The organism is Nocardioides sp. CCNWLW216 (assembly GCF_037120545.1).
GTDB lineage: Bacteria > Actinomycetota > Actinomycetes > Propionibacteriales > Nocardioidaceae > Nocardioides > Nocardioides lianchengensis.
The window spans coordinates 1-43,389 of sequence record NZ_JBBBBJ010000016.1 but is presented as its reverse complement, the minus strand read 5'-3'; the positions used below and the strand labels follow the sequence as shown (position 1 = coordinate 43,389).

The window sequence follows — 43,389 nt, the reverse complement described above, 5'->3', positions numbered from 1 at the left end:
GCCCACCCCCCCCCCCCCCCCCCCCCCCCCCCCGGCCCCCCCCCGCCCCCCCCCCCCCCCCCCCCCCCCCCCCCCCCCGCTTCTCTGTCACCTGGTGGAGCTGAGGGGATTCGAACCCCTGACCTTCTCATTGCGAACGAGACGCGCTACCAACTGCGCCACAGCCCCTTCGCGCCCGAAGACGCGAGGCGAAACGTTAGCACCCGACTCCGGGTGCTTCCCAATCAGGACCCGACGGCCCGGTCGTCTCCGTCGGAGCGCTGGGCCTTCTCGGCCCGGTCGGCCTGCTCGGCCTCGCGGGCGAGCTGGCTGTCGCCGGCAGCGTGGCCGGAGGACCACACGCCGGTGTCGTCGAGGTCGATCGTCCGGACGGTACGACGAGCCGCCGCCGGCTTGGAGACGTACGTCGGCAGCGTGACCGGGACCGGGTCCCACAGGGTCGGGTCGAGGCGGACCTCGGAGACGATCCGCACGGCGGTGTCGCCGTCCTCGGTGACGACCGAGATCTCCTCGGTGACCTCGCCGACGACCTGCTCCTCGCCCTCCTCGGAGGCCTCGGAGGCCTCGGAGGCCTCGGAGGCTTCGGGAGCCTCCGGAGCAGCCGGGACACTCGATCGCGGAGCGAGCGCGGCCTGCTCGCCCTTGACCATCACCCGGCAGAGCACCAGCCAGGCGACCAGCAGGCCACCAGGCGCGGCGGTCCACCACCAGGAGAAGACGTTCAGGCCCGCCAGCAGCGCGACGACGGCGTTGGCCACCAGCAGCACGGCCAGCACGTTGCGGCGCCGCTTGGTCGCGCGCCGAGCCGCCTCGCGGCGCGCACGGCGCTGGGCGGGGGTCAGCTCGACGGGAGCGGGCGCCGGCGCCTCAGCCACCGGAGCGGGCTCCGAGGCCGGCTCGTCGGCGGCCGACGGCTTGGTGACGACGACCGCGGTCGACGCGGGACGCCCCGGCGTGACGACCAGGCGGGCGGTCTTGCTGCCCACGGGCTCACGGCGGGCGAGCACCCGCATCCGGTTCGAGAACCGCTCAACGGAGCGGCTGCGCACCGCGTCGTCGTGCGACCTGATGGCGACGGGGATGAGGTAGGCCGCCCACGCCACGGCCAGTGCCACGAAGATGAGCGCGCTCCAGTCCACGGACAGGAGCGTAGGTTCACCCACACACGGTGGGGCGGATGTCTACCCGTGTGTCGCGAGAAGACTTGTGTTACTCGTGTGACTCGAGGCGGGCCAGCAGTCCGTGCGGGACCTCCTCGCGGGTCACCGCATAGATCCGGTGGTCGCGCCACTCGCCGTCGATGTGCAGGTAGCGGGGCGCGTAGCCGACCTCGTGGATGCCCAGCTTCTCGACCACCCGCAGCGAGTTCGAGTTCTCCGGGCGGATCGCGATCTCGACCCGGTGCAGCCCGGCCGCGGTGAAGCAGTGGTCCACGACCAGCGCGACCGCGCGCGGGATCGCACCGCGGCCGGCGTACTGCCGGTCGATCCAGTAGCCGACCGAGCCGAACTGCGCGGAACCGCGGGCGATGTTGGTGACCGTCACCTGGCCGGCGAACCGGCCGTCGACCTCGACGGCGAAGGGGTACGTCGTCCCCTTCCGGGCCTGGCGCCGCATCCGGCGCACCAACCCGCGGAAGGTGCTCGGCCGCACGCCCGCGTTCGGCGGGACGGTCGCGTCCCACGGCACCAGCCAGGCCGCGTTGCGCTGCCGGGCCTCGCGCCAGGCCCGCTGGTCGCGGGCCCGCAGCGGTCGCACGGTGACGTCCCCGGACCGGAGCGTCACCGGCCAGCCGCCGGTCAGTGGTCGCTCCCGACGACCTGCTCGACCGCGTGCACCACGATCGGCGCCAGCACGGCGAGCCCGTCCTTGACCCCGCCCCGGGAGCCGGGCAGGTTCACGACGAGGCAGGAGCCGGCGACGCCGGCCAGCCCGCGCGAGAGCGCGGCCGACGGGACGCCCTGCGCGACGCCGTACGCCCGGATCGCCTCGGCGATGCCGGGGACCTCGCGGTCGAGCAGCGGGCGGGTGACCTCGGGGGTGCGGTCGGTCGGTGTCAGGCCGGTGCCTCCGGTGGTGAGCACGAGGCGCGCGCCGGCGGCAAGCGCGGCCGAGATCGCGGCCCCCACCGGCTCCCCGTCCGGGACGACGGCCGCGGCGTCGACCGTGAAGCCGAGGTCCCGCAGCGCGTCGACGATCAGCGGGCCGGTCTCGTCGGCGTACACGCCGGCCGCGGCGCGGTTGGAGGCGACGACGACGGCCGCGGGCAGGCTCATCCGCGCGCCCAGTCGCCGGACTTGCCGCCGGTCTTGGTCTCGACCCGCACGTCGGTGATGACCGCGCCCTTGTCGACGGCCTTGACCATGTCGACGACCGTGAGCGCGGCGACCGACACCGCGGTCAGCGCCTCCATCTCGACGCCGGTGCGGTCGGTCGTGCGGACGGTGGCGGTGATGTCGACCGAGGCGTCGGCGACGACCAGGTCGACCGTGACGCCGGAGAGGGCGAGCGGGTGGCACAGCGGCACCAGGTCGGGGGTCCGCTTGGCGGCCATGATCCCGGCGACCCGGGCCACGCCGAGCGCGTCGCCCTTCGGCACGCCGTCGCCGCGGAGCAGCTCGACCACGCGGGGCGCGACCAGCACCCGGCCCGAGGCGGTCGCCGTACGTGTGGTGACGTCCTTGGCGGACACGTCGACCATCCGCGCGGCGCCCGACTCGTCGACGTGGGTCAGGTGGTCGCTCATCAGTAGTCCAGGTCCAGGGGCAGCACGTCGACCAGGGTGCCCGCCGGGATCGCCGTCGTCTCCTCCGGGATCACCACCAGCGCGTTCGACGAGGCCAGGTCGCCGACCAGGTGCGAACCCGGGCCGCCGACCGGCGAGACGGTGACCGTGCCGCCGTCGACGACGTACTCGCCGCGGAGGTACTGCCGCCGACCGGGCGGCGAGGTGACCGCGTGCGTCAGCCGGGCGGGGACGACGGGCCGCGACCACGGGGTCATCCCCATCATCTTGCGCAGCGCGGGCAGCACGAACAGCTGGAAGGAGATGTACGACGACACCGGGTTGCCGGGCAGCGTGAAGATCGGGGTGTTGTCCTCCCCCACGAACCCGAAGCCCTGCGGCTTGCCGGGCTGCATGGCGACCGGCCCGAACCACACGCCCTTCGGCGCCAGCGCCTCCTTGACCACGTCGAAGTCGCCCTGCGAGACGCCGCCGGAGGTGACCACGACGTCGGCGCGGACCAGCTGGTCGTCGAGCGCGGTCAGGAACGCCTCGGGCTGGTCCGGGACGATGCCGACCCGGTAGGCGATCGCGCCCGCCCGCCGGGCCGCGGCCGCGAGCAGGAACGAGTTGCCGTCGTAGATCGAGTCGTGCCCGAGGGGTACGCCGGGCTCGCGCAGCTCCGAGCCGGTCGACAGGATCACCACGCGGGGTCGCGGCCGCGAGCGCACGGTCGCCCGGCCGATCGAGGCGAGCAGGCCGAGGTGGCGCGGGCCGAGGACGGTGCCGCGCTCGACCACCAGGTCGCCGATCGCGACGTCCTCGCCGGCCGGCCGGACGTGCTGGCCGGGCTGCGGGGCCTGACGGATGCTGACCTGGGCGACGCCGCGGTCGGTCCACTCGTAGGGGACGACCGCGTCGGCGCCGGTCGGGACCGGAGCCCCGGTCATGATCTTGGCCGCCGTGCCCGGGGCCAGCGCGAGCAGCTGGGCGTTGCCGGCGCCGATCTCGCCGACCACGGGCAGGTGCACGGGGAACTCGTCGGAGGCGGAGGCGACATCGGCTGCGACGACGGCGTACCCGTCCATCGCGGAGTTGTCGAAGGACGGCAGCGCCACCGCGGCCGTGATGTCCTCCGCGCAGGCCAGGCCGAGGGTGTCCATCAGCGGCTGCGGGAAGACCGGCAGCGGCTCCAGGTCACGCAGGACCCGGTCGAGGTGCTGCTCGACCGTGTCCGGGGCGCCCTCAGGCATCGGAGAGCACGGTGTCGGCACCGACCCGCTGGGCCGACGACGACTCGAGCGACACCTCGCCGACGACCCGGACGCCGCGGCAGAAGGTCCAGTCGCCCTCGACGGTCAGCGACGTCGCCTTCCGCAGCGACGGCGCGCCCTCCGGGAAGCGCTTGTCGAACTCGCCGACCAGCTTGTAGTGGTCGGTGTCGAGGTCGACGTAGGGGATCTCGTCGGCGGCCTGGTCGAGCACGAAGTCCTGGCCGATGTCGTAGACGTCGGAGCGGAGCACGAGCAGGTCGTTGGTGGTCTTGACCGGCACGAACCGCTCGCGGCTGACCTCGATCAGCGTGGAGCCCTCGAAGACCTCGATCGCCGCGCCCATGGCGGTCTCGACCTGGATCACCTCGGGCGAGGTCTTGTCACCCGGGTCGACGTTCTTGACGTTGCGGATCAGGGGCAGACCGAGGATGCCGTCGCGCTGGTCGAGGACGGTCTTCAGCGCGGCGAGGTCGATCCACAGGTTGTTGGTGGAGCAGAAGCGGTGCCGCTCGAGGTCGGCGAGCGCGTCCTTGTCCTCGTCGAGGGTCTGCGCGGTCTCGCGGAGCACCAGCCGGCCGTCGCTCTTGCGGCGGGCGAAGTGGCCGCCCTTCTTGTCCGACGGGGTACGGCGGACCGCCTCGATCGCGAACGGCGCCCCGGTCGAGGCGAACCAGCCGGCGACGCGCGCGTCCGGCACGGCCCCCAGGTTGTCGGAGTTCGAGACCAGCACCCGCTCGTAGCCGGCCGCGATCAGCTGGTCGAGCAGGCCGGTGCCGCGCAGGGTGGTGTAGAGGTCGCCGTGCCCGGGCGGACACCACTCCAGGTCGGGGTCCTTGGGCCAGCTGACCGGCGAGAGGTCCTTCTTCAGGAGCTTGGGCTCCTTGTTCTGCAGGAACTCCAGCGGCAGGCCGGCGACCGGCAGCGCGTCGTACCGGGCGAGCGCGGCCATGGTGTCGTCGGAGGTCCGGAACGAGTTCATGAAGATGAGCGGCAGGGTCGCGTCGTACTGCTGGCGCAGGTGGAGGACCTGACGGGCGATGATGTCGAGGAAGTTCAGGCCGCGGCGGACGCACAGCAGCGACTTCGCGCGGTCCATGCCCATCGACGTGCCGAGGCCGCCGTTGAGCTTGATGACCGCGGTGGTGCGGATCGCCGCCGCGGCCGCCTCGTCGGAGACCTCGACGTCGGCCAGCGCCTCGATGTCGACCGGCTCGATCGTCGACTCCGGGATCATCCCCGTCTCGCCGTGCTCGAGGAGGCGGAAGTAGTGCGCGAACGTGTCGACGGCGACGGGGTCGACGCCCTCGGCCTCCATCTTGGCGCGAGCGGCGTGCAAGCCAGGGCTACCCATGCCACCGATCGTAGGCTCGCGGGGTGGTCCATCGGCAAACCTCCGCGAAATGATCGAGGCGTGAGCCCCGTCACTGCCCAGAAGCTGGCCCTGCGCGACCGGCTGCTGACCGCGCGCGGCCGGCGCCCGCTGCTCGACGTCGGCGAGGGCGCCCGTCGTACGGCGGAGCACCTGCTCGCCGCGCCGGAGGTACGACGGGCCGCCACCGTGGCGGCGTACGTCTCGATCGGCACCGAGCCCGGCACCGGCCTGCTGCTGCGCGCGCTGGCCGACGCCGGCCGCCGGGTGGTGCTGCCCGTGCTGCTGCCCGACGGCGACCTCGACTGGGGGACCTACCGCGGCGACACCTCGCTCGCCCCGGCCCGCCGCGGCCTGCTGGAGCCGGTCGACCGGCTCGGCGTCGACGCGGTCGCCACCGCCGACGTCGTCCTGGTCCCCGGCCTGGCGGTCTCCCCCACCGGGATGCGCCTCGGTCGCGGCGGCGGCTCCTACGACCGGGCCCTCGCCCGCGTGCCCGTCGGCACGTTCACCTGCGTGCTGCTGAACGACGACGAGGTCGGCGTCGAGGTTCCCGTCGAGCCGCACGACCGCGCCGTCTCCGCCGCCGCTTCGCCGTCCGGGATCGTCCGCTTCTGAGTGCTCGCCCTGCCTCGCTGGTCGAGTGGCTGCGAGGAACGAGCGGACGTATCGAGACCACCGGCGGGTCTCGATACGCTCGCTGCGCTCGCTACTCGACCGACGAACGAGCTCGCTACTCGACCGACGAACGAGCTCGCTACTCGACCGACGAGCCCGGCACCAGGGTGAGGACGTGGGCCGAGGACTCCTCGACGGCGGCGGACGAGAACGCCCAGGGCAGGGACTCGCCGCGGGCCCAGAGGTCGGTCTGGTCGGTGTAGTGGTCGCTGGCCGGGTGACCCGAGACGCCGGTGAGGTTGATCCAGCGGGAGGCGTCGAGGTCGTCGAGCGAGACGACCATCCGCATCGACGGGGCCGAGGTCACCTCGTAGCCCTCCGCCGCGTCCCAGGCGGAGGCGTCGACGGTGCTGCTGCCGCCGCCGACCTCCCAGCCCCCGCGGTTGACCAGCCGCTCGACCGGGCCGATGCCGGACTCGCCCAGGGTCGGCGAGCGCAGCTCCAGGCGGTGCAGGTGGCCCCAGGTCCAGCCGGCGGGGTCGCGGGACTGCCGTCGGGTCAGCTCGTCGCGGGCCTCGCGCTGCACCTGCTCCAGGATCGTGTCGCGGTCCTCGACGACGTCGGCGGTGGTCGTGTCGTCCCACCACGGGTCGTCCGGCTCCTCCAGCAGCGCGGCGACCACGGCGTACCAGCGCTGACCACCGTCGGGCCACTGGTCCTCCGGCAGCTCGTCGTGGAAGGTCCGGGACAGCAGGGTGCGCCAGACGACGTTGTAGTACGCCGCCGCGCCGCTGTCCGCGGACTGGTCGAAGTCCCAGTCGCGGAGCAGGTCCTGCCCGCCGGACCAGTAGCCGTGCGGCAGCGCCACGTCGAGGAGGTACGGCGTCAGCAGCGGCGCGAACGGGTGCCGGTCGTCGAGCTGCAGGTCGAGCATCGCGTCGACGTCCACTCGGTCGGCGTCGGACAGCACGTCGCGGATCCGCTGGGAGCGCCAGCCGTGGTCCCAGTCGTCGGTGAGCCGGTAGGGGTAGTCGTCCCCGATCACCGCCTGGTTGGCGGCGACCACGAAGCCCTCGTCCGGGTCGAGCACGTTGGGCAGCCCGTCGTACGGGACCACCTCGCCGGTCCAGTCGTTCTCGGGTCGCCAGCCCGCCGACGGCATGGTCCCGTCGTTGCCGGACTTGCGGATCGGCACCCGCCCGGGCGCCTGGTAGCCGATGTGGCCCTCGCGGTCGGCGTACACGACGTTCTGGGAGGGCGCCGCGAACGACGAGAGCGCTGCCCGGAACGAGTCCCAGTCGGTGGCCAGGTTGAGGTCGAGGATGGCGTCCGCGGTCGGCGCGGGCTCCAGCGCCGTCCAGGAGAGCGCGACCGCGAACTCGCGGTCCTCGCGCGCCCGCTCCCCCACGTCGGCGAGCTCGTCGGCGACGTCGGAGAGGATCGGACCGTGGCGGGTCGAGCGGACCGTCAGCTCGACGTCCTCGCCGTCGGCGACCTCGATGGTCTCGATGCGGGTGCGCAGCGGGCGCCAGGCGCCGTCGTACCTCCACTCGTCGCCGCGGATCTGCTCCAGGTAGAGGTCGGTGACGTCGGGAGCCAGGTTGGTGAAGCCCCAGGCGATGTCGGCGTTGTGGCCGATGATCACGCCCGGGACGCCGGAGAAGGTGAAGCCGGCGACGTCGAGCGGGCAGTCCTCGGAGACCCGACGGCAGTGCAGGCCCATCTGGGTCCACACCCCCGGCAGGCCGACACCCAGGTGCGGGTCATTGGCGAGCAGGGGCGCGCCGGTCGCGGTGCGGTCCCCGGACACGACCCAGCTGTTGCTGCCGATCCCGTCGCCCTCGCCGAGCAGGTCCGGCATCCGGCCCAGGCCCGCGCCGACCTCGCGCAGCACCGCGCGCTGGTCCGCCGTCCAGGCCGGACGGAGGGGGTTGCGGGTGCCGCCGGTGCTGGCGTCCTGCTCGAAGACGCCGTCGACCACGGCGCCCTGCCCGACGATCGGCTCGTGCTCGTCGAAGGGGTACGACGGATAGAGCGCCCGCATCCGCTCCGGCCCCACGGCCGAGCGGACCAGCACCCGGTCGATCTCGTCCTGCATGTTGCCGCGCAGGTCCCAGGCCATCGCCTTCAGCCAGGCCAGCGAGTCGACCGGCGTCCAGTCCTCGGGCGTGTAGTCGAGACCGCCGACGTTGAGCACCGTGTACTCGACCGCGATCTCGCTCGGCGAGTGCTCGTCGAGGTAGGCGTTGACCCCCTCGGCGTACGCCTGCAGCGCGGCCCGGGTGTCGGGGCGCACCAGCGCCAGCTCCTGCTCGGCGACCCGCCGCCAGCCCATCGTGCGGACGTAGGAGTCGCTCTCGACGGCGTCCTCGCCGAACATCTCCGCCAGCCGGCCGGCCGTCGCGTGCCGGCGCACGTCCATCTCGAAGAACCGCTCCTGCGCGTGCACGTAGCCCTGGGCGCGGACCAGGTCGGTCAGCGAGTCGCCGTACAGCTGCGGGATGCCGTGCTCGTCGCGCACCACCTCGACCTCGCCCTCGAGGCCCGCGACCGTCGCCCGGCCCTCGTCCTGGGGCAGCGGCCGGCGCGCGAGGGTCACCACGGTCACCAGACCGGCGACCAGCACGAGCACCAGCCCGACCACGCCGTACGACGTCAGCCGCGCGGCGCGGGGCCACCCTCGATAGGCGGCCCACCCCCGACGCAGGACGGTGCCGGGTGAGACGGAGGCTGGTGTGGGGTCGGTCATCGCCCGGTCATTCTGCCGGTGCCGTATCCTTGGCACTCGCACCAGTCGAGTGCCAAAGCCGCTTCAGCACCACTCTCAGCACGGAGCCACGATGCCCACCTACCAGTACGCCTGCACCGAGTGCGGTCACGCCTTCGAGCAGGTCCAGAAGTTCACCGACGACTCGCTGACCGAGTGCCCGCAGTGCTCGGGCCGGCTGCGCAAGGTCTTCAACGCGGTCGGCGTCGTCTTCAAGGGCTCGGGCTTCTACCGCACCGACAGCCGCGGCTCGTCGACGTCGTCCGACGCGGGCTCGGGCACCAAGACCGAGACGAAGACCGAGACCAAGAGCGAGTCGAAGTCCGAGAGCAAGCCCGCCGCCCCGGCCGCCAAGCCCGCGGCGAAGTCCTCGGACTGACGAGGACGCGCCAGCGGACTCGTCGATTGGTGGTCGAGCGAGCGGCACGGCTGAGCTTGCGAAGCCGCGACCCGCGTGTCGAGACTGACCCGGCGCCCAGGCGCCTGTGGAGGACGCGGGCAGGGCCTGCCGATCCCTCCTAGCGTCGGGGGATGCTCCCTGACTCCCCCGCCGCCACCCGCCCGACCCGGGCACTGAGCGCCGTACGCCGCGCCGTGCTTGCGCGCCGACGGCTGCTCGCCGCCCTGCTCGCCGGAGTGGCGGTGGCGGCCGGTCTCCGCGCCGCGGCCGAGCCGCCGCCCGCGACCGTCGCGGTCACCGTTGCTGCGCGCGACGTGCCCGCCGGGGTCGCGCTCTCGCCCGGGGACCTGACGACCGCGGCCTTCGCCCCGGGCACAGTCCCCGACGAGCTGGCCGACGACGCCGTCGGCCGCGTCCTCGCCTCCCCGCTGCGGCGCGGCGAGCCGGTCACCGACGTACGGCTGGTCGGCCCGGGCCTGGCCGCCGGGCACCCCGGCCGGGTCGCCCTGCCGGTGCGCCTGCCCGACGCCGGCATGGCCGGGCTGCTCCGGGTCGGCGACGTGGTCGACCTGGTCGCGGCCGACCCCCAGGGGGGCGAGCCCCAGCTGGTGGCGGCCGCCGTACCCGTCCTGGCCCTGCCGGCCGGCACCGCCGAGACCGGCGGCACCGGCCTCGGGGGCCGCCTGGTCGTCGTCGGCGCGCGGCCGGACGACGTACCGCTCATCGCCGACGCCGCGGTGCGGCTGTTCCTGACCTACGCGTTCGGGGACTAGCCTCCTAGGGACCGATCCCCCGGAACCCAGGGAGTCCTCCATGCTCGGCGGCTTCAAGAACTTCATCCTGCGCGGCAACCTCGTCGACCTTGCCGTCGCGGTCATCATCGGTACGGCGTTCGGCGCCGTCGTCACTGCGTTCACGGCCTGGCTCATGGGACAGATCCCGGCGACCGAGGACACCTTCAAGAACGTCAAGGAGGGCGACCTCGGGTTCTTCCTGAACGCCCTGATCTCGTTCCTCGTGCTGGCCGCCGTCGTGTACTTCTTCGTCGTCCTGCCCTACACGAAGGCCAAGGAGAAGTTCTTCCCGAGCGCCCCTCCCGGCACCCCCGAGGACATCAAGCTCCTCCAGGAGATCCGCGACCTGCTCGCCACCCAGCAGGGCCGGACGACCAGCACCTCGGACCAGCCGCTCAGCTGATCCTGGCCGCCGCGTGAGTTTCATCGGCTAGCCGATGAAACTCACGCCTGGACGATGAACCTTTGTCGTCCCGGGGTGAGGTTCATCGGCTAGCCGATGAAACTCTCCCGCGCCCTCAGCTCGAGCCGTGGTGGGGCGGCACCTGCGAGCGCAGCCACGCGTCGCCGGCGTCGGCCCGCTCGCGGGGGCTCTCGTCGTCCCGCTCGTCCGTGGTCGTGGCGGGCAGCGCGTCACCGAAGACCTCGGCCAGCCGCCGCTTGCGCTCCCAGTCCGCCTCGGGGGTGGTCACGTGCACAGCCCCGCGGCCTCGAGCGTCTCGCGCTGCGCCTCGTCGCGCTCGGAGCCGCCCGTCCCGGCGCTGGCGCTGGGGTCGTCGCTGGGGCTCGCGTCGCCTGACGGGCTCTCGGAGTCCGAGGGGCTCTCCGAGTCCGAGGGGCTCTGGGAGGCGCTCGGCGAGCCGGGCAGGTTCGCGGCGTCGAGGGTGCCCGAGTCGAGGTTGCGCGACATCGGCTTGTCGTTGAGGACCCGGTTCCAGACCCGCTCGGCGTCCTCGGTCCACACGACGCGACCGCGGTACTCCTCGCGGGTGTCGTAGGCCCACGGGATCGTGATGAAGCGGACCCGCGAGAGCCCGATGTCCTTGAACCCCAGGCCGACCTTGCTGATCTTGACGAAGTTGTCGAGGCCCGGGTCGACGGTGAGCGACTTGGTCGCCGCACGCAGGAACCCGATCAGCCGGTCCGGGCGAGCCAGGACGCCGCCGGAGACGACCTTGTTGGCCATCGCCGCGATGAACGCCTGCTGGCGCTTGACCCGGCCGATGTCGGAGCCGTCGCCGAGGGTGTAGCGGGCGCGCACGTAGTTGAGCGCCTCCTTGCCCCGCAGCTCGCGCGTGCCGGCCTTGATGTCGATGTCATGCGCCGGGTCCGAGATGTCCTCGGGGATGCAGACCGGGACGCCGTCGATGGCGTCGACCATGTCCTTGAACCCGGCGAAGTCGACGACGACGAAGTGGTCGACCTTGATGTCGGTGAGGGTCTGGAACTGCTGGATCGTGCACGCGGGACCACCCACCGCGAACGCCTCGTTCCACATCGCGTTCTCGGCGCCCTCGATGGTCTCGCCGTCGTCACCGATGCAGTCGGGCCGGGTCACCAGCGAGTCGCGCGGGATGCTGACGCCGTACGCCGACTTCCGGTCCCCCGACAGGTGGAACAGCAGGGTCGTGTCGGAGCGCTGGCCGGACCCGGTCAGGCCGTCGATGTTGTTCCCGCTGCCGTCGCGGTCGTCGGAGCCCATCACGAGGATGTTGAGCGGCTCCTGCGGCTCGGTCGACTCCGGCTTGTCCGGCACGTCGTACAGCTGGTCGGCCACGTCGACGACGTCGAGGTTGTGGTTGAGGTCGCGGTAGAGCCACACGGTCCCCAGCCCGGTCACCATGCCGAGCACGACCATCGTGGAGAGCAGCACCTTGCCCACCGTGTGCCGCTTGCGGGCCTTGCCCCGCCTGGCCCCGCCGCGTCGCGTGCCCTCGGCTCGGGTCTCGGGGTCGCCGATCACCGGCGGGACGGCCGACTGGTCGTGCGGGCCGGTGGGGCCTTCGGGCATGCGGGAACTCCAGGGATGGGGCGGTGGCGCGCCCCCGAACCTACGGGTGCACCTCAAATGGTGTGCGCGACCGGCGAGTAGGTCAAAACCGCGGCATGACAGGATGTCCGGCGCCGATCACGCCCCAGTAGCTCAGCGGATAGAGCAGCCGCCTCCTAAGCGAAAGGTCGCAGGTTCGACTCCTGCCTGGGGCACCACCCGGCCGTACGTGGCTCCGACTGCGGCACGCGGCCCTCCACCGACGCTCGGCTCCGGCTCCGGCTGCTCCGCGACCCGGGGTGCGGCCCGAGTCGCCGGCCTCTGGCGGTCGATCTCCGGCACTCACGTGGGCGACACTCATCGGCAGAGACGCTGCTTGACGAGCGATCACCCACCCCGCCATAGTTAGGCATATGCCTAACTATGGCGACGAGCTGGACGCCGTCCTCCGCGCCCTGGCGGACCCGACGCGTCGGGCCGTCGTGGAGCGGCTGTCCAGGTCGCCGGCCGTCGTCTCCGAGCTGGCCGCCCCCTTCGCCATGGCACTGCCGTCCCTGATGCAGCACCTCCGGGTCCTCGAGGCCGCCGGCGTCGTCACGTCGGAGAAGCAGGGCCGGGTCCGGACGGTCAGCCTGCGACCCGGCGCCCTCGACGTCCTGCACCTGTGGCTCGGCGAGCAGCGCACGCCGGCCGAACGGCAGGCCGACCGACTCGGCCTCCGCCTCACCCGCTCCGCACCGAAGGACACCTGACATGACCCGCGTCCGCATCGACCTGTTCAGCTCGCTCGACGGCTGCGCCTCGGCCGGCGGCGGAGCCGAGAACCCGATGGGAGAGGACTGGGGTCCGCTCACCGCGGCGTACGTCGCGACCCGCACCATGCGCGAGCGCGTCTTCGGCGACACCAGCGGCGCCGGCACCACGGGCATCGACGACGCGTACGCCGCGGCGTTCTTCGAGGGCGTCGGCGCCGAGATCATGGGCGCCGCCATGTTCGGCCTGCACTCCCACCCCGACGACCCCGACTGGAAGGGGTGGTGGGGCGACGAGCCCCCGTTCGGCTGCCCGGTCTACGTCCTGACCGGCACCGCGCCGCGGCCCGACATCGAGATGCGGGGCGGTACGACGTTCCGCTTCCGCAGCGCTCCGGTCGAGGACGTGCTCGCCGAGGCGGCCGCAGCGGCCGCGGGACTCGACGTCCGGGTCGGGGGCGGCATCGGCACCGCCCGCGCGTTCGTGCGGGCCGGCCTCGTCGACGACCTCCACGTCGCGATCGCGCCGGTCGTGCTCGATCGCGGCCACCGCGTGTGGGAGGACCTGCGCGGGCTCGAGCAGACCCACCGCATGACGACCCAGGTCGCCGAGAGCGGCACGATCCACGTCACCTTCACCCGCTAGGAGCCGGCCCATGACCGACGAGCGCCGCCTCGCCCACTCCGGCTTCACCCTCACCCGCGACTACGCCGTACCCGTCGAGCGGGTCTGGAGCGCCTTCGCCGAGGAGGACCAGAAGCGAGCCTGGTTCGGCGACCCCGACGCGTTCGTGCGCGGAGAGTGGGCGTTCGACTTCCGCGTCGGCGGACGCGACGTCGCCGAGGGCGCGTTCCACGACGGTCCGGTCTCGCGGTACGAGGCCACCTACACCGACATCGTCACGCACGTCCGCATCGTCACGACCTACGACATGTGGCTCGACGGGACCCACATGTCGACCTCCGTCGCGTCGTTCGAGTTCGTCCCGACCGACCAGGGCACCCGGTTCACCCACGCCGAGCACGGCGTCTTCCTCGACCGGTACTGGGCCGACGGCCCGAACCGCGAGGTCGGCAGCCGCGGGCTCCTCGACCTCCTCGGCACCCACCTCGCCTGACGATCAGGTCCCTCGCTCCTCGGCCTGCGGCTCCGCGGGCTCGTCCGACGCCTCGACGAGCTGCGAGATCGCCCCCGACGCCAGGGCCCGCACGCGCTCGCCGATCACGAAGCCGCGGAGGTCGGGGGTGCGGACGAGGTACTCCTGGGCGACGAGGTGCTTGACGATCCGGTAGACGCTCGCCTGCGACATCGGCAGGGCCTCCGTCAGCTCGCGGGCGGTCACCCCCGGGCCGAGCCGTACGACGGCCTCGAGGACCGCGAACGCGCTGTCGACCGCGGCCGGCTGCCGGGCCAGGAAGCCGTCGCGGTCAGCGGTCGGCATGGGAGTCGGCCCGTTCCTCGGGAGGCAGGATCACCGACGACGCGAGGGCCTCGTCGTGCATCCCGACGTACCGGTCGCCGGTGACGCGTCGGCGCGCGGTGCCGAGCCGCATCAGCAGCCCCAGGACCGCGGACGCGACCAGGAGACCGACCGCGAGGTAGGTCCCGTCGCGGAGCTCGGTGACCAGCTCGTTGACGGCCACCGCGGCCGCCCCCACCCCGGAGACCACGGCCGCGACGACCGGGACCGGCGTGACCTCATCGAGGCGGCGGAGGAAGAGGAGGAGGGAGAGGGCGGTCAACGCGTAGGCGGTGCAGATGACGACGGAGGTCGCCACCTTCAGCTCCCAGCCGAAGGAGCCACCCTCGTCCTGGGCGAGCACTCCGACCATCGTGGGCAGCACCGCGAGGGGCGTGACCGCGAGCGCCGCCGTCATCGGGATGCCCCGGGCGTTGACCCGGCCCAGGGCGTCCGGCAGCACGCCCTCCCGGGCGAGGGAGAAGACCAGACGGGCGAGGGCGCACCACACGCACAGGGCCAGCGCCACCAGGGACCAGGCGAGGACGACGAGCACGAGCGCGTCGGCCACCGACCGGTCCGCCCCCGGCGAGAACCAGCGCCAGCTGAAGACGGACGGTGCGTCCGCCGGACGCTGGGTCGCGACCAGGTTGGCGAAGGCGAAGAGCACGGCCGCGAGGACCAGGCTCCAGCGAAGCGCGAACGGCACCTCGGCGAACGGCCGCTTGGTCTCCAGGCCGAGCGAGGCCGAGCTCTCGTAGGCCAGGGTCAGGGTGACGATGAGCCCGGCACCGAGCAGGATCCGGCTCAGCGACGCGCCCTCGAGGGAGAGGACCTCCGGGCCCGGCCAGCCGTACCGCTCGATCCAGGTGCCGAGGACGACGACCAGCACCACCAGGCTCACCACCTCGACCGCCAGGGCGGCGCGGGTCGACCAGTGGATGCCGCGACTGATGGCGTAGAGGCACATCGAGGCGCCGACGACGAGCAGGACCAGCTCCCGGCCGGTGCCCGCGAACAGGTCGACGCCGCCGGCGGCGAGCGCCGCCTCCGCGCGTCGCGAGCCGCTGCCCAGGCCGAAGCCGATCATCGCGGAGTAGCCGATGATCAGCCCGCCCCCGACCACCAGCGCGAGCATCGGCCCGAGTCCCTTCGCGACGAAGGTGTAGAGCGTGCCGGCCGACCGGAACCGCGTCGAGAACTGGTTGAAGGTCAGAGTGAGCAGGCCGACGAGGCCGAACCCCAGAAGGGTGCTGACCCAGAATCCGGGGCCGACCACGGCGGGGAACGCGAGCCCCGAGCCGAGCGCGGTGAGTGACGGGACGAGGACGGCGACCGAGTGGGCGACGAGGTCGAGCGCGCCCACCTCGCGACGGGCCACGCCCTCGAACACCGATCGGTCGCGGAACCGGAGGGAGGGGCGGGCGCGGTCGCGGGCGGGCACCGGCCCACCGTAGGTCCGCCGACCCGCCGCGCCGGCGGCGCCGTACCCCGAGGTACGACGCCGCCGGCGTTCGTGCGGTGGGCGCATCGTCAGCGACGCACCTTCACCCTGGTCGCCTTCGTCAGCGACTTCGTCGCGCCGGTGCCCGTGAAGGTCACCGCGAGCACGACCCGCTTGCCCCGCAGCAGCTTGCGCTTGGCCGACCGGGGCAGCTTGACCGTGACCTGGCGCTGCGCGCCCGCCCCGATCCGGACCGTCTTCACCGCCAGGCGCTTGCCGCCGAGGGCGACCCGCACCTGCCCGGTGCAGGCGACCGCGGCGCTCGCACAGCCGAGGCTGAGCGTGGCCCGGGCCGGACGCGCGCCGGCGACCTTGGCCGTGACCGTCCGCGAGAGGACCGTCGGGCGGACCGACGGCACCGCCGGGGTCGGCTCGACCGGGTCGACCGGCTCGAGCGGCTCCACCGGGCTGGGGATCGCGTCGGCGTCGTACTCCAGGGCCGGGAGGACGGCCGGGAGCACCCGACCCTCGCGGATCGTCTTGAAGGCGTAGACGAAGCCGAGGAGCTCGGCGTCCTGGTAGGCCTTGCCCTGCAGCTGGAACCCGATCGGCGTGCCGTTCGCGTTCGTGCCCGCCGGGAAGATCGCCGTCGGGACGCCCGAGGCGGACGACTGCGGGTCGAGCCGGCCGAAGCTGTTGCCGGTCGAGTCGTTGAGGTGGATGTCGCTGAGACCCTCGGGGTAGAGGACCGCGTCGACGCCGTTGTCGTCCATCCACGACCCGAGGACCCCGCGGTACTGCGCGCGCCAGGCCTCGAAGTCCCGCTGCTGCTGGTCGGTCGAGAGGGCCGAGCCGCTGGAGACCTGGTCGATCGTGGTCGGGGCGTCGGGGTGCGCCTCGAACCACTGCAGCCAGCCCTCGCGGCCGAGACTGCCGTAGTCCCCCCGGGTCGGGGCGGCCGGCGCGGCCGGGATCTCCTTGATCGTGGCGCCGGCGGCCTCGAAGGTCGCGAACTGGGCCCGCAGCGCGTCGCTCGTCCCGGTGGTGCCGAACGGGTCGGTGAACGCACCGGCCGGGACGCCGATGGTCTTGCCGCGCAGCGCGTTCGGGGTGAAGTACTGGCTCCAGTTCTCCGGCCGATGGCCGTTGGACACGTCGTCGAGGACGTCGTCGGGGTTGTCGACCGCCGCGACCTCCAGCAGCGCCGCCAGGTCCTCGACCGACTGGGTCATGAAGCCGACGTAGTCCTGGATGAGGGTCAGCGGCATGGTGCCCGCGCTGGACTGCATGCCGTCGGTGCCGCGCAGCGAGTAGAGGCTGCCGGCCCACGACGGACCCCACAGCGAGTCACCGGTCTGGGTGCCCATGGCGGCCGCGCCGAAGCTCGCGGCGATCGAGGCGCCCGAGCCCCCGCTGGAGCCGATGGTGCTCTTCGACGGGTCGAAGGCGTTCCACACCTGGCCGAAGTGGCTCTGGCTGAAGTGACCGCTCTGCGCGAACCGCGAGAGGTTCGCCTTGCCCAGGATGATCGCGCCGGCCTCGCGCAGCTTCTTCACCTGGAAGGAGTCGTCCGAGGGCGTCCAGCCGTCGAAGAGCACCGACCCACCGGTCGTGGGCATGTCCTTGGTGTCGATGATGTCCTTGACCAGGATCGGTACGCCGAGCAGCGGGCGGGTGTCGCCGGCCTTGCGCGCGGCGTCGGCGGCCTTGGCCTGCTTCATCGCGTCCGGCGCGACGGACAGGACCGACTTCAGCCCGAACGGACCACGGTCGTACGCCGCGATCCGGTCCAGGTAGGCCCGCACGATCTGCTGCGAGTTGGTGACCCGGGCCTTCAGGTCGGCCGACTGCTGGGTGAACGACTTGCCGATCGGGTCGTACGGCGAGGTCGTCTTCACGGTCTCGGCCTGGACGGCGCCGAGCACGTCGTTCTGGATCGGCTCGGTCGCGCCGGTCGCGCAGTCGGCCGCGTCGACGCCGAGGGCGGTGAGGTCGTAGTTGACGACCGAGCACAGCTCGCTCACGTTGAGGCCCGTGACGTCCGGGGTCGACACCAGCTGCTGGGCGGTGTTCTCGACGAAGCTGACCTCGGAGCCTGCGGTGGGGATCGGAGCACCGCCCAGGGCCCGGACCTCGGAGCGGCCGGCGACGACGTACCGGACCAGCGAGGCGGTGTCGCCGGGCTGGATCGTCAGGGACGTCATGAACGCCGGGTGGTTGGCCTCGTCGCCGGTGGTCGCGAGGTCGTTCGTGAACGGGTCGCGCAGGAAGTTGCCCATCCGGGTCAGGTCGCCCGCGGTGCCCGGCTGGCCGATCACGGTCGCCGACGGACCGTTGGTGCTCGCCGAGCCGGGACCGGCCGACGGCGAGTACCACGCCGCCCAGCCGTCCGCCGGTGTGATGGCCGCGTCGCCGGTCGACGTGCCGGCGATGGCGGTCTGGTTCGCGCCGGTGTTGTAGCCGAGCTGCCCGCCGAAGGCCACCTCGACGGTCACCGGCACGTGCAGCGTGTTGGTGAAGGAGTCGAAGAACCGCCCGTAGTTGTCGGCCTTGTCCACGGCCAGCTCGCGCTGGACGACCACGCCGTCGAGCTTGACCCCGCTGGTGGTGGAGAAGGTGTCGCGACCGTCGTACGTCAGACCGAAGCCGCGGAGCAGGATGCCGTTGAGCCGGCTCGTGCCGCCGGCGACCTCGACCCGGAGGCCGCCGTACCCCTGGAGGGCGAGGCCGGCGGTCCGCGTCACGCTGCCGGTGTCGACCCCCGGGATCGCGGCGTCCTGGACCTGCCAGGTGTCGCTGCGGGCGACGTTCACCGTGTTGAGAGCCTGGGCGGGGACGGCCGCGAGGGCCGACATGGCGAGCCCGGCCACCAGCGCCGGGGGGATGAAGCGATGACCGCGGCTGCGCCGCTGGTGCACCTTGCGAGACATACGACTCCTCTGGTCATGCCGGGCACCCGACGGGGCCCGGCCCGATAACACCGACGACGACAGCGCCGTGGTCGTCACCGGTCGCGTCCGCCCGAGCGGCGCGACCTGGCACGGCGCAACGTAGGCAAGCCGGATGTCACCGGCGTGACGCCCGGTCACGGGCCGTCGACCTCAAATGAGAAAGCGCGGACGACCCGTTCAGCCGGGGCGGGCAGAGGTCGAGGTGCGCATGATGACGACGCCCACGGCGGTCGACACGAGCGCGCACCCGGTGAGGATCGCGAAGAGCACGGACGGGCTCCACGACATCAGCGCCGGCGTCACCACGGCGAACGCCGCGGCGGCCGCCCGCGCCAGGGCGATGGTCGTGCCCTGGACCGTGCCGCGCCACTCGGTGTCGACCAGCTCCTGGGTCCAGACCTTGTAGAGCCCCTCCCCGACGAACGGGTAGGCGAGGCTGTAGAGGATCAGCGCGACCAGGACGACGGCGATCGACGTACCGCCCGACACGGCGATGAGGAGCTGCGAGCCGACCAGGAGCACTGCGCCGGCCGGGAAGACACGGCGCCGCCAGGGGGTGTCGGCGAGCAGGCTGAACCCGATCGTCCCGGCCAGCCCCAGGAGGGTCACCCCGAACGAGATGGCGGTGGCCGCGCTCTGGCCGGCGCCACCGACCACCACCAGGAAGTAGGTCCGGAAGCTGCCGAAGGTGTTGGCGAGCAGGGTGTAGACCACGTAGAACGCCGCGAGCAGGCCGGCCGTGCGCAGCGTCCCCTCGCTGGACCGTCGCGGGACGACGGCCCTCGGCTGCGGGGACCGGTCCTCCGCGAGCGACGCCGTCAGGCGGACCCGCGCCACGACCGTCAGGAGGGCGGCGACGGCGAGGACCCCGAAGACCGCGCGCATGCCGTCCACCCCGAACGGCGAGACCACGAGCGCCAGGGCGGTCGCCAGGAGGATGCCTACCGTCCACATGACGTGGGTGAGGGCGATCAGCCGCCCGCGCACCGCCACCGGCGCCCGCTCGGACACCATCCCCAACGAGGCGGGCAGGTCCGCTCCCGAGGCGATCCCGAGCAGCACGACCCCGCCGTACAGGGCCCACGCCTGGTGCGCGCCCGCCACCACGGCGGCGCCCAGGGCGTAGAGCACGACGGTCGCCGAGAACACGCGGTGCCGACCCACCCGGTCGGACACCGGTCCCCCGACCAGGGCTCCAGCGGCGATCGAGAGGGTCAGCGCGAAGCTGACGAAGCCGACCGACCAGTCGTCGAGGCCGAGGTCGGAACGCCAGAGCGGGAGAGCGGATCCCACGGAGACGATGGCGGCGCTGTCGAGCAGCGAGGCCATGCCGGCGACCAGGACGAGTCGACGCAGACCGGTGCTCGCCGAGCGCGTGGGCAGCACCCGCTCAGCCGGTGACGGTGGAGGCACGCACGACGAGCTCGGGGGTGAGCTCGAGGTGGGGGCGGGGCCCGGCTGCCTCCGCGCCGGACGTCGCGGCGATCTCGTCGACCAGCAGCTCCGCGACGGTGGTGCCCAGCTGCTCCTGCGGAGTCCGGATCGAGGTCAGCGGCACCGCTCCCAACCGCGCGAACTCGATGTCGTCGTACCCGATCACGGCGACGTCGTCGGGCACGCTGAGGACGCCGCGGAGCCCGGCCAGCAGGCCCATCGCCACCAGGTCGTTCACCCCGAGGAGGGCGTCGGGAAGGGTCGACGGACTGCGCCGCAGGAGCTGGCGGGCACCGGCCTCGCCGCCGTCGATGGAGCGGGCCGGGCACCAGACGACCTCCACCGACGCCCCGGGCTGCTGGCCTACGGCGGCCGAGACGCCGTCGAACCGCTCGGCGATCTGGCTCCGCTCCAGGGTGTCGGTGACGAACGCGAGCCGGCGGCGCCCGGTCGAGAGCAGGTGCTCGGCCGCGATGCGACCGCCGGTGACGTGGTCGATGGACACCGACGCCTGCTCCGGGCTGCGCGCCCGGTGGGCGCAGAGCACGCTGGCCATGCCCCGGGCCCGCAGTCGGGACAGCTCCGGCTCGATGTCGGTGACGGGGGTGATGATGACGCCGGCCAGTCGCTGGCGCTCGAACAGCTCGAGGAACCCCCGCTCCCGCTGCGGGTCCCCGCCGTCGACGGCCGACAGCAGCTGGATCTCGGCGGCCGCGAGCCGGTCGCTGATCGCGTTGGTGATCGCGGGCGTCCGGGCGCTGGCCAACTCGTAGGAGATGTAGCCGGCCACCGGGTTGCGCCCACGACGCAGGCTGCGCGCGGCGTCGTTGGGGGCGAAGTTCAGGGTCTCCATGGCCGACCTGATGCGTTCCCGGGTCGGCGGCGACATGCGCTCCGGGTGGTGGAAGTAGTTCGAGACCGTGGCGGCCGAGACCCCGGCGAGCGCGGCGACGTCGCGGATCGTCGGTGAGTCAGCGGGTCCGGCCATGGCGCGCCCATGCTACGGGCGCCCTACGGCGGTGGGGTCCGCGACGGGTCGCGGGCCCCACCGCCGTGCGGTGCTCAGGGACGGACGGTCAGCGCCGTACGACCCGGAAGCCGTCGACCCCGCGCGCTTGGCCGGTGGTCGCGGTGCCCGGGTAGACCACGACGACCCGGTGCCGGCCGGCCTTCAGCCTCCTCAGCGTCACGGTCGCCTTCCCGTTGGCCGCGAGCCGGACCCGGCGTACGACGCGGCCGTCGAGACGGACCTCGACCCGGCCGGCGACCTTGCCGCGGGTGGAGCGGACGGCGATCGTGACCTTGGGCCGGGTCGTGGTGGTGACCTTGGCGGGCCGGACCTTGACCTTCACGGTCGTCTTGCCGACCGGAGCCGGCGTCACCGGAGGCGCCGGAGTGTCGGCGACCCGGGCATCGAGCGCGCCGCCTGTGACCTGGAAGGTCACGTAGCCGTCAGCGAAGGTGGCGCCGAGCGCCAGGCTGCGCCCGTTCGACCAGACCCGCCGGCCGTTGACGGTGACCGTCTGGTCGGCCGTCGCGGGCACCGAGACGGTGCCCCGGGTGTCCGCGGGAGAGGCGGCCTTCAGGGAGAAGGCGCCCGCGGCCACGTCCTGGGTCCACGAGACGTCGATCTCACCGGTCTCGGTGGGGACGACGCCCTTGCTGAACTTGAGGTCGCCCGGGTGCGGCTGAAGCTTCCAGGTGGAGTAGCCGGGGCCGGTCGGCGAGATGCCGAGGACCTGCTCGGTGAGCTGGACCGTGGGCGAGGCGGCCCATCCGTGCGCCAGGCTGGCCGTGGCCCGGTTGACGCCGCCGTCGGTGTTCTTGAACTCCCAGAACGCGCCGGTGTAGAGCGGGTTCTCGGGGTCGATCATCGTGCCCCAGGTACGACGCATCAGGTCGAAGGCGCCCTCGGTGTCGTCCACCGCGAGGCGGCCACCGGTCTCCATGCCGATGCCGAACGGCTCGATGGTGTGCCCGGTGGGGTCGACGAGACCCTCGCCCATGATCGCGCCGTGGTCGTTCCAGTTGACCTTGAGCGCCTCGAGGACCCGCTTCTCCTGCCCCTTCGGCACGAAGCCGTACTGCAGGGCGAGGCCGTTGACGTCGCCCGCGATCAGGTCCATCTTCTGGTCGCTCTGGCCGAAGAACCCGCCCTCCTGGTTCCACAGCGTCGTGGTCACGGCCGTCTTGATCCGGTCGGCCGTCGCGTCGTACTCCGCGGCCCGCTCGGCGGTGCCGATCTGGCGCTCGTACCACGCCATCTCGCGCAGCAGGATGTAGTAGTCGATGCTGAACTTCGTCACGTACCCGGGCATGTAGGACTGGAAGTAGTCGCGGTCGCCGCGGGTGTAGGTGGGGTCGCTCGGGTTGGCCGGGTTGCGCGGCGCGATCAGGTTCTTGTCGAGATCGAGGAAGGCCTGGTTGTAGGCCACCGACCGACGCACCTGGTCCAGCGTGGCCCGGGCGAACTCCTCGTCGCCGGAGTAGCGGAAGTAGTCGATGATCGAGCGCGTGCCGTAGCCCGAGTAGTTCACCGAGTAGTAGATCGGCGCACCCTGGCCGATCGGGTACGAGCCCCCGGGGCCGGTGCCGACGCGGCCCTTGTTGAAGTCCGGGGAGCCGGGCAGGTGACCGTCGGCGCGCTGCTCGCGCAGCAGCTCCTCCAGGGACCACTTGACGTACTGCTCGCCCTCGTCGCCCAGGGTCGCGATCGCGGTCGGGCCCTGGATGATCAGGTCGCCGGTCCAGATGCTGCCGTCGCGCTTGGCGCCGTCGTAGATCCGACCGTCGGGCAGGCCGCGCAGGCCGGGGAGCTTCAGGTTGGTCTGCAGCGTGTAGGCGCCGGCGTACCAGAGCCGGTTGAGCTCGTCGTCGCTGGACTCGAAGTGGCCCCGGTAGTCCTCGGGAGTCGCTCGGTAGGCCTGGAAGTCGACGCCGAGGTCGCGGATGGTGAGTGAGCCGGGGGTCGTCAGCGTGAGCAGGACGAACCGGAAGCCCGGGTGGGCGCCGGCCTCCAGCCGTCCGGGGGTCGTGGGGGTCAGCAGGTCGTTGCCGCCGACCAGGGACTGGCCGGGGTTCTCGTCGGACGCCGGGCCGAGGGCGGCGCTGGTGACGGCGGTGCCCGGGACGGCCGGGTTGCCACCCGATGCGGGCACCGGGCCCGTGACCGGGGCGGTCAGGGGCGCGTCGAGCGTGATGGTGCCGGCGCCGGAGCCCTGGCCGGTGGTCGGGGCGAAGGCGACGATCGTGCGGGTCTGCGCGGTCGCGCCGGTGCCGATCACGATCTCGCTGTCGACCTCCAGGCCGGCGGTCGAGGCGACCGGGAGGACGGTCTCGCCCGCCGCCGTGTTCACCCGTACGGCGGTGCTGGCCGCTCGTCGCAGGAACGAGCGGGCCTCGCCGGTGACGACCTGCAGGGTGGGGTCGGCACCGCCGGGCGTGGCCGGGGTGGTCCGGACGACGTCCATGAACGGGACGCCGCTCATCTCCTGCCCGAAGTCGAGGACGACCGACGCCGGGGTCTCACCCGCCACCGTGGTCAGGGTCATCGAGCCGTTGCGCTCGACGAGGGCCGCCGGGCGGGTCACCGAACCACGGGGATCGGCGAACGCGGTCGGGTAGACCTGGGGCGAGTCGGGGCCCAGGACGTACTTCTCCCAGCTGGCGGGGGCGTCCACGGCGACGGACGGTGCGGCGACGCTGGCGCCGCCGCCCGTCGTCAGCGTGACACCGCCGATGGCCAGCACGGCCGCGGCCGCGAGGCTCGTGAACCTCAGGCGGCGAGCCTGGTGGTTGTTCGACATGTAGTTCTCTCCAGTGGCTGATCGGATCACCGGGGGGCGCCGTGTCGCCGCCCACCTCGTCCTGCCTGCAGCACCGCGATGCGGCGCCGGCGTGACTGTCGTCACGCGAGGTGAACCGTTTCACAAGAAGGGCCGGGCGTCACTACTCGTCCACGAATGTGAACCACAATGTGTCATCGCGCCCCGAAACGGCCTCCACGGAGCCGATGAGCGGCTTGGAACAAGTTGTGTCAAAGCTCCAGAACGCCTCGAACCTGTGACCTGGTCCACAGTAGGCTGATCTTTGGTGAATCGTTTTATGACCGACAAGGACGGACCGGTGACCCAGTCGAGCCACCCCTCACCTCGGATCGAGGCGGACCACCTCACCCTGCAGATCCTCTCGGCCATGGCGCGGGGCATGAACACGACCGACGCGGCGACGGCGTGCAACGTCTCGCTCAGCACCCTGCGCCGACGCCTCGACGACGCCCGGCGGGCGTGGGGGCTGGAGCACAACATCGAGCTCGTGGTCCACGCCGTCCGTAGCGGCCTGATCTGAATGCCGGGCTCGAGGTCGGCGTCCATCAAGGACGTCGCAGTCGCGGCCGGAGTCTCCGTCGGAACCGTCTCCAACGTCCTGAACCGCCCAGACCGGGTGGGCGCCGCGAACCGGCAGCGGGTGGAGCGGGCCATCGCCGCCCTGGGCTTTGTGCTGAACGAGCCGGCCCGCCACTTGCGCGCCGGGACCAGCCGGACCCTCGCCTACCTGGCCCTCGACACCAGCAACCCCTTCTTCACCGACGTCGCGCAGGGCGTGGAGGCTGTGGCCGAGCTGCACGGCCTCGGCCTGATGCTCTGCAACGCCGGCGGCCGGGCCGAGCGCGAGGCCGCTCACCTGCGCCTGGTCCACCAGCACCGCGTGCAGGGCCTGCTCATCACCCCCGTGGACCCTCGGTCGGCCGGTCTCAGGGCCGTCCGGGACCAGGGCATCCCGACCGTGGTCGTGGACCACCGGACCGACCACACGTTCTGCTCCGTCGCGGTCGACGACCACCTGGGGGGACGCCTCGCGGTCCAGCACCTCCTGGACCGCGGCCACCGACGGGTCGCGTTCGTCGGCGGTCCGCTCACGACCGGGCAGGTGGCCGACCGGCTCGCCGGCGCCCGGTCGGCCTGGCAGACCGCCGGCCGGTCCGATGACGACCTCGTCGTGCTCGAGACGGCCCGGTCCGACGTACCGCACGGCGGCCTGGCGGCGCGGCGGCTGTCCGGCCTGCCCGACCACGCCCGTCCCACGGCCGCCTTCTGCGCCAACGACCTCCTGGCCCTGGGGGTCCTGCAGCACGCCGTCAGCACCTCGGTGCGGGTGCCGCACGACCTCGCGATCGTGGGGTACGACGACATCGAGTTCGCCGGCGCGGCCGCCGTTCCCCTCACCTCGGTCTCGCAGCCGCGCCGCGAGCTGGGGCGGGCTGCCTCCGACCTGCTCCTGGCGGAGGTCGCCGACCCCGGGCACCGGCACCAGCAGCTGCTCTTCCGCCCCGAGCTCGTGGCGCGCGCCTCGACGGCCCTGGCGTGACGGCGTCGCATCGGGCGCGTCCGAGGTGCCTGGTGCCGACCGCTCAGGTCACCCGCCCCGGCGTCCCCGTCCGCGCAGGCGCCGCCGGTCGCGCAGCACCACCAGCAGGGCGGCGAGCAGGAAGACCAGAGCGACCGCGGTGGCGCCGTACAGCGCCTGGCGGTGGGTGGCCTCGGACGCGGTCGACAGGGTCTGGCCGGACCCGTAGATCGGCGTGTAGTAGGCCACCGAGGCGGTCGCGACGCCGAGGCTGTTGGCGATCCGCTGGCCGAGCTGGCCGATCGCGCCGGCGGCGCTCCCGCGGTCCCGGGGTACGTCGCGCAGCGTCATCGTGTGGTTGGGCGACACGACGAGGCCGGCACCGAGGCCCGACAGCAGCTGGAGCAGCGGGACCAGCAGCACCAGCGTGAGCGTCGAGGCGCCGGCCACGACCAGGCCGACCGTGCCGAGCACCCCGGCGAGGGTGACCAGGATGCCGAGGAGGGTGAGGGAGCGGGCCCAGCGGTCGACGTACCGGCCGCCGAGGTGGGCGCCGAGCACCGAGGTCAGCGACGACGGCAGCATGATCAGGCCGACCTCGAAGGGGGTCAGGCCGCGGGCGGACTGCAGGTAGATCAGCAGGGCCAGGTTGACCCCGGGGCCACTCGCGAACCAGGTGAGCGAGACCAGGACCCCGTTCCGGAAGGACGGGACGGCGAGCAGCTGCGGGTCGACGATGCCGGTCCGCCCGGCGGCCGCCCGGCGCCGGCCGCGGACCACGAGGACGACCAGCAGCGCGGCGGCGGGCAGCAGGGCCAGCCAGCGACCGGCCGGGTCCCCGGGGCGGCCGGTGGTCAGCACCAGGGGCAGCAGCAACAGCACCAGCGACGCGCTCCCCAGGGCCAGGCCACCCCAGTCGACGTCCGGACGGCGGCGCCCGCCGTCCAGCGAGCCCGCCCCGGCCAGCACCCGGTGCACGGCGACCAGGAGCGCGGCGAAGACGGGGAGATTGAGGGCGAAGACCCCGCGCCAGCCGAGCGCCGGCAGCACCATGAGGAGGCCGCCCACGCTGGGCCCGAGCGCGGTCGCCAGGCTGACGCAGACGCCGTACCGCCCGAAGGCGCGACCGCGCTCCTCGGCCCGGTAGAGGTGCTGGACGATCCCGAGCAGCTGCGGCATCAGCAGTCCCGCACTCACGCCCGCGAGCGCCCGGCCCAGCACCAGCACCTCGATCCCGGGGGCGAAGGTGCACACCGCGGCCGCGAGCAGCCCGCCCCAGAGCCCGGCCCGGGTGAGCGTCAGGCGGTGGCCGTGGTCGCCGATCCGGCCGGCCGGGACCAGGGTGACGGCGAAGAGCACGACGTACGACGCCGACACCAGCTGGATGCCGGTCGGGCCGGCGTCGAGGGACCGCTCGATCGACGGGATGGCCAGCGACACCTTGTGGATGTCCAGCAGCAGCATGCCGGCGGCCAGCCCGCACACGGTGACCGCGGCCAGCCGGCTGCGCACGACCGGGAGGACCGCGGTCACGGGCACCCCCCGGACACGCCGGCGGCGCAGGCCGCGAGGACCTGCGCCGCCGGGTGGTGGCTGCCGGGCTCGCCCGTCATGCTCCCTGGAGGAGCTTGGTGGAGTCGACGAGCTGGACGAACTCGTTCTCCGCGCCGATCAGGCCCCAGCTGGCGACCCAGTCGACCGTCCGGTTGAAGTGGTCCTCCGGGTAGGGACCGGCGTGGATGTAGCGCAGCCGCCCGAGCTTGAAGTCCTCGGGAGCCAGCTCGGCGACCGGCGCCGCCTGCTCGACGAAGTACTTCAGGTAGGGCCGGATGTCCTCGTGGATCTTGTCCACCGCGCGGTTGACCGCGCGGGTGATCTTGGTGAACTGGTCGTCGGTCAGGCTCTCGCCGGCGACCTCGGCTCCGAAGTAGTGCCCCTCGGCGAGGACCTTGTAGCCCTGCTTCTCGGCGACCGTGATCCACGGCTCCATGACGGCGACGGCGTCGATGTCGCCGTCGCGCAGCGCCTCGAAGCGCTCCTTGCCCTTGATGCCGACCAGGTTGATGTCGGTGCGCGGCAGGAAGCCCTCGAGCAGCTGGAGGACCAGGTAGTGCGAGCCGTGGTGGAAGTTCACGCCGACCCGGACGCCGGCGAGGTCGCCGGGGACGTTGTACGGCGAGTCGGGCCGCACGATGATCGCCTGGCTGGCGACGGCGGAGCGGCGGGCGACCACCTTGCCGTTGACCTGACTGTCCTGCGAACGGCGCAGCTGGCCCCACTCGCACGCGTTGTAGAGCTGCGACTGGCCGGCCTCGAACAGCTTGAAGCTGCTGAACGAGGACACGATGTCGGGCCGCTCGATGAAGCGCAGGCCCTCCTCGTCGCTCGGGCGCTTGCGGATCAGCTCGACGTCGAGCCCCTCCTCGGCGAAGTAGCCCTCCTCCTCGGCGACGTAGTACGGGAGGTAGAAGACCGTCCCGGCCGCCTCGATCTTGATAGTGCTCATCTCGCTCCTTCACTTGCGACCGAGGCCGCTCCACTAGAAGTTCGATCAGAACCTAGCGTCGGCACCGTAGAAAATTTTAATTTTGTTCATCTAGTGAGATGGTCGACTTAAACGCTCGGCACGCGGCTTAGCGTTCTGGCGCGGAGCGGTGCCAGTGGGCGCACCCTCCGCCCCCGAGAGAGAGCGAGTACGTCGAGATGTTGCGTCATCCCCGCAGGCGGTTCACCGCCGCGATCGCGGTCCTGTCCACCGCTGCCGTCCTGCTCGGTGGCTGCGCGGGAGGCGACGCGGTGTCCAGCTCGTCGGACACTCCGGTGCAGGGCGGCGTGCTGAAGTACCGCACCACCGGCGCCAACCTGAGCTCGACCGACCCGGCCGTGCACACCGGCTACGGACCGGCGGTCCCGGTCCGCGGCATCGTCGACTCCCTCGTCTTCCAGCAGGAGGACGGGACGATCGAGCCGTGGCTCGCGACCGAGTGGACGGTCGACGCGAGCGCCACCCACTACGAGTACACGCTGCGCGATGACGTCACCTTCAGCAACGGCGAGAAGCTCGACTCCGCCGCGGTCAAGCAGAGCTACGACGCCCTGGTCTCCCAGGGCGCCAAGTACGCCGTCGCCAACGAGTGGATCGGCGATCTGCGCGAGATCACCACCCCCGACCCGTCGACGGTCGTCTTCGACTTCGACTCCCCCAACTCCTCGTTCCTCCAGGCCAGCTCGACGACCTCGCTGGGCATCGTGGCGCCGGAGACCGCGGCGCTGTCCTACGAGCAGCGCCAGGAGGGCGACACGATCATCGGCAGCGGCCCGTTCGTGGTCGCCGAGACGCGGGGCGAGGAGGGCTACGTCCTCGACCGCCGCGACGACTACGCCTGGGCGCCGGCGTCGGCCGAGAACCAGGGCGCGGCGTACCTGGACGGCATCGAGGTCTCGACCACGCCGGACAACAGCATCGCGGCCGCCCAGCTGCGCAACGGCGACATCGACCTGATGCACAACACCGAGCCGGCCGACAAGACCGAGTTCTCGACCAACCCCGACCTCACGATCCGTCGTGACCCGCTGCCCGGCGCGGCCCTCGGCTTCGTGGTCAACACCGCGAAGCCCGGCCTCGACGACCCCGAGGTACGGCGGGCGCTGGCCCTCTCGGTCGACCGCGAGGCCGTCCTGGAGCGGGCGTCGGCGATCGACGTCCCGGCGACCAGCGTGTTCGCGGCGAGCAACCCGTTCTGGACCGACCAGTCCGAGCTCATCACCACCGACGTCGACGAGGCCGAGCGGCTGCTCGACGACGCCGGCTGGGTCAAGGGCGACGACGGCGTCCGCGAGAAGGACGGCGAGCGGCTGTCGTTCGACCTGATCTACAGCCCCTCGACCATCTCCCACGAGCCGAACATCGCGGTCGTGCAGTCGCAGTGGAAGGACCTCGGCGTCGAGCTGAGCTTCGGCAGCCTCACCGCCGCCGAGCTCAACCAGCGGCTGGTCAACGGCGACTACTCGTTCTCGTGGGGCAGCGGCACCCGCCCCGACGTCGACGTGCTCCGCGGCAACTACGGCGGTCTGGACCCCGCGCTGGACCGGACCTTCGCGGCGATCCTCGCGGAGCCCGACCAGGCCGCCCGCCAGGTGCTGGCCGACACGGCGGCCCGGACGATCCTCGAGCAGGCCTACTTCATCCCGCTCTACGACTTCATCCAGCCCTTGGCCTACCGCAACACGACCCACCTCCCGACGCTCGAGGCGAGCCACCTGCCGCTGCTGAGCGACGTCTGGGTCGACGAGTCATGACGACCACGACCACCGCACCAGTCGTGGCGCCGGCCGGGGCACCCGCCCCGGCCGGCCGGGGGGACGTGGTGCGCACCGTCGCCCGCGTCGTCGCGGTGCGCCTCGCCCATGCGGCGGCCGTGATCGCGGCGGCGTACTCCGCCTCCTTCTTCCTGCTGTTCGTGCTGCCCGGCGACGCCGTGCTGGCCCGGATCGGCACGACCGACACCGTCGGCAGCAGCGACCTGAGCAACCTCGACCTCGACGCACTGCGCACCGAGGTCGGCCTCAACGACAGCCTGGGCCAGCAGTACTGGTCCGGGCTCACCGGGCTGCTGCACGGCGACCTCGGCCACTCACTCATCAACGACCGGCCGGTCACCGCGCTGCTCGGCGAGGCCCTGCCCAACACGCTCACGCTGACCGCGCTGTCGCTGCTCGTGTCGGTGCCGCTCGGGTTCGCCCTCGCGCTGCTCGCCGTAGTGCCACGCTCGCGGCGGCTGCGGTCGCTGGCGGCCCTGGTGCCGTCGGCGTACGTCAGCCTCCCGGTCTTCTGGATCGGGGTGCTGTTCATCTACCTCTTCGCCATCACCCTGGGCTGGTTCCCCTCCAGCGGCAGCCAGGGCGCGGCGTCGATCGTGCTGCCGACGGCGGTGCTCGCCCTCCTCGGGGCGGCCCAGTTCGCCCAGGTGCTGATCAGCGGCCTGCGCTCCGAGGTCGGGAAGACGTACGCCGCGGTCACCGCCCCGGCCAAGGGGGCGAGCCGCACCTACACGGTGCTGCGGCACTGCGTGCGCAACGCCGCGTTCCCGTTCCTGGCCGTCTTCGGCCTCCGGGTCGGCCAGCTGCTGGCCGGGACGGCCGTCGTGGAGGTGGTCTTTTCGCGCAACGGCATCGGCCGGCTGATGGTCGAGTCGGTCCGGGCCGTCGACCTGACCGTGGTGCTCGGGCTGGTGGTCGTGCTGGCCCTCGTCTACGTCGTCATCAACATGGTCGTCGACGTCGGGTACGCCGTCCTCGACCCGCGGGTACGACGCCGCGCCCCGGCGCGGGCCGCCCAGGACCGGACCCAGGAGGTCCCCGCATGACCGACACCATCCAAGGCACGCTGACCCCCTCGGTCGCCTCGGCACCCGAGCTGCCGGTCCCCGAGACCGACCGGCCCGGGGCCACCGGCCCGGGCCGCCGACGCCGCCGGCTGCGGGAGCTGCACGTCCACCTCGTCCTGCTCGGCGTCCTCGTCCTGGTCGCCCTGTTCCCGGGCGTCACCGCGACCCACGACCCGCTCGCGCTGGACGGCCTGCCGTTCCAGCCGCCGAGCGGCTCGTTCTGGTTCGGCACCGACGAGATCGGCCGCGACCTGTGGTCGCGCGTCGTGCACGGCCTGCGCATCTCGTTCTTCTCCGCCGCGCTCGCCGTCCTGGTCGCGCTGGTCCTCGGCTCGGTCGTCGGCATCGCCTCGGGCGTCCGCCCCGGTGGTGTCCTCGACCGGCTGCTGAGCATCCTGACCGAGGCCGTGATGGCCGTCCCCGCGGTGCTGCTCGCGCTCGCCGCGATCACGGCGTACGGCCGCGGCGCCTACATCGCCGCCGTCGCCATCGGCATCGCGGAGGCCACCGGCTTCGCCCGCCTGGTGCGTGGCCTGGTCATCCAGGCCCAGACCCTCGGGTACGTCGAGGCCGCCCGCACCTGCGGGACCCGGCCCTGGCGGGTCCTCACCCGGCACGTCGTCCCGGCCGTCTACCCGCCGGTGCTGTCCTACACGGCCATGCACTTCGGCCTGGCGATGCTGGCCATCGGCTCGCTCAGCTACCTCGGCTTCGGCGAGGCCCCGCCGTCGCCCGAGTGGGGCGTGCTGATCTCCGGGGGTCAGAAGTACCTCGTGCACGCCTGGTGGGTCGCGATCATCCCGGGCCTCGCCCTGACCGCCGTCGTCGTCCTGCTCAACCGCATCGCCTACCTGCTGCAGGAGAACCGCCCGTGAGCACGCCTCTCGTCACGATCACCGACCTGTCCGTCGCCTACCGCCGCGGGGACTCCCGCGAGACCGCGCTCGAGGGGGTCTCGCTGGAGATCGCCCGCGGCCGGGTCACGGCCGTCATCGGCGAGTCCGGCTCCGGCAAGAGCACGCTGGCGCACGCCGTCGTCCGGCTGCTGCCCGGCAACGGCGACATCACGGGCGGCGAGGTCCGCTTCGAGGACGAGGACCTGCTGGCCCGCACCGACCGCGAGTTCCGACCACTGCGCGGCGCCCAGATCGGATTCGTCCCGCAGGACCCGATCGGGTCGCTGAACCCGACGAAGACCGTCGGCGCCCAGGTCCGGGAGGCCTTCAGGCTCGCCGGCTCCCCGCTGGGCGCCGACGAGGTGCAGGAGCGGATCGTCGCCGACCTCGCCGACCTGGGCTTCGCCGATCCGGAGACCCTGCTCCGCCGCTACCCGCACGAGCTGTCGGGCGGGATGCGGCAGCGCATCCTGGTGGCGATCGCGTTCAGCCAGCGCCCGCAGCTGGTGATCGCCGACGAACCGACCAGCGCGCTCGACGTCCTGGTCGGCCAGGACGTGCTGCGCCGGCTGCACGACGTCCGGACCAAGCACGGGACCACCGTCGTGCTGATCACCCACGACCTGGCCCTGGCCAGCCGGAACGCGGACGACGTCGTGGTCCTCCAGGGCGGCCGGGTCGTGGAGGCCGGACCGGTCGACGACGTGTTCGCCCGGCCGCAGCACGCCTACACGCAGGCGCTGCTGGCCAGCTCCGCCCGGATCGCCGAGGGCCGGGTGCTCAGCATCGGCGAGGCCTACCGACGCCAGGACCGACCCACCTCGACCGTCCTGGACCCGGGGGCGGCGACGGCGATCGAGCTGCGCGGCGTCTCCAAGGAGTTCGGGCGCGGCACGTCGCGCGTGCAGGCCGTCGACGACGTGTCGCTGGAGGTCGCGGCCGGCTCCACCTTCGCCCTGGTGGGCGAGTCCGGATCCGGCAAGACCACGACCAGCCGCCTCATCCTCGGTCTGGAGCAGGCCGACCGGGGCGCGGTCCGGGTGCTCGGCGAGGACGTCGGCTCGCTGGGCCGGGCGGGCGTCCGGGCGCTGCGCCGCCGGATGCAGGTCGTCTATCAGAGCCCTTTCGACTCCCTGAACCCGCGCCTCGACCTCGGGGCACTGGTGGCGGAGCCGCTGGAGGCCTACCGGATCGGCTCCCGCGCCGAGCGCCGCACCCGCGTCCGGCAGCTGCTCGACCGCGTGCGGATCCCTTCGTCGTACGTCGGCCGCCGCCCGCAGGAGCTCTCCGGTGGCCAGCGGCAGCGGGTGGCGATCGCCCGGGCGCTCGCCCTCTCCCCTGAGCTGGTGGTGCTGGACGAGCCGGTCTCCGCGCTGGACGCGACCATCCAGGCCCAGATCCTCGAGCTGCTGCAGGAGCTCCAGCGCGACCTCGGGCTGACCTACTTCCTGGTCACCCACGATCTCGCCGTGGTCGCCGACGTCGCGAGCCGGGTCGCGGTGATGCGCCGCGGCCGGCTGGTCGAGCTCGGCCGCACCGACGAGGTCGTGCTCGCCCCGCAGCACGACTACACCCAGGCCCTGCTCGCCGTCTGATCCCGTCCGACCCCACGTCCGCCCCAGGAGGAACCGCACGTGTCCGGCTACGACTACGCCAGCGCCATCACCGGCTGCACCACCGAGGTGCGCGGCCGCTTCGCCCTGCGCGGCACCTCCTTCGAGCTGCTCGCCGACGGCTCGGTCGCCTCGGGCGGACCGGGCCGCGCCCCGGGGCCGCTGGACCTGCTGATCTCGGCCCTGGTCGCCAACATGCTCAACGTGCTGCACGACGGGGACCTCGCGTCCGACCCGGACGACGAGGAGGCCGAGCCCCGGCGCGACGTCCAGGTCCGGGCCCGGGTCTCGCGCTACCCCGCCGGGCGGCTGAAGGTCGGCCGCCTGGTCGTCGAGGTGCTGGTCGGCGGGCTCGACCCGGCCGGCACCGACGAGCTGCTCGAGGAGTACCGCCGCGGGTGCCGGGTGCTGCCCGCGCTCGAGACGATCCTCGACGTGGAGCTGCGCGGCAGCTCGCCCGCGGACGCGGCGGCATGAGCCGGCGCGCCCCCACCGACGAGCCGCTGCACGACCTCCTCGCCGAGCGGTGGAGCCCCCGCTCGTTCGTGCGCGACCACGAGCTCGACGAGGACGACGTCACCACGCTGCTCGAGGCGGCCCGCTGGGCCCCGTCCGCCCAGAACCGCCAGCCGCGCCGCTTCGTCGCCGCCCGGCGCGGCACCGACCTGCACGCCCTGGTGACCTCCGCGGTCTACGAGCGGAACCGCTGGTGGGCCGAGCGGGCCTCGCTGCTCGTCCTCGGCATCGTCGAGCGGGTCGGCGCCGACGGTCGGGCGCAGCGCTTCGCCGAGTACGACCTCGGCCAGGCCGTCGCCCACCTGACGGTGCAGGCGCACCACCTGGGGCTGCACGTGCGCCAGATCGGCGGCTTCGACGCCACGGTCGCGGCCGAGCGGCTGGACGTCGCGGCGCCGTACGAGCCCTGGGTCCTGGTGGCCGTCGGGCGAGCGACCGAGACCGCGGACCTGGAGCCCGAGCACCTCGAGCGCGACACCGCGCCCCGGGTCCGGCTGCCACTGACCGAGCTGGTGCGTCGCCGCGCCTGAGCGGGTCTCCTCCTCGCTAGGCTGTGCCGACGATCCAGGACTGAAGGACACCCGTGGCTTTCGAGAAGAAGTACAGCGACGAGGTGCGCGACGCCGCCGTACGACGGGTCGCCGACCGCCGCCAGAACGAGCCGGGCAACCGCTCCATCCTCCGCGAGGTCGCGGAGGAGTTCGAGGTCGGCGAGCAGTCGCTGCGGATCTGGGTCAAGCGGCTCGACGACGGCATGTTCGCGACCGGCGAGGCCGCCCGCCTGCGACAGGCCCCGAAGGAGCAGCTGCTGTCCCGGATCGCCGAGCTCGAGGCCGAGGTCGAGGATCTGCGCGAGGAGAACGCCGTGCTGCGGAGGGCGTCGATGATCTTCGCCGCCGAGGCCGCCGAGGCCACCCGCACGCGCTAGAAGTTCACCTTGCGACACGCTAGTTCTTCTACATCAATTGTGGGCTATCTTGATAGAGATAATGCACACCGGGTGCGCGCCGTCGAAAGGACCCCGATGCACGTCTCGCTCCACCTGAGCCCGCAGAGCCGACAGGCGTCCGACGACGCCGACGTGATGGCCGGCGTGGTCGAGAAGGCGCTGCTCGCCGAGCAGCACGGCGTCGCCTCGATCGGCCTGACCGAGCACCACCTGGCCGGTTACAACACCTACGTCGACCCGTTCCTGATGGGCGCCCACCTCGCCGGGCGGCTCAGCACCGCCCACATCTCCGTGACGGTGGCGCAGGTGGCGCTCGAGCACCCGCTGCGGCTGGTCGAGAAGTGCAACATCCTCGACCAGCTCACCCGGGGCCGGTTCCTGGTCGCGCTGGCGGCGGGCTCCGCCTCCCCGACCGAGCTCGAGGCGTTCGGCGCCGAGGGCATCGACCGGGCCCGGGTGACCGAGGAGCGGATCCAGGCCGCCCTGCGCATCTGGGCGCACGAGGAGGGCGACCCGCCGCTCGACATCGGCACCAGCGTCGACCGCGGGGTGATCAGCGCCCGGGTCAGCCCCGCGTCGTACCGGCTCCCCCGGCCGCTGGTCGCCCGGGCCACCCGCACCCCGGCCACCATCCAGCGGCTCGGTCGCGAGGGCGTGCCGGTGATCATGGGCCAGTGGCTGGCCAAGGACGGCGACAACCGGGCCGACCTGCCGCTCTACACCGAGGCGCTGCTCGCCGGCGGCCACGACGCCGCCACCGTCGAGGAGTGCCTGACCTGGCTCGGCTTCGGCCTCACCGTCGTGGTCGCCCCGACCCAGCGCGCCGCCGAGCAGCGCTGGGCGGAGTACCTCGAGGTCGGCGGCGAGGGTCCGCAGCCCGGCCGCCTCGGCACGCCCGCCGCCTGGGAGAAGGAGTGGACCCACCGCGAGGTCGCCCGGGCCTCCGGCTCCCTCGTGGGCTCGCCGCAGCGGGTGGTCGAGACGATCCAGGAGATCGCCGCCAACGGTGCCCGCCACGTCCGGATCATCCCGGCCATCCCCGCCGGGCGGGCGGAGGACCGGGACGAGATCTACCGGCTGATCTTCGAGGAGGTCCTCCCCCACGTCGACGCCCGGCCACTCCCCGACCCGGTGGCACTGCGCAGTCCCGCAACGCTGACCCGTCACTGAATGACCTCGCGCTGCGGCGCGTCGGTCACCGAGTGACGGGTCGATGGACGGTCGGGCAGGGGTGACAATCACCCGGTGAGGGTCAGGTCGGTCATCCCCGGCGCGCTCGGGCTGCTCGTGTCGCTGCTGCTCGCGGCCGGGTGCACCGCCGGGCAGAACCCGGACGTGCCGCTCGGCGCGACGAGGGAGGACCCGCCCGGGGAGGCGGTCACCGTCCGCCACTCGCGCGGGACGACGACCGTGCTCCGACCGCCACGGCGCGTGGTGACCCTCGGGTCCACCGACACCCAGGTCGCCGCGGCCCTGGACGTGCCGATCGTGGCGGCGGTCCGCGATCCGACCAGCCGCGACGGCAACTGGCCGGGCGTCATGCCGGTGCTGTCGGGCGACGTCGCCGTCCTCGACGACGACCTCCCCGACCTCGAGCGCATCGCCCTCGCCCGCCCCGACCTGATCCTGGCCGTCTCGGCCACCGGTCCCTACCTCGACGCCTACGACCAGCTGTCCCGGATCGCCCCGGTCCTCGCCCCGGCCGAGCCGACCGGGGACACCACCGACAGCGGCGAGGAGGTCACCCGGACCCTCGGCCGGGCCCTCTTCCGGTACGACGAGGCGCTCGATCTGATCGCGGACTCCGACGCCGACCTGGACCGGTTCGCCGATGACCATCCGGAGCTCGCCGGAGCGACGTACGCCCTCGGCCTCTACGGCGGCGGGCAGGCCTACCTCGACGCGACCCCGGGCTCGCAGTCCCACCAGCTGCTCGGGCGCCTGGGACTCGACCTCGCCCCGCAGGTGGCGGACCTCACGAGCGTGGGCCGCTGGAACCGGAGCGCCGACGGCCTCGTGATCGTCGGCCCGGAGCACCTCGACGTGCTGGACGGGATCGACGTCGTCCTCGTCGGGACGACGGGGGCGACCACGGCCAGGGAGCTCCGCGAGCAGCCCGTCGTCGCGCGAACCGACCTGTGGTCCAGCGGTCGCCTCCACCTGATCGGGCCGGGCCTCACGACCTCGCTGCTCCGCCCGAACCCCGCGGTCACCGGCTTCGTCCTGCGGTCCCTCGGCCGGCTGGGCCTCTAGCGACCCGAGGCGGGAACGCTGCTGCCGCGCACGATCAGCTGCGGATCGATGCGGACGTGCTGGTGCAGGTGCGTCGCCGGGTGGCGGATCTCGTCGATCAGCAACCGGGCGGCCGTCTGGCCGATCGCGTGGCCGGGCTGCGCGATGGTCGTGAGCGGGATCTCGCTCTCCCACGACGCCTGGTTGTTGTCGTAGCCGACGACGCTGAGGTCGTCGGGGATCCGCAGCGTCGGGTCGCCCGCCAGCGACTGCACGATGCCCAGGGCGAGGAGGTCGGCCGCGGCCACCACCCCGTCCGGCCGGTCGGCGGGTGACAGCTCCGCCAGGCCACGACCGATCTCCCGCCCGTGGTGGGGCCGGAGCCCGTCGGCCACGACGGTCGACATCCGGACCGCCCCGTTGGTCTCGGCGACCGCACGCTCGGCTCCGCGCAGGCGGTTGGCCACGGGCGCGAGACCGAACAGCCCACCCGCGAACACGAGGTTGCGGCGGCCGACCTCGATCAGATGCCGGGCGGCCAGGTAGCCCCCGAGCTCGTCGTCCGGTACGACGCTGCAGCGGTCCGGCTCCGCCTCGGTGTTGAGGATGACCAGCTCGCCGCGCCAGCCCGCGGACCGCCACGCCTGCTCGTCCCGGCGGGCCAGCGGGGTCAGCAGGATCCCGGCGACCCGCTCCTCGTCGAAGAGGTGCAGGTAGGTCAGCTCCTTGGCGGCCTGCAGGTCGGAGTTGGCCAGCACCACGTTCATCCCCGCCAGCTGAGCCTCCTCCTCCGCGCCGCGGGCCATGTCCACGAAGTAGGAGTTGGTCAGGTCCAGCACGACGAACCCGATGAGGGCACTGCTGCCGCCCGCCAGCGCGCGAGCCCGCCGGTCCGGGACGAAGCCCAGCTCCTCGATCGCGCGGTTGACCCGGTCGAGAGTGCGGGACGCCACCCGCTCCGGGTGGTTGAGGACGTGCGAGACGGTTCCGACCGAGACCCCGGCGCGCTTCGCCACGTCGTCCATCCGCGGCGGGCGCCGGTCGGACTCCTCACCCACGGAGGGCCGAGTGCTGGGTCACGCGGAAACTCTAGATGACGCGAGAGGGCCCAGCCGCCCGAGCGACTGGACCCTCCCTGGTTGCTGCTGCTGGGTCAGCGACGCGCGACCCGGAGCGTCACCGCCTTCGAGCTGCCCGCGACGTTCGCCGTACCGGCGTAGACGACGCGGACGGTGCGCTTGCCGGCGGCCTGCTTCGGCAGCCGGACCGTCACCTTGCCGTTGGCGTTGAGCGTGCCTCGGGCGATGACCTTGCCCCGGAGGACGACCCGGACGGCACCCGTCGCCTTGATCCCGGTCGCGGAGACCGTGACCTTGACCTTCGGCCGGGTCCCGGCCTTCGGCTTCTTCGGAGCCAGCGAGACCGAGAGCCTCGTGCTCGCCTTGCGGATCGAGACCGTCACCGAGCCGGTGGACGCCGCGTTCTTGGCGTCACCGCTGTAGGCCAGGGCGAGGGTACGACGGCCCGCCGGGAGCGCGGTGGCCCCCAGGACGACCCGGGCGACCCCGTTCGCCACCTTGGCGGTGCCGAGGGTCCGCGTGCCGGCCTTGACCGACACGGTGCCGGTCGGCGCCGAGCCCGTGACCGTGGCGACCACGGTGGTGGCCCTGCCGTAGGTGCCGGACACCGCCGGCGCCTTGACGGTCGAGTCGCCCGCGGGCTCGTCGACGGCGTACCCGCTGTCGAGCGTCGCGGTCACCGTGCTGCCGTCGACGTCGAACTCGTAGCCACCGGCGCCGAGCTCGAACTCGGCGACGTCGAGCCCGTTGCGCTCGGTCATGCCCACGAAGGACACGCCCGGGATCGCCTTGAAGCCGCTCACCGCGGTGTCCGTCGGCAGGTAGAGCGTCGCCGTCGTGTTGGCCGGGACCGTGGTGCTGTACGACGTCAGCTCACCGTCGGTGGCCGTCCAGGCGGACTCGATCTCGCCGTACGTCGAGGCCATGCTGCCCTCGACCGAGGTGAACTCGCCGCCGGGCACGGGCTGCAGGATGAAGTCCCGGTAGCCCTTCTCACCGGCCGAGGTGATGCCGAGCTGGTACTCGTACATCCAGGCCTGCGAGGCACCCAGGGCGAAGTGGTTCTGCGAGTTCATCTGGCTGTTGCCGCCCTGGGCGAAGCCGCGCTCGTAGGAGTTCCACAGCTCCCACATCGAGGTCGCACCCAGGGTGACCGGGTACAGCCAGCTGGCGAAGTCGTCGTTGCTGAACAGCTTGTACGCCGTGTCGATCTGGCCGTTCTTCGTCAGCGCCGGGAGGATGTTCGGCGTGGCGTTGAAGCCGGTCGTGATCGTGTACGGCTTGTTGCTGGCCTGGCCGCCCGAGAACAGGCCGGTGCCAGCGAGGGGGCCCGCACCGTTGTTGCTCTGGGCCGGGTCGGCGATCAGCTCGGCGAGGCGCTTGGTGGCGAACTCCTTGTAGGTCAGGCCCTGGTTGGGCCCGGCCTGGACCGTCATCTCGTCGCTGAACAGGTCGAGCGCGAGCGGGGTGGCGTAGGAGGCCTGCGAGTCCTGCAGGGTCCGGCCGGTCACCAGGGTGGCCCCGGGCGTCGCGTTCAGCGTGAAGCCGGTCTGCGGGTCGACGTAGAGCCGGTTGAAGCTGTCGACGCCCTGCGTGTAGCGACCGCGCAGGACCTCGGCGTACGCCGTCTCGCCGATGATGTCGGCCATCTGCGAGGAGATGTCCAGGTAGTACAGGTACATCGCCTGGCCGACCATGTGCGCCTGGGTGTTGGCGTCCATGCTGATGTGGTCGGCGTTGCCCGACGTCCGGCTCGTGAGGCCCGGGTAGTCGGGACTCAGCACGCCGCCGTTGGCGAGGTAGGAGTCCAGCCACTTGCGGATCGTCGGGAAGTTCTCCCGGATGATCTGCGTGTCGCCGTACTGGGTGTAGAGCTGCCACGGCGCCTGCGCGACCGCACCCTCCCAGGTCGGGGACTGCGGGTAGTTCGTGCCCCGGTCACCGGTGAGGCTGATGATCGGGACGGTGTCGCCGATGCCGCCGTTGACGCCCTGGGCGTCGCGCAGCGCGATCAGCCACTGGCGCAGGAACGCCTGGGTGTCGGTCGAGTTGTACGTCGCGGAGCGGGCGTAGGCCTGCAGGTCGCCGGTCCAGCCCATCCGCTCGTTGCGCTGCGGGCAGTCGGTCGGCAGCGAGAAGAAGTTGCCGACCTGGCTGCGCTGGGCGTTCTTGAAGAACTGGTTGGCCAGCTTGCCCGTGTAGTTGTCGTCGCTGGTGGTCGCCGTGTAGGTGCCCTCCGGCAGGTCGATCGACGACAGGACGATGCCGTCGACGTTCTCCAGCGGCAGCGGGGTGGTGCGCCGCGGGACGGTGATCTCGATGTACTGGTAACCACGGAACGTGAAGTTCGGCGTGATGACCACGTCGCGCGTCGCGTCCGCGGCCGAGGCCACGTAGACGTCGTGCGGCGTCGCCGCCCGGTAGGTGTCGGTCAGGATCCGACCGGCGACACCGGGACGGTAGCTGCCGCTCGGCCCGTAGAGGTCGGCGTACGGCTTCGGGGTCGGGGTGCGGGGGTCCGCACCCGGGTACGTCGTGTTGGGCGAGTCGCTGTTGCCCGGGTAGATCGTCTCCGCGAAGCGGAACAGGACCTCGTCACCGGCCTGCAGGGTGCCCGCGGGGATGGTCACGGTCGGGACGCCGACCATGTTGACGCCCATGTCGTAGGTCCAGGTGGTGTCGTCCGCGCTGTGCGTCTCCAGCACCCGCTTGGCCGTCAGCCGCTCGACCTCGTGGACCGGCTGGTCCTGGCGCGCGATGATCTCGGGGTTCAGGCCGGCCTTGAGCGGGATGACCTCCGCCGGCGACCACTTGCTGAGCAGCGCGTTCTTGTAGGCGGCCGTCGACCAGCCCGCGACGCTCGGCTCCTTGCTGGCGTCGTACCGCACGCCCTGGAAGTTGTCGGCGTAGCGGTTCGGACCGTCGTTGAAGGTCTTCCAGGTCGACGGGTCGGTGAGGATCGTCTCGCTGGTGCCGTCGGCGTAGGTCACGACCATCTTCGCCAGCAGCGCCTCGCTGTCGCCGAACATGTTGTAGTTGCCGGGCGTGAAGGTCATGTTGCCGGTCCAGAAGCCGGGGCCCAGCAGGGCGCCGACGGCGTTGGTGCCGGTGGACAGCATGTCCGTCACGTCGTAGGTGTTGTAGTTCAGCGTCTTGGCGAAGGTCGCCATGCCCGGGTTCATGTAGTCGTCGCTGACCCGGTCGCCGTTGATGAACATCTCGTAGGCACCCTGGGCGGTGACGTAGAGCTTCGCCTGGGCGATCTCCTTGGTCGGGCTGACCCGGAACTCCGTGCGCAGGTGGGTCTGGGCGCCGTACGTCGGGTCGGCGTACTTCGGGCCCAGCTGGGCGGCGGCGGTCGGACGCACGCGGATGGTGTTGCCGGTCGTCGTGATGCCGGAGTTCGGCAGCGAGCTGAAGATGCTGTAGTTCGCGCCGGTGGTCGAGTCGAACAGGGTGCGCTTCGCGCTCTGGCCGATGTCGACGAGCTTGTAGTCGGTGAGCGAGACGTCGTCGCCGACGTTCTTCACCGAGAAGCCGATCTTCCCGAGGTGCGGGAAGGTGTTGTAGTTGTTGCCGGTCACGAAGGTGTGCACGCCGGCGTCGTTGATCGTCGAGTTCGGCGACACGTTGAGGTTGTTGGCCGCGGCCGGGCGGCCGGCGCCGACGGTCATCGTGGCGGCGGTGAAGCCGGTGAGGTTCACGTTGTCGACCGTGAAGGTCATCGCGCTGGCGTTGGCCTGGATGCGCAGGGTGTGCTCGGCGTTCTTGTTCGCCGGGGTGAAGAGCGTCTTGACCGCGGCGGCGGTGCTGTCGACCAGGCGGACCGACTTGTACGGCAGCGTGTTCGGGTCGCCGTTGTCGTCGTCGGTGCGGTGGTAGCCCTTGCGGTAGAGGTTCAGCACGCCGCCGGTGTTGGTCGCCGGGTCGGCGGTGACGCCGGACAGGTCGAGCTCGGCGCGGATGAAGTTCTCGCCGCCGGGCGCGCCGAAGACGTTGCGGAACTCGCTCGACAGGCGCGGGTCGTCGCCACCGAGGATGAACGACACGTTGTCACCGCTGGTGATGGTGAACTTGGTGTTGATGTCGAACATGTACGTCGACTCGGCGTCCAGCTTGGTCTTGGTGCTGCCGATCCACTGGGCGCCGTCCCAGGCGCCGATCTTGCCGCTCATCAGGCCGGTGGAGAACGAGGAGACGTCCGAGACCGTCTCGACTCCGCGGTCGTCGACGATGGTGACCCGCCACCAGTAGTCCGTCTCCGGCTTCAGCTTCTCCGCCGCGCCCGAGGCGCCGTAGGTGATGTCGGTCGACTCGTCCGAGACGACCGTGCCGCTGTCCCAGGCGATCTTGCTGAAGGCCCGGTCCTTCGCCACCTCGATGCGGTAGCTCACCTGCTTCGCGCCGACCACGTTGGAGTCCATGCCCCAGCAGAAGACCGGGGCGGAGTCGTCGATGCCCTGCGGTGCGAAGAGGTGGTTGACCTCCAGCCCGGAGACCGCGACCTGCGCCAGCGGTGCCTGGACCACCGTCGCCGAGGCCGGCGCCAGCACGGCCTGGGGAATGACCGCGCCCGCCGGTCCCAGCGTGACGGCCAGACCCAACGCGACCAGCGCGCCTGATGCTCTCGTCCTTCTCACAATTGCCCTTTCGCTACGTACGCCGTGCCGGCGCACATGTCCTGCGACACCTCGGGCCCGAGTCCGCTCGGCCCGACGTCCCGACGCGCGATGCCCGTCGGAATCGCGTGACGGTCGTCACGCGGTGCGGTGAACCGTTTCATAGCGCGACCGACGTTGCCTAGCGGTTCACAGCAAGTTGCGAGGATCCCCTCACGATGACTTGAAGCCTTTCAATTATCTGTGGCGCCTGCCACACTCCTTCCCGACCTTGAATCGTTCCAGGACTGACGACAACCAGATCCGAGGAAGGGAGAGCAGTGGCACGACGCGACCGGACGCCGTCGCCGGTGGTCGACGAGCTGGTGCTCCAGATCCTGCGCACCCTGGCCGACGGCGGCACCACGGCCGAGGCCGCCGCGGCGGCCAACGTCTCGGAGGCCACCGTCTGGCGGCGCCTCCAGGCGGTCCGCCAGGAGTGGGGCGTCGACCACAACATCCAGGTCATCGTCCGCGCCGTACGGCGTGGGCTCATCTAGCTCGGGCACACCTCCACAGAAGGATCACGACAGACGTGAAGATGCAGAACCGACTGGGCGGCCTCGCGGCGCTCACCCTGGTCGCCGGCCTGGCGCTGACCGCGTGCGGTGGCGACGACTCCTCGGGCGACAGCAGCGACACCGGCGGTGACAACACGTCGGTGACGTTCATCCCGAAGAACCTGGGCAACGCCTACTTCGACACCTCGAACGCGGGTGGCAAGAAGGCGGTCGA

Annotated in this window: 38 protein-coding genes, 2 tRNA genes and 1 pseudogene; 21 read left to right on the top strand and 20 right to left on the bottom strand. The window is 72.3% G+C overall.

Annotated elements, in window-relative coordinates; all coding sequences use genetic code 11:
- Window positions 1–92: 92 nt before the first annotated feature.
- The 7 genes from V7S47_RS24845 to V7S47_RS24815 all read right to left on the bottom strand — a co-directional run bounded on the left by V7S47_RS24845 (window position 93) and on the right by V7S47_RS24815 (window position 5,350).
- Window positions 93–168, bottom strand: a tRNA-Ala gene (locus V7S47_RS24845).
- Between the two features lie 56 nt (window positions 169–224).
- Entirely contained in the window at window positions 225–1,139 is a 915-nt protein-coding gene (sepX, locus tag V7S47_RS24840) for a divisome protein SepX/GlpR (protein ID WP_336564114.1), read from the bottom strand.
- Window positions 1,140–1,209: 70 nt separating this feature from the next.
- On the bottom strand, window positions 1,210–1,785 hold the full coding sequence (locus V7S47_RS24835) for a GNAT family N-acetyltransferase (RefSeq protein ID WP_336564113.1): 576 nt from the start codon (window positions 1,783–1,785) through the stop codon (window positions 1,210–1,212).
- A gap of 14 nt (window positions 1,786–1,799) precedes the next feature.
- Window positions 1,800–2,276: a MogA/MoaB family molybdenum cofactor biosynthesis protein gene (locus V7S47_RS24830; protein ID WP_336564112.1), complete on the bottom strand. Its 477-nt coding sequence runs from the start codon at window positions 2,274–2,276 to the stop codon at window positions 1,800–1,802.
- Entirely contained in the window at window positions 2,273–2,746 is a 474-nt protein-coding gene (gene moaC, locus V7S47_RS24825) for a cyclic pyranopterin monophosphate synthase MoaC (protein ID WP_336564111.1), read from the bottom strand. The genes V7S47_RS24830 and moaC overlap by 4 nt, the downstream gene beginning before the upstream one ends.
- Window positions 2,746–3,978: a molybdotransferase-like divisome protein Glp gene (gene glp, locus V7S47_RS24820; RefSeq protein ID WP_336564109.1), complete on the bottom strand. Its 1,233-nt coding sequence runs from the start codon at window positions 3,976–3,978 to the stop codon at window positions 2,746–2,748. Before glp ends, moaC begins: the two co-directional genes overlap by 1 nt.
- Window positions 3,971–5,350, bottom strand: coding sequence for a UTP--glucose-1-phosphate uridylyltransferase (locus V7S47_RS24815; protein ID WP_336564108.1), 1,380 nt, complete (start codon window positions 5,348–5,350; stop codon window positions 3,971–3,973). The genes glp and V7S47_RS24815 overlap by 8 nt, the downstream gene beginning before the upstream one ends.
- 60 nt (window positions 5,351–5,410) lie before the next feature.
- Between V7S47_RS24815 and V7S47_RS24810 the strand changes: the two genes are divergently transcribed.
- Entirely contained in the window at window positions 5,411–5,986 is a 576-nt protein-coding gene (locus V7S47_RS24810) for a 5-formyltetrahydrofolate cyclo-ligase (RefSeq protein ID WP_336564107.1), read from the top strand.
- 139 nt (window positions 5,987–6,125) lie between these two features.
- Here the strand turns inward: V7S47_RS24810 and V7S47_RS24805 are convergent, their stop codons facing one another.
- A complete protein-coding gene (locus V7S47_RS24805; protein WP_336564106.1) occupies window positions 6,126–8,735 on the bottom strand; it encodes a penicillin acylase family protein in 2,610 nt (869 codons plus the stop codon).
- Window positions 8,736–8,826: 91 nt separating this feature from the next.
- On the opposite strand from V7S47_RS24805, the gene V7S47_RS24800 reads away from it, so the two are divergent.
- The 3 genes from V7S47_RS24800 to V7S47_RS24790 all read left to right on the top strand — a co-directional run bounded on the left by V7S47_RS24800 (window position 8,827) and on the right by V7S47_RS24790 (window position 10,350).
- On the top strand, window positions 8,827–9,132 hold the full coding sequence (locus tag V7S47_RS24800; protein WP_336564105.1) for an FmdB family zinc ribbon protein: 306 nt from the start codon (window positions 8,827–8,829) through the stop codon (window positions 9,130–9,132).
- A 152-nt stretch (window positions 9,133–9,284) separates the two neighbouring features.
- Complete coding sequence (locus V7S47_RS24795) at window positions 9,285–9,926, top strand: SAF domain-containing protein (RefSeq protein WP_336564104.1); 642 nt, start codon at window positions 9,285–9,287, stop codon at window positions 9,924–9,926.
- A 40-nt stretch (window positions 9,927–9,966) separates the two neighbouring features.
- Complete coding sequence (locus tag V7S47_RS24790) at window positions 9,967–10,350, top strand: large conductance mechanosensitive channel protein MscL (protein ID WP_336564103.1); 384 nt, start codon at window positions 9,967–9,969, stop codon at window positions 10,348–10,350.
- Window positions 10,351–10,465: 115 nt separating this feature from the next.
- On the opposite strand, the gene V7S47_RS24785 is transcribed toward V7S47_RS24790, so the two are convergent.
- Both V7S47_RS24785 and V7S47_RS24780 read right to left on the bottom strand, forming a co-directional pair.
- The gene (locus V7S47_RS24785) at window positions 10,466–10,639 is read right to left on the bottom strand and encodes a hypothetical protein (RefSeq protein ID WP_336564102.1); all 174 of its coding nucleotides are present in this window, start codon (window positions 10,637–10,639) and stop codon (window positions 10,466–10,468) included.
- A complete protein-coding gene (locus tag V7S47_RS24780; protein WP_336564101.1) occupies window positions 10,636–11,958 on the bottom strand; it encodes an LCP family protein in 1,323 nt (440 codons plus the stop codon). The genes V7S47_RS24785 and V7S47_RS24780 overlap by 4 nt, the downstream gene beginning before the upstream one ends.
- A gap of 121 nt (window positions 11,959–12,079) precedes the next feature.
- Here V7S47_RS24780 and V7S47_RS24775 point away from each other — a divergent pair.
- The 4 genes from V7S47_RS24775 to V7S47_RS24760 all read left to right on the top strand — a co-directional run bounded on the left by V7S47_RS24775 (window position 12,080) and on the right by V7S47_RS24760 (window position 13,807).
- Window positions 12,080–12,155: transfer RNA gene (locus V7S47_RS24775), tRNA-Arg, on the top strand.
- Window positions 12,156–12,350: 195 nt separating this feature from the next.
- Window positions 12,351–12,689 carry an ArsR/SmtB family transcription factor gene (locus V7S47_RS24770; protein WP_336564100.1) on the top strand — a complete coding sequence of 113 codons (339 nt, stop codon included), beginning with the start codon at window positions 12,351–12,353 and terminating at the stop codon, window positions 12,687–12,689.
- A gap of 1 nt (window position 12,690) precedes the next feature.
- On the top strand, window positions 12,691–13,335 hold the full coding sequence (locus V7S47_RS24765) for a dihydrofolate reductase family protein (RefSeq protein WP_336564099.1): 645 nt from the start codon (window positions 12,691–12,693) through the stop codon (window positions 13,333–13,335).
- 10 nt (window positions 13,336–13,345) lie between these two features.
- Window positions 13,346–13,807, top strand: coding sequence for an SRPBCC domain-containing protein (locus tag V7S47_RS24760; RefSeq protein WP_336564098.1), 462 nt, complete (start codon window positions 13,346–13,348; stop codon window positions 13,805–13,807).
- A gap of 3 nt (window positions 13,808–13,810) precedes the next feature.
- On the opposite strand, the gene V7S47_RS24755 is transcribed toward V7S47_RS24760, so the two are convergent.
- From V7S47_RS24755 to V7S47_RS24730, 6 genes are all read right to left on the bottom strand, one after another.
- Window positions 13,811–14,131, bottom strand: coding sequence for a MarR family transcriptional regulator (locus V7S47_RS24755; protein ID WP_336564097.1), 321 nt, complete (start codon window positions 14,129–14,131; stop codon window positions 13,811–13,813).
- On the bottom strand, window positions 14,118–15,593 hold the full coding sequence (locus V7S47_RS24750; RefSeq protein WP_336564096.1) for an APC family permease: 1,476 nt from the start codon (window positions 15,591–15,593) through the stop codon (window positions 14,118–14,120). The genes V7S47_RS24755 and V7S47_RS24750 overlap by 14 nt, the downstream gene beginning before the upstream one ends.
- A gap of 89 nt (window positions 15,594–15,682) precedes the next feature.
- Window positions 15,683–18,523, bottom strand: coding sequence for an amidase (locus V7S47_RS24745; RefSeq protein ID WP_336564095.1), 2,841 nt, complete (start codon window positions 18,521–18,523; stop codon window positions 15,683–15,685).
- Between the two features lie 198 nt (window positions 18,524–18,721).
- Window positions 18,722–19,930: an MFS transporter gene (locus tag V7S47_RS24740; protein WP_336564094.1), complete on the bottom strand. Its 1,209-nt coding sequence runs from the start codon at window positions 19,928–19,930 to the stop codon at window positions 18,722–18,724.
- Window positions 19,931–19,934: 4 nt separating this feature from the next.
- Window positions 19,935–20,966, bottom strand: a complete 1,032-nt coding sequence (locus tag V7S47_RS24735; RefSeq protein ID WP_336564093.1) for a LacI family DNA-binding transcriptional regulator — start codon at window positions 20,964–20,966, stop codon at window positions 19,935–19,937.
- Between the two features lie 88 nt (window positions 20,967–21,054).
- Window positions 21,055–23,784, bottom strand: coding sequence for an alpha-L-rhamnosidase C-terminal domain-containing protein (locus V7S47_RS24730; RefSeq protein ID WP_336564092.1), 2,730 nt, complete (start codon window positions 23,782–23,784; stop codon window positions 21,055–21,057).
- Window positions 23,785–24,082: 298 nt separating this feature from the next.
- On the opposite strand from V7S47_RS24730, the gene V7S47_RS24725 reads away from it, so the two are divergent.
- Together V7S47_RS24725 and V7S47_RS24720 are read left to right on the top strand one after the other, a co-directional pair.
- Window positions 24,083–24,325, top strand: coding sequence for a hypothetical protein (locus V7S47_RS24725; RefSeq protein WP_336564091.1), 243 nt, complete (start codon window positions 24,083–24,085; stop codon window positions 24,323–24,325).
- The gene (locus tag V7S47_RS24720) at window positions 24,326–25,345 is read left to right on the top strand and encodes a LacI family DNA-binding transcriptional regulator (protein WP_336564090.1); all 1,020 of its coding nucleotides are present in this window, start codon (window positions 24,326–24,328) and stop codon (window positions 25,343–25,345) included.
- Window positions 25,346–25,393: 48 nt separating this feature from the next.
- Here V7S47_RS24720 and V7S47_RS24715 read toward each other — a convergent pair whose 3' ends face one another.
- Both V7S47_RS24715 and V7S47_RS24710 read right to left on the bottom strand, forming a co-directional pair.
- The gene (locus tag V7S47_RS24715) at window positions 25,394–26,857 is read right to left on the bottom strand and encodes an MFS transporter (RefSeq protein WP_336564089.1); all 1,464 of its coding nucleotides are present in this window, start codon (window positions 26,855–26,857) and stop codon (window positions 25,394–25,396) included.
- A 76-nt stretch (window positions 26,858–26,933) separates the two neighbouring features.
- Window positions 26,934–27,830: an ABC transporter substrate-binding protein gene (locus V7S47_RS24710; RefSeq protein ID WP_336564088.1), complete on the bottom strand. Its 897-nt coding sequence runs from the start codon at window positions 27,828–27,830 to the stop codon at window positions 26,934–26,936.
- A 197-nt stretch (window positions 27,831–28,027) separates the two neighbouring features.
- On the opposite strand from V7S47_RS24710, the gene V7S47_RS24705 reads away from it, so the two are divergent.
- From V7S47_RS24705 to V7S47_RS24665, 9 genes are all read left to right on the top strand, one after another.
- Window positions 28,028–29,623, top strand: a complete 1,596-nt coding sequence (locus V7S47_RS24705) for an ABC transporter substrate-binding protein (RefSeq protein WP_336564087.1) — start codon at window positions 28,028–28,030, stop codon at window positions 29,621–29,623.
- Window positions 29,620–30,690, top strand: a complete 1,071-nt coding sequence (locus V7S47_RS24700; protein ID WP_336564086.1) for an ABC transporter permease — start codon at window positions 29,620–29,622, stop codon at window positions 30,688–30,690. Before V7S47_RS24705 ends, V7S47_RS24700 begins: the two co-directional genes overlap by 4 nt.
- The gene (locus V7S47_RS24695; protein WP_336564085.1) at window positions 30,687–31,586 is read left to right on the top strand and encodes an ABC transporter permease; all 900 of its coding nucleotides are present in this window, start codon (window positions 30,687–30,689) and stop codon (window positions 31,584–31,586) included. Before V7S47_RS24700 ends, V7S47_RS24695 begins: the two co-directional genes overlap by 4 nt.
- The gene (locus tag V7S47_RS24690; RefSeq protein WP_336564083.1) at window positions 31,583–33,202 is read left to right on the top strand and encodes an ABC transporter ATP-binding protein; all 1,620 of its coding nucleotides are present in this window, start codon (window positions 31,583–31,585) and stop codon (window positions 33,200–33,202) included. The genes V7S47_RS24695 and V7S47_RS24690 overlap by 4 nt, the downstream gene beginning before the upstream one ends.
- Before the next feature lie 39 nt (window positions 33,203–33,241).
- Window positions 33,242–33,697, top strand: coding sequence for a hypothetical protein (locus V7S47_RS24685; protein WP_336564082.1), 456 nt, complete (start codon window positions 33,242–33,244; stop codon window positions 33,695–33,697).
- Complete coding sequence (locus tag V7S47_RS24680; RefSeq protein ID WP_336564081.1) at window positions 33,694–34,266, top strand: nitroreductase family protein; 573 nt, start codon at window positions 33,694–33,696, stop codon at window positions 34,264–34,266. Before V7S47_RS24685 ends, V7S47_RS24680 begins: the two co-directional genes overlap by 4 nt.
- 53 nt (window positions 34,267–34,319) lie before the next feature.
- Window positions 34,320–34,664 carry a transposase gene (locus V7S47_RS24675; protein WP_336564080.1) on the top strand — a complete coding sequence of 115 codons (345 nt, stop codon included), beginning with the start codon at window positions 34,320–34,322 and terminating at the stop codon, window positions 34,662–34,664.
- Window positions 34,665–34,760: 96 nt separating this feature from the next.
- Window positions 34,761–35,855, top strand: coding sequence for an LLM class flavin-dependent oxidoreductase (locus V7S47_RS24670; RefSeq protein ID WP_336564079.1), 1,095 nt, complete (start codon window positions 34,761–34,763; stop codon window positions 35,853–35,855).
- Window positions 35,856–35,930: 75 nt separating this feature from the next.
- A complete protein-coding gene (locus V7S47_RS24665; protein ID WP_336564078.1) occupies window positions 35,931–36,938 on the top strand; it encodes an ABC transporter substrate-binding protein in 1,008 nt (335 codons plus the stop codon).
- Here V7S47_RS24665 and V7S47_RS24660 read toward each other — a convergent pair.
- Entirely contained in the window at window positions 36,935–37,975 is a 1,041-nt protein-coding gene (locus V7S47_RS24660; RefSeq protein WP_336564077.1) for a LacI family DNA-binding transcriptional regulator, read from the bottom strand. The two genes, V7S47_RS24665 and V7S47_RS24660, sit on opposite strands and share 4 nt — an antisense overlap.
- A 95-nt stretch (window positions 37,976–38,070) precedes the next feature.
- The gene (locus tag V7S47_RS24655) at window positions 38,071–42,600 is read right to left on the bottom strand and encodes a family 78 glycoside hydrolase catalytic domain (protein WP_336564076.1); all 4,530 of its coding nucleotides are present in this window, start codon (window positions 42,598–42,600) and stop codon (window positions 38,071–38,073) included.
- Between the two features lie 335 nt (window positions 42,601–42,935).
- On the opposite strand from V7S47_RS24655, the gene V7S47_RS24650 reads away from it, so the two are divergent.
- The gene (locus V7S47_RS24650; protein WP_090860219.1) at window positions 42,936–43,154 is read left to right on the top strand and encodes a LysR family transcriptional regulator; all 219 of its coding nucleotides are present in this window, start codon (window positions 42,936–42,938) and stop codon (window positions 43,152–43,154) included.
- Window positions 43,155–43,189: 35 nt separating this feature from the next.
- Window positions 43,190–43,389 (top strand): annotated as a pseudogene (locus V7S47_RS24645) (rhamnose ABC transporter substrate-binding protein); the annotation flags it as partial.

Coding starts and splice junctions, on each gene's coding strand:
- V7S47_RS24815 (WP_336564108.1), bottom strand. CDS start 5,350: ATGGGTAGCCCTGGCTTGCACGCCGCTCGCGCCAAGATGGAGGCCGAG.
- V7S47_RS24720 (WP_336564090.1), top strand. CDS start 24,326: ATGCCGGGCTCGAGGTCGGCGTCCATCAAGGACGTCGCAGTCGCGGCC.
- V7S47_RS24705 (WP_336564087.1), top strand. CDS start 28,028: ATGTTGCGTCATCCCCGCAGGCGGTTCACCGCCGCGATCGCGGTCCTG.
- V7S47_RS24790 (WP_336564103.1), top strand. CDS start 9,967: ATGCTCGGCGGCTTCAAGAACTTCATCCTGCGCGGCAACCTCGTCGAC.
- moaC (WP_336564111.1), bottom strand. CDS start 2,746: ATGAGCGACCACCTGACCCACGTCGACGAGTCGGGCGCCGCGCGGATG.
- V7S47_RS24800 (WP_336564105.1), top strand. CDS start 8,827: ATGCCCACCTACCAGTACGCCTGCACCGAGTGCGGTCACGCCTTCGAG.
- V7S47_RS24765 (WP_336564099.1), top strand. CDS start 12,691: ATGACCCGCGTCCGCATCGACCTGTTCAGCTCGCTCGACGGCTGCGCC.
- V7S47_RS24735 (WP_336564093.1), bottom strand. CDS start 20,966: ATGGCCGGACCCGCTGACTCACCGACGATCCGCGACGTCGCCGCGCTC.
- V7S47_RS24745 (WP_336564095.1), bottom strand. CDS start 18,523: ATGTCTCGCAAGGTGCACCAGCGGCGCAGCCGCGGTCATCGCTTCATC.
- V7S47_RS24805 (WP_336564106.1), bottom strand. CDS start 8,735: ATGACCGACCCCACACCAGCCTCCGTCTCACCCGGCACCGTCCTGCGT.
- V7S47_RS24680 (WP_336564081.1), top strand. CDS start 33,694: ATGAGCCGGCGCGCCCCCACCGACGAGCCGCTGCACGACCTCCTCGCC.
- V7S47_RS24710 (WP_336564088.1), bottom strand. CDS start 27,830: ATGAGCACTATCAAGATCGAGGCGGCCGGGACGGTCTTCTACCTCCCG.
- V7S47_RS24830 (WP_336564112.1), bottom strand. CDS start 2,276: ATGAGCCTGCCCGCGGCCGTCGTCGTCGCCTCCAACCGCGCCGCGGCC.
- V7S47_RS24755 (WP_336564097.1), bottom strand. CDS start 14,131: ATGCCGACCGCTGACCGCGACGGCTTCCTGGCCCGGCAGCCGGCCGCG.
- V7S47_RS24725 (WP_336564091.1), top strand. CDS start 24,083: ATGACCGACAAGGACGGACCGGTGACCCAGTCGAGCCACCCCTCACCT.
- V7S47_RS24780 (WP_336564101.1), bottom strand. CDS start 11,958: ATGCCCGAAGGCCCCACCGGCCCGCACGACCAGTCGGCCGTCCCGCCG.
- glp (WP_336564109.1), bottom strand. CDS start 3,978: ATGCCTGAGGGCGCCCCGGACACGGTCGAGCAGCACCTCGACCGGGTC.
- V7S47_RS24770 (WP_336564100.1), top strand. CDS start 12,351: ATGCCTAACTATGGCGACGAGCTGGACGCCGTCCTCCGCGCCCTGGCG.
- V7S47_RS24670 (WP_336564079.1), top strand. CDS start 34,761: ATGCACGTCTCGCTCCACCTGAGCCCGCAGAGCCGACAGGCGTCCGAC.
- V7S47_RS24695 (WP_336564085.1), top strand. CDS start 30,687: ATGACCGACACCATCCAAGGCACGCTGACCCCCTCGGTCGCCTCGGCA.
- V7S47_RS24795 (WP_336564104.1), top strand. CDS start 9,285: ATGCTCCCTGACTCCCCCGCCGCCACCCGCCCGACCCGGGCACTGAGC.
- V7S47_RS24700 (WP_336564086.1), top strand. CDS start 29,620: ATGACGACCACGACCACCGCACCAGTCGTGGCGCCGGCCGGGGCACCC.
- V7S47_RS24730 (WP_336564092.1), bottom strand. CDS start 23,784: ATGTCGAACAACCACCAGGCTCGCCGCCTGAGGTTCACGAGCCTCGCG.
- V7S47_RS24760 (WP_336564098.1), top strand. CDS start 13,346: ATGACCGACGAGCGCCGCCTCGCCCACTCCGGCTTCACCCTCACCCGC.